Annotated in this window: 34 protein-coding genes and 1 riboswitch (1 of these 35 cut by a window edge); of the genes, 10 read left to right on the forward strand and 24 right to left on the reverse strand. The window is 72.2% G+C overall.

Annotation, left to right across the window (positions count from 1 at the left end; translation table 11 throughout):
* A protein-coding gene (gene nirB, locus EXW95_RS01185; RefSeq protein ID WP_371809867.1) for a nitrite reductase large subunit NirB crosses the window boundary here: on the reverse strand, positions 1-1,327 show its 5' portion. The gene continues 1,211 nt to the left of window position 1, outside the view; the window shows 1,327 of its 2,538 coding nt (coding positions 1-1,327); the start codon lies at positions 1,325-1,327; its stop codon lies off the left edge, out of view.
* Between the two features lie 230 nt (positions 1,328-1,557).
* Between nirB and EXW95_RS01190 the strand changes: the two genes are divergently transcribed.
* Both EXW95_RS01190 and EXW95_RS01195 read left to right on the forward strand, forming a co-directional pair.
* On the forward strand, positions 1,558-3,657 hold the full coding sequence (locus EXW95_RS01190) for a molybdopterin oxidoreductase family protein (protein ID WP_174365982.1): 2,100 nt from the start codon (positions 1,558-1,560) through the stop codon (positions 3,655-3,657).
* Positions 3,658-3,788: 131 nt separating this feature from the next.
* Positions 3,789-5,012: a nitrate/nitrite transporter gene (locus EXW95_RS01195; RefSeq protein WP_174365983.1), complete on the forward strand. Its 1,224-nt coding sequence runs from the start codon at positions 3,789-3,791 to the stop codon at positions 5,010-5,012.
* 196 nt (positions 5,013-5,208) lie between these two features.
* Here the strand turns inward: EXW95_RS01195 and EXW95_RS01200 are convergent, their stop codons facing one another.
* From EXW95_RS01200 to EXW95_RS01210, 3 genes are all read right to left on the reverse strand, one after another.
* The gene (locus EXW95_RS01200) at positions 5,209-6,981 is read right to left on the reverse strand and encodes a diguanylate cyclase (RefSeq protein ID WP_174365984.1); all 1,773 of its coding nucleotides are present in this window, start codon (positions 6,979-6,981) and stop codon (positions 5,209-5,211) included.
* A 74-nt stretch (positions 6,982-7,055) separates the two neighbouring features.
* Positions 7,056-8,105, reverse strand: a complete 1,050-nt coding sequence (locus EXW95_RS01205; protein WP_174365985.1) for a diguanylate cyclase — start codon at positions 8,103-8,105, stop codon at positions 7,056-7,058.
* On the reverse strand, positions 8,102-8,461 hold the full coding sequence (locus tag EXW95_RS01210; RefSeq protein WP_174365986.1) for an Hpt domain-containing protein: 360 nt from the start codon (positions 8,459-8,461) through the stop codon (positions 8,102-8,104). The genes EXW95_RS01205 and EXW95_RS01210 overlap by 4 nt, the downstream gene beginning before the upstream one ends.
* A 210-nt stretch (positions 8,462-8,671) precedes the next feature.
* On the opposite strand from EXW95_RS01210, the gene EXW95_RS01215 reads away from it, so the two are divergent.
* Positions 8,672-9,721 (forward strand): GAF domain-containing protein, encoded by a 1,050-nt coding sequence (locus tag EXW95_RS01215; RefSeq protein ID WP_174365987.1) that lies wholly within the window; start codon positions 8,672-8,674, stop codon positions 9,719-9,721.
* Between the two features lie 8 nt (positions 9,722-9,729).
* Here EXW95_RS01215 and EXW95_RS01220 read toward each other — a convergent pair whose 3' ends face one another.
* From EXW95_RS01220 to EXW95_RS01230, 3 genes are all read right to left on the reverse strand, one after another.
* Positions 9,730-10,065, reverse strand: coding sequence for a hypothetical protein (locus tag EXW95_RS01220; RefSeq protein WP_174365988.1), 336 nt, complete (start codon positions 10,063-10,065; stop codon positions 9,730-9,732).
* 279 nt (positions 10,066-10,344) lie between these two features.
* Positions 10,345-10,998 (reverse strand): cob(I)yrinic acid a,c-diamide adenosyltransferase, encoded by a 654-nt coding sequence (gene cobO, locus EXW95_RS01225; RefSeq protein WP_174365989.1) that lies wholly within the window; start codon positions 10,996-10,998, stop codon positions 10,345-10,347.
* Positions 10,995-11,864, reverse strand: a complete 870-nt coding sequence (locus EXW95_RS01230) for an ABC transporter substrate-binding protein (RefSeq protein ID WP_174365990.1) — start codon at positions 11,862-11,864, stop codon at positions 10,995-10,997. The genes cobO and EXW95_RS01230 overlap by 4 nt, the downstream gene beginning before the upstream one ends.
* Before the next feature lie 143 nt (positions 11,865-12,007).
* Positions 12,008-12,123: riboswitch (cobalamin riboswitch) on the reverse strand.
* A 94-nt stretch (positions 12,124-12,217) separates the two neighbouring features.
* Between EXW95_RS01230 and EXW95_RS01235 the strand changes: the two genes are divergently transcribed.
* Positions 12,218-13,774, forward strand: coding sequence for a diguanylate cyclase (locus EXW95_RS01235; RefSeq protein ID WP_174365991.1), 1,557 nt, complete (start codon positions 12,218-12,220; stop codon positions 13,772-13,774).
* A gap of 46 nt (positions 13,775-13,820) precedes the next feature.
* Here EXW95_RS01235 and EXW95_RS01240 read toward each other — a convergent pair whose 3' ends face one another.
* From EXW95_RS01240 to EXW95_RS01285, 10 genes are all read right to left on the reverse strand, one after another.
* Entirely contained in the window at positions 13,821-14,606 is a 786-nt protein-coding gene (locus EXW95_RS01240; protein WP_174365992.1) for a cyclase family protein, read from the reverse strand.
* Positions 14,607-14,644: 38 nt separating this feature from the next.
* A complete protein-coding gene (locus EXW95_RS01245) occupies positions 14,645-15,415 on the reverse strand; it encodes an urease accessory protein UreD (RefSeq protein ID WP_371809868.1) in 771 nt (256 codons plus the stop codon).
* 53 nt (positions 15,416-15,468) lie between these two features.
* Complete coding sequence (gene ureG / locus EXW95_RS01250; RefSeq protein WP_174365993.1) at positions 15,469-16,158, reverse strand: urease accessory protein UreG; 690 nt, start codon at positions 16,156-16,158, stop codon at positions 15,469-15,471.
* A gap of 31 nt (positions 16,159-16,189) precedes the next feature.
* A complete protein-coding gene (locus EXW95_RS01255) occupies positions 16,190-16,834 on the reverse strand; it encodes an urease accessory protein UreF (protein ID WP_371809869.1) in 645 nt (214 codons plus the stop codon).
* Positions 16,831-17,286, reverse strand: coding sequence for an urease accessory protein UreE (gene ureE / locus EXW95_RS01260; RefSeq protein ID WP_174365994.1), 456 nt, complete (start codon positions 17,284-17,286; stop codon positions 16,831-16,833). Before ureE ends, EXW95_RS01255 begins: the two co-directional genes overlap by 4 nt.
* Positions 17,283-17,945 carry a hydrogenase nickel incorporation protein HypB gene (hypB, locus tag EXW95_RS01265; RefSeq protein WP_174365995.1) on the reverse strand — a complete coding sequence of 221 codons (663 nt, stop codon included), beginning with the start codon at positions 17,943-17,945 and terminating at the stop codon, positions 17,283-17,285. The genes ureE and hypB overlap by 4 nt, the downstream gene beginning before the upstream one ends.
* On the reverse strand, positions 17,942-18,304 hold the full coding sequence (locus EXW95_RS01270; RefSeq protein WP_174365996.1) for a hydrogenase/urease maturation nickel metallochaperone HypA: 363 nt from the start codon (positions 18,302-18,304) through the stop codon (positions 17,942-17,944). The genes hypB and EXW95_RS01270 overlap by 4 nt, the downstream gene beginning before the upstream one ends.
* A gap of 51 nt (positions 18,305-18,355) precedes the next feature.
* Positions 18,356-20,077, reverse strand: coding sequence for an urease subunit alpha (gene ureC / locus EXW95_RS01275; RefSeq protein ID WP_174365997.1), 1,722 nt, complete (start codon positions 20,075-20,077; stop codon positions 18,356-18,358).
* A 166-nt stretch (positions 20,078-20,243) separates the two neighbouring features.
* Complete coding sequence (locus EXW95_RS01280) at positions 20,244-20,930, reverse strand: urease subunit gamma (protein WP_174365998.1); 687 nt, start codon at positions 20,928-20,930, stop codon at positions 20,244-20,246.
* A 149-nt stretch (positions 20,931-21,079) separates the two neighbouring features.
* A complete protein-coding gene (locus tag EXW95_RS01285; protein ID WP_174365999.1) occupies positions 21,080-21,940 on the reverse strand; it encodes a DNA repair protein in 861 nt (286 codons plus the stop codon).
* Between the two features lie 203 nt (positions 21,941-22,143).
* Between EXW95_RS01285 and EXW95_RS01290 the strand changes: the two genes are divergently transcribed.
* On the forward strand, positions 22,144-24,696 hold the full coding sequence (locus EXW95_RS01290; RefSeq protein WP_174366000.1) for an ATP-binding protein: 2,553 nt from the start codon (positions 22,144-22,146) through the stop codon (positions 24,694-24,696).
* 186 nt (positions 24,697-24,882) lie between these two features.
* Here the strand turns inward: EXW95_RS01290 and EXW95_RS01295 are convergent, their stop codons facing one another.
* Complete coding sequence (locus EXW95_RS01295; RefSeq protein ID WP_174366001.1) at positions 24,883-25,170, reverse strand: PAAR domain-containing protein; 288 nt, start codon at positions 25,168-25,170, stop codon at positions 24,883-24,885.
* 376 nt (positions 25,171-25,546) lie between these two features.
* Between EXW95_RS01295 and EXW95_RS01300 the strand changes: the two genes are divergently transcribed.
* Positions 25,547-27,670, forward strand: coding sequence for a heavy metal translocating P-type ATPase (locus EXW95_RS01300; RefSeq protein WP_174366002.1), 2,124 nt, complete (start codon positions 25,547-25,549; stop codon positions 27,668-27,670).
* A 72-nt stretch (positions 27,671-27,742) separates the two neighbouring features.
* On the opposite strand, the gene EXW95_RS01305 is transcribed toward EXW95_RS01300, so the two are convergent.
* Together EXW95_RS01305 and glpK are read right to left on the reverse strand one after the other, a co-directional pair.
* Complete coding sequence (locus tag EXW95_RS01305; RefSeq protein ID WP_174366003.1) at positions 27,743-29,320, reverse strand: glycerol-3-phosphate dehydrogenase/oxidase; 1,578 nt, start codon at positions 29,318-29,320, stop codon at positions 27,743-27,745.
* 114 nt (positions 29,321-29,434) lie between these two features.
* Complete coding sequence (gene glpK / locus EXW95_RS01310) at positions 29,435-30,931, reverse strand: glycerol kinase GlpK (protein WP_174366004.1); 1,497 nt, start codon at positions 30,929-30,931, stop codon at positions 29,435-29,437.
* Positions 30,932-31,048: 117 nt separating this feature from the next.
* Between glpK and EXW95_RS01315 the strand changes: the two genes are divergently transcribed.
* The gene (locus EXW95_RS01315) at positions 31,049-32,026 is read left to right on the forward strand and encodes a sugar-binding transcriptional regulator (RefSeq protein WP_254605377.1); all 978 of its coding nucleotides are present in this window, start codon (positions 31,049-31,051) and stop codon (positions 32,024-32,026) included.
* Between the two features lie 18 nt (positions 32,027-32,044).
* On the opposite strand, the gene EXW95_RS01320 is transcribed toward EXW95_RS01315, so the two are convergent.
* Positions 32,045-34,462 (reverse strand): EAL domain-containing protein, encoded by a 2,418-nt coding sequence (locus tag EXW95_RS01320; RefSeq protein ID WP_174366006.1) that lies wholly within the window; start codon positions 34,460-34,462, stop codon positions 32,045-32,047.
* Positions 34,463-34,471: 9 nt separating this feature from the next.
* Complete coding sequence (locus EXW95_RS01325; protein ID WP_174366007.1) at positions 34,472-35,698, reverse strand: S8 family serine peptidase; 1,227 nt, start codon at positions 35,696-35,698, stop codon at positions 34,472-34,474.
* Between the two features lie 668 nt (positions 35,699-36,366).
* On the opposite strand from EXW95_RS01325, the gene EXW95_RS01330 reads away from it, so the two are divergent.
* Together EXW95_RS01330 and EXW95_RS01335 are read left to right on the forward strand one after the other, a co-directional pair.
* Complete coding sequence (locus tag EXW95_RS01330; RefSeq protein WP_174366008.1) at positions 36,367-36,570, forward strand: heavy-metal-associated domain-containing protein; 204 nt, start codon at positions 36,367-36,369, stop codon at positions 36,568-36,570.
* A gap of 1 nt (position 36,571) precedes the next feature.
* Positions 36,572-36,874 carry a metal-sensitive transcriptional regulator gene (locus tag EXW95_RS01335; protein WP_254605378.1) on the forward strand — a complete coding sequence of 101 codons (303 nt, stop codon included), beginning with the start codon at positions 36,572-36,574 and terminating at the stop codon, positions 36,872-36,874.
* Between the two features lie 31 nt (positions 36,875-36,905).
* Here the strand turns inward: EXW95_RS01335 and EXW95_RS01340 are convergent, their stop codons facing one another.
* Positions 36,906-37,622, reverse strand: a complete 717-nt coding sequence (locus EXW95_RS01340; protein ID WP_174366009.1) for a FadR/GntR family transcriptional regulator — start codon at positions 37,620-37,622, stop codon at positions 36,906-36,908.
* A gap of 57 nt (positions 37,623-37,679) precedes the next feature.
* Between EXW95_RS01340 and EXW95_RS01345 the strand changes: the two genes are divergently transcribed.
* Positions 37,680-39,341, forward strand: a complete 1,662-nt coding sequence (locus tag EXW95_RS01345) for an FAD-binding dehydrogenase (RefSeq protein WP_174366010.1) — start codon at positions 37,680-37,682, stop codon at positions 39,339-39,341.
* A gap of 18 nt (positions 39,342-39,359) precedes the next feature.
* On the opposite strand, the gene EXW95_RS01350 is transcribed toward EXW95_RS01345, so the two are convergent.
* Positions 39,360-41,472, reverse strand: a 2,113-nt coding sequence (locus tag EXW95_RS01350) for a xanthine dehydrogenase family protein molybdopterin-binding subunit (protein WP_174366011.1), incomplete at its 5' end; no start/stop codon positions are given.

The following is a 41,472-nucleotide window of genomic DNA, read 5'->3' on the forward strand; positions in this document are numbered from 1 at the left end:
GCGCGCCCTCACCTATCGCGGCGCACAGGGCGCTCTGGCGGACGTTCTCGCAGGAGCACAGCAGCGCGTCGGTGGACGTCGTCACCGCGCCGCCGGGCAGCGGGGGCACGATCAGCGTCTCGGGCGGGACGCTCAGGGGCGTGGCGGACATGGTCAGGTCGAGCAGGTCCGCGTAGCGGGCGGTGTCGCCCACCAGCAGGCCGCCCAGGACGCGCCCGTCGTCCGACACGACGACCTTGCTGTACGTGCCGCGCACGTTGTCGCTCAGGGACACGCTGCGCGCGCCGGGCGTCACGCCCTTGGCGTCGCCGAAGGACCCGACCTCCACCCCCAGCAGTTTCAGCTTGGTGCTGAGGTCCGCGCCGCGGAAGTGCGCGGGCGGGGCGTCCAGCACGCCCAGGTCCCGCAGGACGTTCACGGCCGCCACCTTCGCCATCTGGTAGCCGGGCGCGACCAGACCGTACACGCGCCCGTCATGCAGGGCGCACTCGCCGACCGCGTAGGTGTGCGGGTCGCTCGTGCGGCAGGCGTCGTCGATCAGGATGCCGCCGCGCTCGCCGATGCTCAGCCCGGCAGCGCGGGCCAGATCGTCGCGGGGGCGGATCCCCGCGCTGAACACCACGAGGTCCGTGTCCAGACGGGTACCATCCGCGAAGTCCAGGCCGGTCACGCGCCCCTGTGCGTCCACGCTGACCTGCCGCGTGTTCCTGCCCAGGTGCACGCCGATGCCCATGCCCTCGATGGTGCGGCGCAGCGCGGAGCCGCCCTCGGCGTCGAGCTGGGCGGGCATGAGGTGCGGCGCGAACTCCACGACGTGCGTTTCCAGGCCCAGCTTGCGCAGCGCCCCGGCGGCCTCCAGGCCCAGCAGGCCGCCGCCGATCACGGCTCCGCGGCGCGCCCCGCGGGCGGCCTCGCGGATGGCGTCCAGGTCGTCCAGCGTGCGGTACACGAAGCACCCGCGGGCGTCCCGGCCGGGGACGGGCGGCACGAAGGGGAAGGAGCCGGTGGCGAACACCAGCGCGTCGTACGCGAGGGTCTGCCCGGCGACCTGCACGGTCTTCGCGGTCAGGTTCACGGCGTCGGCGCGGCCCGTCACGACGCTCACGCCCGAGTCGCGGTACCCGGCGTCGGTGGCCAGGGACAGGTCGGGGCGGGGGTCGTCGAGGTGGCTCGACAGGTGCACGCGGTCGTACGCGAGGCGGCTCTCCTCGCTGATCACAGTCAGGTGCAGGGCGTCGGGGGCGGCGTGCTGGCGCAGCTGTTCGGTCAGGCGGTGGCCGACCATGCCGTTGCCGACGATCACGAGGTGGGGGATGGGGGTGGACACGGTGAAGCCTCCGTCAGGGACTGGGCAGCCGCCGGGGTGGGGCGGGTGGGGCTGCTGCGCCACAGTTAACGGGGCTTTCTGCGCTTTGTCAAGAAAAACTGAAACGTATGTGCGGATTCGCCCAGACAAATCGAATAAATCGGACCTAACTTGCAGATTGTCCAGAAAAATCTGAGCGGTCTGCAAAAATTGGCCTTGACTTCCCGCGCCGCGACCGCCACCCTGGCCGCATGAGTCAGGCGACCCTGCACGCCCCCACCGTCCGGACCACCTGTCCCTACTGCGCCGTGCAGTGCACCTTCGACCTGCACCTCGAACGCGGCCTGCCCGTCAAGGTCACGCCCACCAAGGACTGCCCGGTCGCGCACGGCACCGTCTGCAAGAAGGGACTCGCCGCGCTGAACGACCTGCGCCACCCCGAGCGCCTCACCACACCGCTGCTGCGCAAAGGCGGCGAACTCACCCCGGTCGGCTGGGACGAGGCCCTCGCGTACGTCCGGGACGCCCTGGGCAGCCTGCCCCCCGAACGGATCGGCGTGTTCGGCAGCGGCAGCCTCACGAACGAGAAGACGTACCTGCTTGGCAAGTTCGCCCGCGTCGCCCTGCGCACCCCCCACATCGACTACAACGGCCGCTACTGCATGGCCAGTGCCAGTGCGGCCCTGAACCGCACTGTCGGCTACGACCGCGGGCTGGGCTTCCCGGCGGACGACCTGATCCGCAGCGACCTGCTCCTGCTGGTGGGCGCCAACGTCGCCGAGACCCTCCCGCCCCTGATGCAGTACCTCAAGGGCATCAAGGACCGCGGCGGGACCATCTATGCCATCGACCCGCGCGCCACGACGACCAGCAAGGTCTCCGGGCGGCACCTCGCGCCGCGCCCCGGCACGGACGGCATCCTCGCCCTGGGCCTGCTGCACCTCATGAAACAGTGGGGCCGCATCCGCCCCACCGCGCCCGCGCACGGCATGGCGCAGGTCCTCGCGCATGCCGACGACTACCCCCCGGCGCGGGTCGCGCACGACTGCGGCCTCACTGAAGCCGACGTATTCGCCCTGGGCCGCGCCTACGCTGAGGCCCGCACGCCCCTGATCCTCACCGGACGCGGCCCCGAACAGCACACCCAGGGCACCGACACCGTCCAGGCCTGGCTGAACCTCGCGTTCCTCACCGGGCACTTCGGGAAGGTCGGCGGCGGCTACGCCCCCCTGACCGGGCAGGGCAACGGCCAGGGCGGGCGCGAACACGGACAGAAGAACGACCAGCTGCCCGGCGCGCGCAGCCTGCGCGACCCCCGCCACCGCGCCGAGATCGCCGCCCTGTGGAACGTCCCCGCTGAGGCGCTGCCGCAGCCCGGCCACAGCGCCCAGGAACTCCTGAACGCCTGCGGCAACCCCGCCGAGGGTGGCCTGGACGCCCTGATCGTCATCGGCAGCAACCCGGTCGTCAGCGCCGCCGGCGCCGGACAGGTCACGCAGAACCTGAAGGCACTCAGGCACCTGATCGTGATCGACTTCCTGCCCAGCGAGACCGCGCAGCTCGCCACACTGGTCCTGCCGGGCAGCATGTGGTGCGAGGAGGACGGCACCACCACCAACTTAGAAGGCCGCGTGCAGCGCCGCCGCCGCGCCGTCACGCCCCCCGGCGCCGCCCGCGAGGACTGGCGCATCCTGTGCGACCTCGCCGCCGCGCTGGGCCGCCCCCACGGCTTCACGTACCCCGACTTCCGCGCGCTGCAGGACGAATTCTTCCGCGCCACGCGCGGCGGAAAGGCCGACTACAGCGGCCTGAGCGCCGACCGTCTCGACCGCTCAAGCGCCCAGTGGCCCGTCAAGACCGCCACCGGTCCCGACACCCCGCACGTGTACGCCCCGCCGTTCCTCACGCCCGACGGACTGGCGACCCTGCACGTCCCGCAGCTGCGCGCCCCCACCCTGGCCCCCCGCGCCCTGCACCTCACCACCGGCCGCCTGGGGAACCAATACCAGAGCGGCACCCAGACCCGCCGTAACCCCGCCCTGAAAGCCGAGCAGACCGTGCAGATCCACCCCGACACCGCCCGCGAGCACGGCCTGAGCGCCGGGGACCTGGTCACGCTGCGCACCGCGCACGGGCAGGCCACCGCGCCCGTTGCCCTCACGCCCGGCCTGAGGCGCGACACGGTGTTCATCTCGTTCCACTGGCCTGAGAGCGCCAACCTCCTGACCGACCCGCACGCGCTGGACCCGCACTCGCGGATGCCCGGCTTCAAGGCCACGCCCGTCACGCTGCACCCCGCGCACCTGAGCCTGCCGCTGCCCACCCGCCCGAGCCTCAGTCCGGTGTCCTGACCCCACCCCCGAGAGGAGCCCGCCATGCCGCCACCCATCCGCTGAGCACCCCCACCCACCGTCCCGTCCGGCCCCCCAGACCCGCGCTCCGCGCCGGTCCACGCCCCCCTATTGCCCACAGGAGGCCCCGCATGACCACGACCCCCGCCGCTCCGCCCCTGACCGCCGACGCCCGCCGGGTCGTCACCGCCGCCACCCTCGGCTTCACGCTGATGTTCGCCGTGTGGGTCATGTTCGCCATCGTCGGACTGCCCATCCGCAAGCAGCTGGGCCTGACCGACGCGCAGTTCACGCTGCTGACCGCCATTCCCGTCCTGACCGGCTCGCTGCTGCGCCTCCCGGCGGGCATCTGGGCCGACCGCTACGGCGGGAAGACCGTGTTCCTGATCAACACCGTCGTGACCGCCCTGTTCGCCCTGGCCCTCGCCTGGGCCGACGGGTACACCACGCTGCTGGCCCTCGCGCTCGGCGTCGGCCTCGCGGGCGTCAGCTTCGCCGTCGGGAACGCCTGGATCGCGCAGTGGGTCCCGGTCAGCCGCCAGGGCCTCGCGCTCGGCACCTTCGGCGCCGGGAACGCCGGGGCGAGCATCACCAAGCTTCTCGCGCCACTGATGATCACCCTGGTCCCGGCGGGCCTGCTGATTCCCGGCGGGTGGCACTTCGTGCCCTTCGTGTTCGGCGTCGCCCTGCTGGTGTGCGCCGCGCTCACCGCCCGCCTCACCCCCGCCGACCGCGCCCAGCCGTCGGGCCGCACCCTGGGCGACTGGCTGCGCCCGCTGGCCCGCGCGCAGGTGTGGCGCTTCGGGCTGTACTACGTGATCTTCTTCGGCGCGTACGTCGCCTACAGCCTCTACCTGCCCAAGTACTACGTCGACCACTACGGCATCCCGCTGGCGCAGGCGGGCCTGCTGACCGCCCTGTTTATCTTCCCCGCCAGCCTGCTGCGCCCCCTGGGCGGCTACCTGTCCGACCGCTTCGGGCCGCGCGCCGTGACCGTCGCCGCGTTCGCCGTCATGCTGGCCGGACTGCTGCCCCTCCTGCGCGACCTGAGCGTCACGCCGTTCATGCTGCTCACCACCATCGTCGGCATCGGCATGGGCGTCGGCAAGGCCAGCACCTACACCCTGGTCGCCCAGTGGAACCCCGGCCAGATGGGCGTCGTCGGCGGCCTCGTGGGCCTGCTCGGCGGCCTGGGCGGCTTCATCCTGCCGCTCGCGTTCGCGGCGCTGAAACCCAGCCTGGGCGGCCAGACCGCGTTCGTGGTGCTGTTCGCACTGACCGCCCTGACCACCGTGATCTTCGTGGCGAACATGGTCCGCCTGAAGGTGCTGGGCCGCCAGCCGAACTTCGCCTGATACGGGATGAAATTGACCTGCTTGCACCGTGATCGCGTTCCGTTGTCCCCTCTCCCACAGGGGGAGAGGGAGGGACTCGCAGAGCGGCGCAGCTGAGGAGCGAAGCGACGGAAGGGTGAGGGGGCCACCGGGCGACTCGGAATGACGTGGAATCACTTGAATCCCGTATGACTCCCGGCTCTGCGGGCCGACCGGATCACGACCGGTCGGCCCGCTCCTGTACGCCCGCCACCACCACGCGGTTCCGCCCGGCGCGTTTGGCGGCGTACAGCGCCTGATCCGCCGCCGCGACCAGCGCCTCCCCGCTGCCGCCCGGCGTGAGGCCCGCCACGCCCAGTGACACCGTCACCTGCCCCAGCGCGATCCCGTCGTGCGACAGGTCCAGCGCCGCCACCCGCGCGCGCAGCGTCTCGGCCAGCGCCGCCGCCTGCCCCACATCCGTCTGCGGGAGCAGCAGCGTGAATTCCTCCCCGCCGGGCCGCGCCGGGGTGCTGCCGGGCGGCGCCACCTCGCGCAGCGCCGCGCTGACCCGCACGAGCGCCGCGTCCCCTGCGTCGTGCCCGAACGTGTCGTTCAGGCGCTTGAAGTGATCGATGTCCAGCGCCACCACGCTCAGCGGCTCGCCCCCCTGCGCCGCCGCGACGCCTGACGCCAGCTGCGCCTCCAGGTGACGGCGGTTGAACAGGCCCGTCAGCGGGTCCCGGATGGACTGCTGCAGCAGCCGGTCCTGCAGGCGCAGACTCGCCAGGGCCAGCGCCACCTGCCGCGCCACGTCGTTCAGCGCCTCACGCAGCGCGCCCAGGTCCGCGTCCGGTCCCGGCTGCACGCGGATCAGGCCCAGTGTCTCCCCGTGCGAGAACAGCGGCGCGCACAGGTACCCGCCCGGCATTCCCGCGCAGCCGGGCATGAAGGGTCTCCCCGCTCCGTCCCCCTGCGTCTCACCGCGCCGCAGCGCCCAGCAGGACTCCGGGCCGGGCGTGAGCATCTCCTCGCCCCACGCCGCCGCCGGGAGCAGCAGGTTCCGCGACGCGTTGTGCTGCGCGAGTTGACCACTCGTGCCCGGCAGCAGGTGCGGCAGCGCCCGCGCCAGGATCTCCGTGCCCTCCGCGACGCTGCGGGCCGCCTGCAGCGCGTCACTCAGGCGCGCCAGATCGCTCAGCCACGCGTTGCGGGTCGCGAGCTCGTCCGCCGCGCGCGCCGACGACGCCCGCGCCTCCTGCACGCCGCGCGCCATGCGGTTGAACGCCCCGGCCAGCTCGCGGTACTCCCGCGGTCCCCGCTCGGTGACGGTCGCCGCGCCGTGATCCGTCACGCGCCGCGTGCCGCGCCCCAGTGCCGAGAGCGGCCCGGTCAGCAGCCGCGCCGTGAGCAGCGTGATCCCCACGCTGAGCAGCAGCAGTGTCACTGCCGCGCCCACCAGCACCCGGCGCAGTTCCCCCAGTTGCGCCTGCGCGCGGGCGTCCACGTCCCGCAACTGCCGCCCGAGCGATTCTTCGATCCCGCCGATGTCTGCCCGGATCTGATCCAGGATCCGTTTGCCCCGGCCGCTACGCACCATCGCCTCCGCCTCGGCGGGCCGGTCGGGCCGCAGGCGGATCTCGGGCTGCGCGATCTCCGCCTGCCACTGCCGGATCAGGTCCGAGACCTGCCCCAGCCGCGCGCGGTCCGCGTCACCCAGGGTCGCGCCTCCGCGCAGCGCGTCGATCACCGCCGGGTACGCCGCCTCGCCCCGGTAGTACGGTTCCAGGAACGCCGGTTGCCCCGCGATCACATAGCCCCGCACACCGGTCTCCATGTCCAGGACGTGCGTCAGCAGCTCCGCCGTGTGTTCCAGCTGCGTGCGGGTCTCGGTGACCTGCGCCAGGGTCTGCACCCGGCGGTCCAGGCTTCCCTGCAGGACCAGGAAGGTCGCCAGCAGCAGCGCCCAGAACGGCAACTGGGTCAGGAGCAGCAGGTGACGCAGACGCATGCCCGACACTCTAGGCGACCGGAACGGCCCGCCGCATCCGGCCCGCCGGGGGCAGCGGCCGGGGCGTGTCCGGTTCAGGTGGGCGGCTGATCCGCCCCGGACCCCGCAGGCGTGGGAGGCCGCACGTCCGGCGCGCCCGGCACGTCCAGCGGGTGCGTCCAGGCGAACGCGCCGTTGCGGCCCGCGTGCTTGGCGCGGTACAGCGCCTGATCCGCTGCCTCGCGCAGCGGCACCTCCCCCGTGAGTTCCGTGCAGGCCACCCCCAGGCTGACCGTCACGTACCCCAGCGGGTGCCCCGGATGCGGCAGGCGGCGCTCCGTGAGGGCCGAGATGACCCGCCGCGCGACCGTCAGCCCCCCGGTCAGGTCCGTGTCGAGCAGCAGCAGCGCGAACTCCTCGCCGCCGTAGCGGGCGGTCAGGTCGGTGCGGCGCGGCGTGCAGTCGCGCAGCAGCGCCGCGACCTCCTGCAGGCACGCGTCCCCGGCCGGGTGGCCGAGCGTGTCGTTGTACCGCTTGAAGTGATCGATGTCCAGCATGATCAGCGTGACGCTCAGGCCGCTGCGGGCGTGCAGGGACAGCGCGCGGTCCAGGTGCGCGTCGAACGCCCGTCGGTTGGCGATCCCGGTCAGGCCGTCCGTGACGCTCAGTTCCGTCAGTTGCTCGTTCAGGCTGCGCAGGGACGCCGTCATGAGTTCCAGTTGCGCCTCGCGTTCCCGCCGCGCCCGCAGCGCCCGCGTCAGCCGCGCCGCGTGCAGGGTCCGCGCGCACAGCACCGTGGGCCGCACGGGTTTCGTGACGTAATCGTTCGCGCCCGCCGCGAAGGCCTCGTCCAACCGGTCGTCCTCCTGCAGCGCCGTGACCATGATCACGCTCAGGTCCTGCAGGTGCGCGTGAGCGCGCAGTTCCCGCAGGAACGTCAGGCCGTCCGTGCCGGGCATCACCAGGTCCAGCAGCAGCACGTCCACGTCCGTGTGCCCGCCGCGCAGCCCCAGCGCCTCACGCGCCCCGTCCAGCGTCGCCGGGGCCTCCACGCGCGCCCCGAGCCCCTGCAGCGACTGCCGGAGCATGGCGCGCATCAGGGCGCTGTCGTCCACGATCAGGACGTGCAGCGGCTCGGGCGTCACGGGCCACCGCCGCTGTCATACCCGCGCAGGCGCCCGCACAGGTCGCTCGCCGCCGCAGACGGGGCCGCGCCGGGCCGCAGGTCCCCCAGTTCCGCCCCCAGCACCTCGCACGCGATCCCGGCGTCCGCCAGCCACGCGGGTGAACCGTTCGGCGGCTCGCCGCCCAGCAGCCGCTCCAGCTCGGCCGCGACCAGCTGCACCCCGCGCACGTCCAGCATCGCCGCGCTGCCCTTCAGCGTGTGCGCCGCCACGAACGCCGCCTGCCACTGCGTGTCCGGCTCGCGGCACAGGCGCCGCAACTGCGCGAGGTGCCCGGCGGCCTCCTCCGCGAACAGGTCCATGAACTCCGCCGTCATCACGGCCTCCCTCCCGTGCACCGGGCGGCGCGTCCATCCACACGAACCCGCCTCACCGGCAGGCCCACAGGCATCCATGCGAGAGGGGCGACTGACATGCTTCGACTGTGCGGCGGCGCCTCTTGCAGACTTCTCACGCCCACGTTCATTGACGCGCGCCGGTGCAAAACGTCACGCCGCGCCTGCACAGCGGAGTGTCATGATGCCCGCATGACCCCCGAAGCGGACCGACTGAACGCCCTGGCCCGGTACGCCGTGCTGGACACCCTGCCGGAGAACGCCTTCGACCGCGTGACCCGCATCGCCGCGCGACTGTTCCACGCGCCCATCGCGCTGGTCACGCTCGTGGACCAGGACCGCCAGTGGTTCAAGGCGTGCCTCGGCCTGGACCTGCGCCAGACCGACCGGTCCGTGTCGTTCTGCACGTACACCATCCAGTCCGACGGGGTCATGGTCATCCTGGACGCCACGCGCGACCCGCTGTTCGAACACAACCCGCTCGTGACCGGCGCGCCCCACATCCGCTTCTACGCCGGCGCGCCACTGGTCACCCCGGACGGCTTCCGGCTGGGCAGCCTGTGCGTGATCGACCAGCGGCCCCGCGAGACCTTCCCCGAATCGGACCGGGCGCTGCTGACCGACCTGGCGCAGTCGGTCGTGACCGAACTGGAACTGCGCTTCACGCAGCGCACCCTGACCCAGGAAGCCGAGGCCCGCGCGGGCCTGCTGCGCACCGTGCAGGACGCCCAGACCCTCGCCGAGGCGCTGCTGGGCGTCAGTCAGCTGACCAACTTGGACCTGTCCGTCGAGGAGACCGCCACCTTCGCGCTGCCGCTGACCGCGCACAGCGCCGGGGTGGACTGGGCCGCGCTGCTGCGCCTGGATCACGTCATGACCGCCCTGACCCACTGGACCGGCAGCGCCGCCGGAGAAGCGTTCCACGCCGCGCTGCCCGACCAGCTCCCGCGTGGCGAGGGGCTCGCGTGGCAGGTCGCCGACCGCGACACCCCGCACTACGCGCACGACTACGCCCAGCAGGACGGCGCCGCCGCGGCGGTCGCGCAGGCCGGAGGGGACGCCGTGGCCTACGTGCCGCTGGGCGCGTTCCACGGCGCGCAGTACGTCGCCGCGTACGCCCTGACCGGAACGGGCCGCGCGTGGTCAGCGCGGCAGCGGGAACTGCTCGAGGCGTCAGCGGGCATCGTCCGGCAGGCGATGTGGAACCGGCACCAGCGGGAACAGCCGGTGCCGGTGTACTGACCCCGCCGTCAGACGGGGGGGCGGGTGCAGATCAGGCCGTTGAAGTACAGTTCGTCCCGCGCCTGCTTGCCGTTCTGGTTCAGGTGTTCGTGCGCCATGTGCGCGTCGTAGGCCTGCTGAGAGACGCTGATCACCACGTAGCCGTTGCTGTCCACGGCGCTCGTCGCGTGGCAGATCAGGAGCTTGTTGGGGTGGTTCTCCCCGTAACTGCCGCCGTTCCCGCGCGGGTAGCCGGGCAGGTCGATCTTGACGACCACGCCGTCCGGCAGGATGGTGGTCTCGGGTCGGTCGGCCAGGGCGGAGCCGAGGCCAAGGGCGGCGAGCAGGGTCAGGGTTCTGAACATGGAATCCTCCGGCGAGATGAGGTGAACTTCACAGAGCGGCTCAGGTAGTGTAGTTTTTTTCACGCGTGAGTGTGTGTGCGTTCCCTTCACGTCACCTGCCCCCGGGTGGGGGAGGCCGACCGGGCGGCACTCATGAACGGGACGCCCGGCGCCCCCGCGCCGGAAGGGGCACCCCCCCGATTTCACCTTCAACCGCTGTCCCCCGGTGCGCGAGCTGACTCGCGTGGCTCGCCTGCCCGCTCTGCTGCGCCGCTCTATGAGTCCGTACGAATGGTGCCGTCAGTACTCGATGCCGGTCTGCCCGCCGATCCCCTGCTCGTAGGCGTGCTTGACGGGATGGATCTCACTGACCGTGTCGGCCAGTGCCACGAGTTCCGGCAGGGCGTCCCGGCCGGTGATGACCACGTGCAGGCGGGGGTCGCGGGCGCGCAGGGTGGCTTCCACGTCCGCCCAGGGCACCCAGCCGTACTTGAGGGGGTACGTGAACTCGTCCAGGACGATCAGGTCGTCCTCGCCGGACTGGATGGCGTCCCGCGCGAGTTCCCAGCCGTGCGCGGCCAGCGCCGCCGAGTTCTCCAGGTCGCGGCTGCGCCACGTCCAGCCGTCCCCGAGGCCCTGGTACGGGATGCCCAGCAGGTCCAGGGTGCGGTGCTCGCCGAACTTCGCGGTGTCGTGCTTCAGGAACTGGAACATCCGCGCCTTCAGGCCGCGTCCGTGCGCGCGGATCATCAGGCCCAGCGCGGCGGTCGTCTTGCCCTTGCCGTTGCCGGTGTTCACGATCAGCAGGCCGCGGCGGCCCTTGCTGATCCCCTCGGGTTTGCGGTACGCGTCGCGCTGCGCGGTGAGGTCCTGCATGGCGCGCGCGCGGCGTTCCTCCGTGCTGACTGCAGTGTTGTCGGTGCCGGTCCGGTCGGGGGTGGGGGCGTCGGTCACAGGCGCGCCTCGGGGTGCAGGAAGCGGATCAGGGCGCGCAGCGCCTGCGCCAGGCGCGGGCCGGGACGGCTCAGGGCGTCGCGTTCCTCGGCGGTGGGTCTGAACACCCGCCCGGACGTCACGGCGCGCAGGCCAGCCCAGCCGGGACGCGAGCGGGCGTCCTCCAGCGTGAGGCCCACCATGACCTGCGGGTTGCGCCGCACGATCAGTTCCGGGTCGAGTTTCGGGAAGTCGCCCAGCGCGGGCGGCACGATGGTCTGCCCGCCGGCCTTCGTGATCAGCGTCCCGATGAACGAGTTCGGTCCGACCGAGTACGGGCTGGGGTCGATCTCGTAGTACGTGCTGACCTTCGGCAGGCCCGCCACGCTGCGCTGCAGGGCGTTCAGTTCGGCGCGCATGGCCGTCGTCAGACGCGTGGCGTTCGCCTCGCGGTTGGTGAGCTTGCCCAGCATGGCGATCTTCTCGAACACCTCGCCGTACGTCTGGCCCGTCCCGCCGTACACGGTCAGGCCCGCCTGCGCGAGCTTCTGCGTCAGGCGCGACCCGGCCGACTCGTCGGCGAGCACCAGATCGGGCTTGAGCGCCACGATCGCCTCCAGGTCCGGCTGGTACGCGCTGCCGACCTTCGGCACGCGGCTCACGACCGCCTGCGGATAGTTGCTGTACACGTCCACCGCGACCAGTGTGTCGGCCGCGCCGATGGCGGCGAGCGTCTCGGTGTGGCTGGGCAGCATGGCGATGATGCGCCGCGGTTCGGCCTTCAGGGTGACGCTGCGCCCCAGGTCGTCCGTGACGGTCAGCGGGTAGGAGGTCGCGGCGGCAGGGGAGGCCAGCAGGGCCAGGATCAGGACGGGGGGTGTACGCATGGTGAAGCTCCGTGTATGTGGGGGCGCGGGCGGGAACAGCCCGGACGTCCAGCGGCGCGAGAATCCGCTGTGGCCCGGTGGGGCCCCGGCCCGCCTCCGTGACGGAGCGGTCCTGACATGGCCCTCTGACGGCGAGAGGTGCCCGTAAATCGGGCGTCCCTGAGGGGCATTCGGGCTCGCGTTCCATGAACGCATACCGCTGCGCGACAGCGCCGGACTCTCACCGGACTTCCCCGCACTCAGGTGACGATGAAGGTAGCACGCCTCACCTTTACCTGACAGCGCGCAAGGACTGTGAGAGGCGCGGCGCGGCACACTCGGTCCAGGAGATCCCTCCCGCCACAGGAGCCCCCATGCCCGCAAGCCTGCACCTCGCCGACCACGCCTGGACCCTGCGCGACCTGGACCCCGTCCAGGCCCGCACGCTGGCGCGCCGCAGCGCCGAGGGCCGCGCCGAACTGGAAGCGCAGGTCGTCCACGCGTACCTGGACTGGCGGGCAGGAGACTTCGAGGGGGCGACCCGCTGCCTCGCCGCCGCGCTGACCACCCTGCGCGCCGAGGGACCCAGCGTCTGGCAGGCCCGCGCCGCGAGCGTCCTGTCGTGCCTCGCCGGGGACCTGAACGAACCGGACCTCGCCCTGACCCTGCTGGACGAGCAGATCCAGCTGTGCGAGGCGCTGGACATCACCGAACTGCGCGCGTCGGGCATCCACGACCTGGCGGTGCAACTGCGCCACCTGAACCCCGCCCGCTCCCGCGAACTGCTGCTGCAGGCCAGGGACGCCTTCCGGCGCTGCCGTTACCCCATCGGGGACCTGCTCGTGCACGGCAACCTGGGTGAACTCGACCGTGAAGCCGGACAGTACGACTCCGCCCTGCGCCTGCACCGCGCGGCCCTGAGCGACCCGCTGATCGCCCACCACCCCAGCATCGAGGCCTGGACCCTGCACGGCGCCGTCCGCGCCGCGCACCAGGGCCGCCTGCCCCGCCCCGACGCGGAACTCGACCGGCTGCGCGCCCTGCTGGACTCCCCGCACCTGGACGTGCAGGTCGAGGTCGTGCCCGCGCTCAGCCTGCACCTCCCCCCGCACGAGGCCGCGCGGCTCCTGCGGGGCGTACTCGACCGCCCCGACCTGGGCAGCCACTACCGCGCGGGCCTGCTGCACGAACAGCTCTCGGAGGCGCTGGAGGACACCGGGGACGACCGGGGCGCCCTGCGGCACCTGAAACTCGCCCGGCAGCACGAACGGCGCGCCCACGCCGGACAGACCCGCCACGCCGCGCGCCTGATGGACATCCTGCGCGGCATGGACGACACCCGCGCCCGCAACGCCGCGCTGGAACGCCACCTGAACGAACTGCGCACCCTGCACGCCCAGGCGCAGCGCCAGAGCCTCACCGACCCCCTGACCGGCCTGGGGAACCGCCGACAGTTCCAGCAGGACCTCCAGACCCTCACAGGCGCCGACGCGCTGCTGCTCATCGACCTCGACCACTTCAAACGCGTGAACGACACCCTGGGCCACCCCACCGGCGACACGGTCCTGACCCAGCTGGGCCGCCTGCTCGCCAGCGCCAGCCGCGGCGAGGACCGCGCCTACCGCTACGGCGGCGAGGAATTCGCCGTGATCCTGCGCAGCCTGCCCGCCCAGGCGCTCGACGGCGTCGCCGAGCGCGTCCGGGCCGCCGTGGAACGCAGCGTCTTCCCGGACGTTCCCTGGACCCTGACCGTCTCCATCGGCGCGGCCCGCGCCGCCGACCTGCCCGGCGACGCCATCCTGCGCGGCGCCGACGAGGCCCTGTACGCCGCCAAGCGCGCCGGACGCAACCGCGTGCGCCGCTGGGCCGCCGCGCCCCCCACCATGGGCAGCAGCGACCACCTGCGCCCCCTCGACTCCGCCGTGCTGTGACCCCGCCGCGCTGTAAAATCGCCGCACTGTGGCCCGGACCCCCGGTTCACTCCACGAACGCCACCACCCGCGCCCACCCGGCACTGGCCCCCTCGACCTTCACAGGAAACGCCATCACCGTGAAGCCCGTCGCGGGCAGTGATTCCAGGTTGCACAGCTTCTCGATCTGCAGGTACGGGCGTTCCAGGCCGTAGAAGTGCGCCTCCCAGAACTCCGCGCGGCCTGCCACGGCGTCCTGGATCAGCGGACCGAAGGGCCGGTCGATGCCCCACGCGTCGATGCCGATCAGGCGCACGCCCCGCTCGACCAGCCACGCCAGCCCGTCGCGGGTGTACCCGGCGTGCCGCTGCTCGTACCCGGCCTCGCGGTAGTGCGCGCTCGCGCCGGTCAGGGTCAGCACCACGTCCCCCGCCGCCAGGGTGTGCCCGGCGGCGTCCAGCGCGGCCTGCACGTCACTGGCGGTGATGCCCGCGCCCGGCGCGAGGTGCCGGACGTCCAGGCGCACGCCGCGCCCCCAGCACCAGTCGAGTGGCACCTGATCGATGGTCAGCGGGGCGCTGCCGTCCGCCATGCGCGGCCCGTAATGGTACGGGGCGTCCACGTGCGTGCCGCTGTGGGTGCTCAGGGTGACGTTCTCGACACTCCAGACGTGCCCGCGCGCCAGCACGGCGTTCATCGCGGGCTCCGGAAGGTTCAGCAGGCCGCGCGCCTGCCCGGCGGCCTGCGCGTGATCCACGTACGTGATGCGGTGCGGGTTCGGTTCGAAGTCGCTCGTGGCGTTGCTCAGCGGGACGGACAGGTCGATCAGGCGGGCGCGGGAGGACGGGACCATGACTGCACTGTACCGGGCACCGGGCGCTGGACCTGCGCTCAGCGCCGCACCTGCACGGGCGGCGCGTGCCACATGGCGGCCCGCAGCTGGTCGCGCGCCCCGCTCAGTGTGGCGTCCAGCACCGGTCCGCGCGCCGCGACGCCGCGCAGCCACACCGCGCCGCCCGCCGACACCCCGGAGGCCAGCACGCCCGGCACGTCCGGCAGGTCCGCCGGGACCGGGCCGCCGACGAACACCCCGGACGCCTGATAGTCCTGCCCGCTCCACACGCCCGGCGCGCGGGTGAATTCGCCCGGCACGAGGCGCTGCCGGTCCAGGTACACCCGCCGCCCCGCGACACTCACCTGCACGCGACTCTCGTAGGACAGGAAGGCCAGCCGCTCGCCGGTCTGCACCCGGCCCGACGCGAGCGTCTCGGTCAGGGCGAACTGCGCGCCGACCTCCAGCTCGGCGGTCAGGGTCTGCGTGAACGCACTCCCGGCGAAGGGAATGGTGCGTTCCGGGTGGAATTCCAGCCGCGCGCCCGCCGCCACCGTGAAGTGAACGTCCTGCGTGGCGGGGCGACCATCCGGCGAGGGCTGTACCCGTGTGGCGGACTGCGTGAGGATCAGCACCTGCGCGCCCGCCTCCACCGTCACGCGGATCTCGGCGTGATCGCCGCCCAGCACGCCGCCGGTCGGGTTCACGATGAAGACCATCAGCGTCCCGCACGGCAGTTCGAAGGGCCGGATGACCATCAGCGGCGCCTTCTGCGTGTCCCGCAGCAGCGCGGTCCGTCCGCCCCGCACGCCGAAGTGCAGGTGCAGCACGCCCGTGCGCGTGCGGGCCAGCAGGGTGCCGGAAGACAGGGGGCGGGGCAGGGTCAGACCGGCGCTCCCCGTTGGCCCGTGTCCTGCAATCCCACGCGGGGCGGCGGCACGTCCCGGAACAGCAGGTCGTGCTCGATCCACGCGATCACGTCCGCCAGCCCGTCGCCACTCTTGAGGTTCGTGAACACGAAGGGCCGCACCTCGCCCCCCACCGTGCGCCCGGCCCGCGCGTCGGCGTCCATCACGCGCAGGTCCGCCCCGACCAGCGGCGCGAGGTCCGTCTTGTTGATCACCAGCAGGTCACTGGCGCGGATGCCGGGGCCGCCCTTGCGCGGCACCTTCTCGCCGCCGGACACGTCCAGCACGAACATCCATGCGTCCACCAGCTCCGGCGAGAAGCTGGAGGCCAGGTTGTCCCCGCCCGACTCGATGAACAGCAGCTCCAGGCCCGGATACTCGCGCGTCAGGGCCTCCGCCGCCTCCTGATTCAGTGAGGCGTCCTCGCGGATCGCGGTGTGCGGACAGCCGCCCGTCTGCACGCCCCGGATGCGGTCGGCGGGCAACGCGGCCGCGGCCGTCAGGATCCGCTGGTCCTCGAAGGTGTAGATGTCGTTCGTGATGACGGCCAGCTCGAAACGGTCGCGCAGCGCGCGGCACAGCGCCTCCAGCAGCGCCGTCTTGCCACTGCCGACCGGGCCGCCCACGCCGATCCGCAGCGGAGAGGAGGGGGTGTGGTGGGTCATGGGGTCTCCTTGAGGTTCAGGTCGGGGAGGGTCACGTCTGGAACAGTCGCGCGTCCAGCCGGGGCTGTTCGCTCGCGGCGACGTCCAGGTGCGGGGTGAAGGTAAAGAGGTCGTCAGGGGTGGCGTGCAGCGCCGCGTGGATGCAGGCCTGCGCGGCCCCCTCGCAGTGGGCGGCGCAGCGCTGGGCGTCCAGCCCGCCGAGTTTCATCAGGCGCGTGGCGGAGGTGGCGCGGCCCAGCAGCCAGCCGCTCACGAACGCCGTGACGGTATCCGCGCGGGGCGTGCCGAGCGCGTGCCCCAGCAGCGCGAAGGTGGTCGCGTGGTGCCGCGTGGCGGGCAGGGTCGCCACGATGCCCGGCCAGAGGTGCGTGGCGGCGCGTCGCAGGTTCGCCCCGACCCGCGTGCTCGCCGCGCGCGGCCCCGGCACGAGCTTCAGGTCGTCCAGCAGGTCGTCGAGGTCCGCCAGCGTGGCGGGGTCGGCGCCCCACGCCAGCGCGCAGGCGGGCGCGTCCTGCGCGCCCCACCCGTGCGTGAGCTGCCCCGCCAGGAACGCCGTCAGGTCGCCGGGCGTGCGGACCTCGCCGCGCGTCGTGAGGGTCTCCAGCCCGTCGCTGAACGCGTACGCTCCGGTCGGAAACGCCGAGTCCGATAGTTGCAGCAGGCGCAGCAGCGTCACGACTCGTGCTCCCAGGACGGGCGGCCATGAAACGGGCGTTCCTCGCGCGTGAACGGCACCCCCAGCCGCGTCAGCAGCAGCTCCAGCGGCGCGTCCCACAGTGCCAGGAACGCCGCCCCGTCCGGCACGAGGTCGCGGTGCAGGTTGCCCACCGCGTGCCCCAGCGCCGCCGCCTCGGCCAGCGTGCGCGGCGTGACGACCGCCACGTCCTCCGGGGCAGCCGTGACGACGTAACTCACGTCGCCCCGCACCTCCAGCGGCGTGCCGGGCGACAGCACCGTCCCGGTCGGCAGGGCCAGCAGCAGTTCCGCGCCGTCCGGGGCGCGCAGGCGGCGGCGCACCCGGCGGCGGTCGGCGGCCGTCATGGGGACGAGGACCACCTCGCCCGCCACCGCCCCGGCGGCCGTGACCGTGCCCAGCACCGGGCGGCGCAGCCCGGACAGCCGGGTCACGCCCGCTCGCCCCGCACGAACGCGAACCATGCGTCCAGGCCCGCGCCGCTGCGGCTGCTCAGCTCGATGACCGGCACGCCGGGCCGCGCCCGGTCGATGTTCTCGCGGCACAGGTCCCGGTCGAACCCCACCGCGTCCGCGAGGTCCATCTTCGTGATCACCACCACGTCCGCCGTGTTGAACATCGTCGGGTACTTCAGCGGCTTGTCCTCGCCCTCGGTGGTGCTGATCAGCACCGCGCGGGCCGCCTCGCCCAGATCGTACGAACTGGGGCACACGAGGTTCCCGACGTTCTCCAGGAACAGCACCTCCAGCCCCGCCAGATCGAAACGCGGCAGGACCGCCTGCACCATCGCCGCGTCCAGATGACAGATGGTCCCCGTGACGATCTGCTCGGCCTGCGCGCCATGCTGCCGCAGCCGCGCCGCGTCGTTCTCGGTCGCCAGATCCCCCACCGCGACCGCCATACTCACCTGCCCCGCCAGATCCCGCAGGGTGCGTTCCAGCAGCGCCGTCTTGCCCGCACCGGGACTGCTCGCCAGATTGATCGCCCGCACGCCCGCCGCTTTGAGTGCCGCGCGGTTCTCGGCCGCCGTGTGATCATTCGCCTTCAGGATGTTCTGCCGCACCGTCACGATGCGCGGATTCGCTACCGTCATACGTCCTCCAGATCAGGTTCCACCAGTTCGAGCTCGTCCAGCTCCAGTTCATCGCCCGCCAGCAGCGTCGGCGTCGGCGCGCCGCATTCAGGGCAGCGCAGCCCCCGCGTCACGTCCAGCGTCACGCGCCCATGCACCGGGCACTCGCCCACGCCGGGCACCGTCACCACGCTCAGCCGCGCGCCCTCCAGCGGCGTGCCCTCGGCACACGCGGGAAATGCCGCCTGCAACGCCTCGGGCACCACGCTCGACCACGCCCCCACCCGCACCGTCAACGCCGACGCCTGCGCCGCGCCGTGCTCACGCAACACTTCGGAGGCCACGTCGATCAGCGACAGGGCAACCGACGCCTCATGCACGGGAAGCAGGCTCCGAGCTCTGAACGCTGGGCTGTGAGGGGAATGACCGCATCAGAACAGGAAGTACCGCTGCGCGAGTGGCAGTTCGTCGAGGGGTTCGCAGGTGACCACCTCGCCGTTCACGCGGACCTCGTAGGTTTCGGGGTTGACGTGGATGTCGGGTGTCTCGGCGTTGAGGATCATGTCCCGCTTGCCGATGTCGCGGGTGTGCTGCACGGCGCTGTAGCGGCGGCCCAGGTCCGGCAGGTTGTCTGCGTCCAGGCTGGCCTGAGACACGAAGTGCAGGCAGGTGGCGTCCGGCCCGCCGCCGTGTGCGGCAAACATGGGGCGGGGGTACACGGGCTGCGGCGTGGGAATTGAAGCGTTCGCGTCGCCCATCTGCGCGGCGACGACCAGACCACCCTTGATGACAAGCGCGGTCTTCGCGCCGAAGAAGGCGGGTTTCCACAGCACCAGATCGGCGAGTTTGCCGACCTCGACGCTGCCGACCTCGTGCGCGATGCCGTGGGCGACGGCGGGGTTGATGGTGTACTTGGCGACGTACCGCCGGGCGCGCAGGTTGTCCGCGCGGGTGTCAGTGCCCAGGCCAGGAATGCCCAGCGGGCCGCGCTGGAGTTTCATCTTGTGCGCCGTCTGCCACGTGCGGGTGATGACCTCGCCCACGCGGCCCATCGCCTGACTGTCGCTGCTCATCATGCTGAACACGCCCAGGTCGTGCAGGACGTCCTCGGCGGCGATCGTCTCGGGGCGGATGCGGCTCTCGGCGAAACTCACGTCCTCGGGAATGCGCGGGCTGAGGTGGTGGCAGACCATCAGCATGTCGAGGTGCTCGTGGATGGTGTTCACCGTGAACGGCATGGTGGGGTTGGTGCTGCTCGGCAGGACGTTCGGCAGGCCCGCCACCTTGATGATGTCCGGCGCGTGCCCGCCCCCGGCACCCTCGGTGTGGAAGGTGTGGATGGTGCGCCCCGCGAACGCCCGGATGGAGTCCTCGACGAACCCCGACTCGTTCAGCGTGTCGGTGTGAATCGCGACCTGAATGTCGAAGTCCTCGGCCACACTCAGCGCGGCGTGGATGGCGGCGGGCGTGGTCCCCCAGTCCTCGTGCAGCTTGAGGCCCAGCGCCCCGGCGCGGATCTGCTCCGCCAGCGGCGGCTGGGTGCTGGCGTTCCCCTTGCCGAGCAGGCCGAAATTCAGCGGCAGCCCCGCCAGGGATTCCAGCATGCGGTGGATGTGCCACTCGCCCGGCGTGCAGGTCGTCGCGGACGTGCCCGCCGTGGGGCCGGTGCCGCCACCGATCATGGTCGTCACGCCCGACTCCAGCGCCGTCCAGCACTGCTGCGGCGCGATGAAGTGAATGTGCGTGTCCACCCCGCCCGCCGTGAGGATGTGCCCCTCGCCCGCCACGATCTCGGTACTCGCCCCGATCGTCAGGCCCGGACTCACGCCGTCCTGCGTGCCGGGATTTCCCGCCTTCCCGATGGCCGTGATCCGCCCGTCCTTCACGCCCACGTCCGCCTTCACCACGCCCCAGTGATCCAGAATCAGCGCGTTCGTGATCACCAGATCCGGCACGTTCGCATCCTCGCGGGTGGCGGTGCTGCTCTGGCCCAGCCCGTCGCGGATGACCTTCCCACCCCCGAACTTCACCTCCTCGCCGTAGGTCGTGAAGTCCCGCTCCACCTCGATCAGCAGGCCCGTGTCACCCAGGCGCACCCGGTCACCCACGGTGGGGCCGTACAGGTCGGCGTACTGCTTCCGGGTTACACGCATGGGGAAACCTCCGGTCGGGTCGAAGGTGAACCCCTCAGTCCGCTTCGCGGCCAGCTCCCCTCTCCTGCGGAGCTTTGCAAGTCAAGGGGAGCCAGAACATGTTCTTTGCCTCCCCTCAAGGGGAGGTGGCGCGGAGCGCCGGAGGGGTCGCGCGGCGCGTATCCGCTCATTCCGCCCCCCCAAATCCCTGTGCCCTGGCCTGTTTCAGTGCGGCGTCCTTCATGCCGTTCCCGTCCAGTTCGCCGCTGACGAGGGCGTTCATGCCGTGGACTTCGCGGGTGCCGCCGAGGGGAACGAGTTCGATGTCGCGTTCCTCGCCGGGTTCGAAGCGGACGGCGGTGCCTGCGGGGATGTTCAGGCGCTGGCCGTACGCGCTGTCTCGGTCGAAGTGCAGGCCGGCGTTCACCTCGAAGAAGTGGAAGTGACTGCCGATCTGGATGGGGCGGTCGGCGCGGTTGGCGACGGTGAGGGGCGTGACGGGTCGTCCGGCGTTTAGTTCGATGTGGCCGTCTTCGAGCAGGTACTCGCCGGGCACCAGCTGGCTGTGGCCGCCGCGGATGGGGTCGTGGATGGTGACGAGTTTGGTCCCGTCGGGGAAGGTGCCCTCGACCTGGATGTCGTGGATGAGTTCGGGGATGCCGTCCATCACGTCGTCCGGGGTGAGGAGCGTGGCGCCCCAGCTCATGAGGTCCTCGACGCGCCGTCCGTCGCGGATGCCTTCGAGGACGGCGGCGGTGATCAGGGCGACGGCTTCGGGGTGGTTGAGTTTCAGGCCGCGGGCGCGGCGGTCACGGGCGACCTGGGCGGCCGCAAAGATCAGGAGTTTGTCGCGTTCGCGTTCGGTGAGTTGCATGCCGGGTGGACCTCCTGAGCGTGGCTGCGTGTGCGTCTGGGATTGCTCAGGGTACTCCGGCCCCGGTGGGCGGCCGCAGTTTGTGTAGACCGGACGGACCTGACCCGCGGCCCTGTCAGGCTGCCCGGTCAGGTCCGTCCGGCGGGTGCTCAGCGGTTGTTCAGGCCGTGGCGCAGCACCTCGGCAAGCTGGCGGGTGCTGTGGGACTGCAGTTCGTCGAGTTCGGCGGTCGCGGCGCGCAGCAGGGCGCGGTGCGTGTCGGCGTTGCGGGCGTCGGCGCCGCTGGCGCTGTGCACGGCGGCCTGCACGGTGAAGTGCGCGTCGGGCAGCAGGTTCAGGTTGCCGCGTGCCCCGGCGTGCCGCGCGCCGAGCAGCGCGCCGAGCATGCCGTGTTCCTCGCTGCGGCGCATCAGTTCGCGCTGGAAGGTGCGGTCGCGGATGCTGGTGATGACGTCCCACGCGGCATCGGACAGGGCCGCCTCGGCGCTGGCGGGGCGGGTCACCTCGACGTGCAGGGTGTCGCCCTGACGCCAGGTGCGGTGGTAGGCGTCGGCGCGGGCGGCGGTCCAGTGCGTCTCAAAGTCGCGGGCGTCCTCGATGAGGACCTTCAGGCGGGCGGCGGGAGTGTCGCCCGGGACGCGCCAGCCGTCGGGCAGGGCGCCCCACAGGCTCAGGCCGCGTTCGTCGGTGGCGCGCATGGCCTCGTACGCGGCGGCCAGCGCGGCCGAGCCTTCGCTGAGGCGCGCGGCGGGTCGGTCGTCCACGAGGAAGACGATGTCGCCTTCGTCCTGGCGCGCCTCGTGGCGCAGGTGGTGCAGGCCCAGGCCCCAGCGGGCCTGCGCGGCGCGGAGCGCCTCGGTCAGGGCGCGGTCGACGGTCAGCGGATCGGCGCCGCTCTCGACGAGCGCCTCGATCTGGCTGTCGACCGCGGCGGTGGCCATCAGGGCGTCGAAGCTGCGGTGGGGGGTGGGGGCGGGGGCCGCGTCGGTTTTGGTCTTGGGTCTGGCCATAGTGTCTATATTCTGCCCTGAACAGAGCGGATGGTGTGTTCCTGGCACACCATAGCGCGTCCCGGCACGTCCCGTCGCCTGGCGGCGGCGAGCCGGATTCGGTCCGGGCGAAATCAGCCGGGGAGGTTCCACCCCGCTCGCCCTTCACCTGTCGACCACGCGCGGGACCGTGCCTGCCGCCCAGACAGTATCGTTGGCGCGAGATGACCACCGAGCGCGGCGCTGCCCCCTGGACGGACCTGATCCGGGCCCTCACGCGGGCCACCACCCTGGATGAACTTCAGGTGGCCCTGGATCACGCCGCGCCGGTCACCGGCCTGCGTGCCCACCTCACGCCCTGGACGCCCGACGGTGGCACGCCCCTGCCCCGCGTCGGCGCGCCGGTCGCCACGCTGGACGTGCAGGGACCCGGTGCGGACGCCGCAGCCCTGACTGACCTGCTCGACGTGTGCCTGACCCGCATCGGGGGGGCGCTCCCGCCACAACTCGGCTCGGACGGGGCGGTGGGGGCGTTCCTGCAGGTCACCGGGCGCCTCGCGTCCGCACTGGAGTTCGGTGACCTGAACCGCCGGGTGTCCGACGTGCTGCGCGACCTCATCCCGGAGGTGACGGTCAGTGTCTTGGAGTGCGTCGGGACGCGCTGGGTGGTCCGGTTCGTGTCCGACAACGCCACCAGTGAAGTTCAGGCGCCCGTCCCGGACGGTCTGGTCGCGGAATCCCCGGCACTCCGCGCGGCCGAGGCGCACGACGGACCCGTGTTCATCGACGACTGGAACGCCGACGAGCAGCGGATCCCGGCCAGCGTCGCCTACCGCGTCGCGGCCCTTCAGGCCTTCCACACGCCGGAATGGCCGGTCATGGTCCTGAGTGCCGGGTGCCGTGACCGCCGCGCGTGGAGTGCCCGTGAACGCGGCGTGTTCACCGGCGCCGCCCGCGCCTACGGGCAGGCGCTCGACCGGGTCGCGCGGGCGCATCAGCTGGCCGTGGAGCGCGCCACGCTGCTCGCGCTGGTGGAGTTCAAGGAACGCGCCGCGCACTCCATGAACGTCGCGGATCTCGCCGGGCAGGCCGCGCAGGTGCTCGTCACGACGCTGGAGCAGGTCACGGTCGCGTACCTCGCCCCGGCGGACTCGCTGGACCGCTGGCGGGCCGGGACGCTGCACGGCGAGCTGCCCGAGCGGCTCGCGCAGCAGTTGCGGGCCGGGGTGCCGATCATGGGCGGTCCCCTCGCGTCCCTGTTCAGCGAGGGAGAGGCGCGGTTCATCCCGAACTTCACGGACGTGCCGTTCACGGTGCCGGGCCTCGACGCGTTCGGCGCGGTCGCCCTGTACCCGGTGCTGGACCAGGGGCAGCCGGTGGGGCTGCTGGCGATGGGCACGCGGCGCGCCCCGGAATGGACGGCGCGGGAACGCAGCGTGTTCCGCGCGGTGGGCCGCAGCCTCGCGCAGGCCATGGACCGCGACGCCCGCGAGCGTCGCCTCGCCAGCCAGCACGCCGAACTGCAGGCCCAGGCGCGGTCCCTGCAGGCCTTCGCGCAGCTCAGCCGGGACCTGGGCGCGCAGGAGGACCGCTACGCCCTGATCCGCCGCGCGCAGGACGTCACCCTGAGCCTGCTGCCGCCCGGATTCGCGGTGTACTACGAACCGGACGGCGGGCTGTGGCGGCTGCGGTCACAGGTGGGCAGCCTGCGCAACCCGGACCTGCAGGACGCCGTGGACCGGGGGCTGCCCCTGGAGGACGCCCGCAACCTGCTGATTCCCTGGCAGAGTGGCCTGCCGTACTACCAGGACACCTACGATCCGGCCACCGACGCGCTGGGGGACGCCGCCGACAGCGTGGGGTCCACCGCGACCGTGCCGCTGCGGCAGGCCGGTGAACCCATCGGGGTGTTCGGGATCGTGCAGTACAGCCCGCGCCCGTGGACGGCGACGGAACGCGCGCTGATCGAGGGCGTCACCCGCAGCCTGCAACTCGCGCTGGACCGCGCCGCGAGCGTCACGGAACTGCGCCGCACCTCGCAGGACACGGCGCGCAGCAACGCCGCGCTGCAGGCCGCGAACGAGGAACTGGAGGCCTTCGCGTACTCGGTCAGTCACGACCTGCGCGCCCCGGTGCGGCACATCGCGGGTTTCACGGACCTGCTGCGCCGGACCCTGGGGGACCTGAGCGGGCAGCCCAAGGCCGAGCGGTACCTGAACATCATCACCGAGTCCGCCGGGCAGATGAACGCCCTGATCGACGCGATGCTGGTCCTGTCGCGCGTCACGCGGCAGGAACTGCACCTGAGCGACGTGGACCTCGGGGCGCTCGTGCGGGGCGTGCAGGTCAGCCTCGCGCCGGAACTGGAGGGGCGCCCCCTGAACCTGCGCGTATCGCCACTGCCGACCGTGCAGGCCGACGCCGCGCTGATGCGGCAGGTCATGACCAACCTGCTGTCGAACGCCGTGAAGTACACCGCGCGCCGCGCCGACCCCCTGATCGAGGTGTGGGCCGACCCGCTGCCCGGCGCGTGGCGCGTGAACGTCCGCGACAACGGCGTGGGGTTCGATCCGGCGTACGCCCACAAGCTGTTCGGGGTGTTCCAGCGCCTGCACCGCGCCGAGGAGTTCGGTGGCACCGGGGTGGGACTGGCGAACGTGCGCCGCATCATCCAGCGGCACGGCGGGCAGGTGGACGCCGAAGGGAAGCCCGGTGCGGGCGCGACCTTCTCGTTCACGCTGCCGACAGCCACAGCCACAGCCACGGCCGCGTCCTGACGACGGACCGAGGGACTGATGACTCCGATTGAATGGCTTATAAAGCCGTTCAATCCGAGCGGATGCGACCCGTAGAACTGCCCCGCAGAGGAGGGGTAAGGCGGGTGGGCGTGGAGTTGGCACCCCGGCGCCGTTCCGGGTTGTCCGCGAAACAGACGGCGTCCGTGTGACCCGTGGGGGCCGGGGTCAGCCGCCGATGTTCACGGTGGGGCACCCGGCGCTGATCTGCCCGCCGTGCGCGGTGGTGTCCCCGATGCGCGCGGCGGGGGTGCCGCCGATGCGGACGGTGCTGCTGCCGCGCGTGATGGTGTCGGGCGGTCCGGCGCACACGCAGGGGTCCCCGAGGCGCGCGGCGGGCTGCCCGCCGATCAGGACGGTGGGCTGCCCGCCGGTGATGGGGCCGCCGACATGCGGGGTCCAGCCGCTGAACTGCGGGCAGGTGTGCTGATCGCCGAGGCGGGCTGCGGGGGGCATGGGGGTCAGTGTAGCGGGGTGTGGGGGCGGGGCGGGGCGCAGGTGTCGTCCGGACCGGGCAGCGGGCGAAACAGACGGCGTCCGCGGCGCGTGTCGCGCCCACGTTGCGGGGTGTCGCTGCTGGACTCGGCTGATACGGGATGAAATGACTTGCTTGCGACGTGATTGCCTTCCGTTGTCCCCTCTCCCCCTGTGGGACTCGGAGAGCTGCGGAGCAGAGAGGGAGGGACTCGCAGAGCGGCGCAGCAGTGGAGCGAAGCGACGGAAGGGTGTGGGGGCCACCGGGCGACGCCGAATGTTGTGGAATCACTTGAATGCCGGCTGAAACGGTTGCTGCAGACCATTCAACCGGCGGGCGCTTCGGCTATCGTGCGGCATGACCAGCGCCCGCCCCACCACTGCCGAACTCGACTATTTCGTCGAGGGCATGGACTGCCCGTCGTGCGTGCGAAAGATCGAGGGTGCCTTGCAGCGGCTTCCCGGCGCGAGTCAGGCCCGCACCAACCTCACCCGGCAGTCGCTGACCCTGACCCTCGACGAGACCCGCACCAGCCGCCAGACGCTGGAAGCCACCCTGCGCGGCCTCGGGCACATCCCTCATCCCCTCGGTGGTCCAGGCAGCGCTCCCCCCGCCCCGCGCCCCTGGTACCGCGCCGCGCAGGGTCAGCTGGTCCTGGGCAGTGGCGCGTTGCTCGCCGCCGCGTTCCTGCTGGGGCTCCTGACGCCCGCGCTGGCTCCCTGGGCGTACGGGGCCGCGACCGTGCTGGGCGTGGCCCCGCTGGCCCGCAAGGCCGTGGCCGCCGCCCGCGCCGGGGACCCGTTCAGCATCAACACCCTGGTCACGCTGGCCGCCGTCGGCGCCCTGCTGATCGGCGAGTACGCCGAGGCGGCGGTCGTCGTGTTCCTGTTCGCCGTCGGGGAACTGCTCGAGGGCGTCGCGGTGGGCCGCGCCCGCAGCGGCATCCAGGCGCTCGCGGCGCTCGCCCCGAAGACCGCGCTGCTGCTGCGCGGCGACCGGGTCCTGGAAGTCCCCGCCGACGCCCTGCGCGCCGGGCAGACCGTGCAGATTCAGCCCGGCGGGCGCGTCCCCGCCGACGGCACCATCCTGGACGGGCAGTCCAGCCTCGACGATTCCCCCGTCACGGGCGAGAGTGTCCCGGTGTTCAAGGGACCCGGTGATCCCGTGTACGCGGGCAGCGTCAACGCGGGCGGCGTGCTGCGCGTCCGGGTGGACCGCGAGGCGAGCGACAACACCATCGCGCGGATCATCCACCTGGTCGAGCAGGCCGAGGCCAGCCGCGCGCCGGTCGCGCGGTTCATCGACCGCTTCTCACGGGTGTACACGCCCATCGTGGTGCTCGTCGCCGCGCTGACCGCGTTCGTTCCGCCGCTGCTGGGCGCCTCCCTGACCGAGTGGGTGTACAAGGGCGTGGCGCTGCTGCTGATCGGCTGCCCCTGCGCGCTCGTCCTGAGCGTCCCGGCGGCCATCACGAGTGCCGTCAGTGCGGGCGCCCGGCGCGGCCTGCTGATCAAGGGCGGCGCGGCCCTGGAAGCGATCGGCACGGTCCGCACCGTCGCGTTCGACAAGACCGGCACCCTGACCGCCGGGCAGCCGCAGGTGACGGACGTCACGGGGCTCGGCCAGACCGAGGCGCAGGTGCTGACCCTGGCCGCCGCCGCCGAGCAGGGCAGCAGTCACCCGCTGGGCCGCGCCATCCTGGCCGCGCACGCCGCGCTGGGCACGCCGCTGCCCGTCGCCGAGGCGGCCCGCGCCCTGCCCGGACAGGCCGCGCTGGCCCACGTGGACGGCCGCGAGGTCGCCGTCGCCTCGCCCCGCTACGCCCGGCAGCAGGCCGACCTCGGCCCGCTGGAATCGCCGATCGCCGCGCTGGAGGACCAGGGCAAGACGGTCGTCGTGCTGCTCGTGGACGGCGCGGCCCTCGGCCTGATCGCCCTGCGGGACGAACCGCGCCCCGACGCGCGGGCCGCCGTGCAGGACCTGCGGGCGCTGGGCGTCACGCCCGTCATGCTGACCGGCGACAACGCCCGCACCGGGCAGGCCGTCGCCCGCAGCCTGGGACTTGAGGTGCACGCCGACCTGCTCCCCGAGGACAAACTGCGCCTGATCCGCGACCTGCAGCGCCAGGGCGGCGTCGCCATGATCGGCGACGGCATCAACGACGCCCCGGCCCTGGCCGCCGCCGACGTGGGCGTCGCCATGGGCGGCGGGACCGACGTCGCGCTGGAAACGGCGCACGCCGCGCTGCTGCGCCCGCAGGTGAGCGGCGCGGCCGACCTGATCCGCCTGTCGCGCGCCACGATGCGCGTCATCCGGCAGAACGTCGCGTTCGCGGTGGGCCTGAAACTGGTGTTCCTGATCACCACGCTGCTCGGCATCACCGGCCTGTGGCCCGCGGTGCTGTCCGATACGGGCGCCACCGCGCTCGTCACCGCGAACGCCCTGCGCCTCCTGCGCTTCCGCCCCGCGGATCAGGGCTGAACGGACCAGGGCTGAACCACACAGAGAGGGGGCCGCCTGGGCATGCCGGGCGGCCCCCCTCTGCATTCGGCGTCAGCGCAGCACGTAGCCCTGCGCGAGGTCGGTGTACGCGCGGACCTGTTCCGCCTGCCACGCCTGATCGCGGCCGAGTTCCTCCGCGAGGATCGCGGCGACCCTCGGGGCGGCCTCGATGCTGGCCTGGGCGTTCAGGAGCAGGGCGCGCAGGCGGCGCGAGAGGACGTCCTCGGCGGTGCGGGCCTGTTCGGCGCGGGCCGCCCAGCGGACCTCGGCCTCGGTGTAGGGCAGTTGCGGGTGCAGCGTGACGTCCGCGCCGGGCAGCGCCTGGACGCGTTCGGCGTCGGTGCCGTACACCTTCCAGTGGTCCGGGAGGTCCGCCTGGGTCGCGCCGTGCAGTTTCAGGCCCGCCGTGAGGCTCAGGCGCTCCGGGAGTCCGGCCTGCGCGGCGGCGCGGTTGACGGTGTCCTCGCCCATGCGGCGGTAGGTGGTCCACTTGCCGCCCGTCAGGGTGATCAGCCCGCCGTCGCTGATGCGGATGACGTGGTCGCGCGAGAGACTCTTGGTATCGGTCCCCTCGGCGGCCTTCACCAGGGGGCGCAGGCCGGCGTACACGCTGCGGACGTCCGCGCGGGTGGGGGCGGGGTCCATGTACTGCGCGGCGGTGCGCAGGATGAACTCGACCTCCTCGGGCAGCGCGCGGGGTTCCAGGCTGGTGTCGGGGACGGGCGTGTCGGTGGTGCCGATCACGACGTGGTCGTGCCAGGGCACGGCGAACAGCACGCGGCCGTCGTCGGTGCGGGGCACCATGATGGCGCTGTCGCCGGGCAGGAAGCGGCGGTCCACGACGACGTGCACGCCCTGACTGGGGGACAGCATGGGTTTGACGGCGGGGTTCTCCATGCGGCGCACGTCGTCCACGAACACGCCGGTGGCGTTCACGACGGCGCGGGCGCGCACCTCGTGCTCCTGGCCGGTCTCGTCGTCGCGGAAGCGGGCGCCGACCACGCGGCCCCCGTCCCTGATCAGGTCCACGACGGGCGCGTGGTTCAGGGCGACGCCACCGTGGTTTTCCAGGGTGCGCAGCAGGGTCACGGCCAGTCGCGCGTCGTCGAACTGCCCGTCGAAGTAGAGGATGCCGCCCTTCAGCGCGCCTTTCTTCAGGGTGGGGGTGCGTTCGAGGGCCTGGGTCTTGTTGACGTAGCGGCTGGCCTGCAGGTTCAGTTTCCCGGCGAGCAGGTCGTACATCTTCAGGCCGATGCCGTAGAAGGGCGCGGCCCACCACCTGTACGCGGCGATCAGGAAGCCCAGGTCGCGCACGAGGTGCGGGGCGTTCTGTTTCAGCAGGCCGCGTTCGTGCAGCGCCTCGCGCACCAGCGAGACGTTCCCCTGCGCGAGGTAGCGCACGCCGCCGTGCACGAGTTTCGTCGAGCGGCTGCTGGTGCCCTTGGCGTAGTCGTGCGCTTCGAGAAGCAGGGTGCGGTAGCCGCGCGTGGCGGCCTCCAGCGCGGTGCCCAGCCCGGAGGCGCCGCCGCCGATCACCAGGAGGTCCCAGGTGTCGGGGGTGGTGGCGGCGCTCAGGGCGGCGTGGCGGGGGTCGGGGGTCGGGTTGGCGGGGTGCGCGTCTGGGGTCATGGGGTCAACCTTCCGTGGGGATGAGGAGGAGGAAACATTCTCTGAACGGATGTTCGCACGGTTTGAACGTTTGTGCAGTGGCGTGAACTACACAGCGCCGCCGCCCGGTCCCGCTCAGCGCTCGTCCTCCCAGTCGCGGGCGCGGCTGACCGCCTTCTTCCAGCGGCGCATCAGGCGCTCCCGCTCGGCGACGTCCATCTGCGGCTCGAATCTCTTGCCCTCCTGCCACTGCGCGGCGATCTCGTCCACGCTGCCCCAGAAGCCCACCGCCAGCCCCGCCAGGTACGCCGCGCCCAGCGCGGTCGTCTCGGTCACCTGCGGGCGCACCACGGGCACACCCAGGATGTCCGCCTGGAACTGCATCATCAGGTCGTTCGTGCTCGCCCCGCCGTCCACGCGCAGTTCACGCAGCGGCTGCCCGGCGTCCTTCTGCATGGCCTCCAGCAGCTCGGCCGACTGGAACGCCACGCTTTCCAGGGCGGCGCGGGCCACGTGCGCCTTGGTCGTGCCGCGCGTCAGGCCGATCAATGTGCCGCGCGCGTACGGGTCCCAGTACGGCGCGCCCAGCCCCACGAACGCCGGGACGAGCATCACGCCCTCGCTGCTGCCCACCGAGCGGGCCAGCGCCTCGACCTCGCTGCTGTCGCGGATCAGGTTCAGGCCGTCGCGCAGCCACTGCACCACGGCGCCCGCGATGAACACGCTGCCCTCCAGCGCGTAGGTGCGCTGCCCGCCCAGCTGCCACGCGACGGTGGTCAGCAGCTTGTTCTGGCTGGGCACCGCCTCGGTTCCCGTGTTCATGAGCATGAAGCAGCCGGTGCCGTAGGTGTTCTTCGCCATGCCGGGTTCCAGGCACGCCTGCCCGAACGTCGCGGCCTGCTGGTCCCCGCCGATGCCCGCGATCGGGATGCGCGCCCCGAGCAGCCCCTCGGCGGTCTGCCCGTACACCTCCGAGGAATTCCGCACCTGCGGCAGCACGCTGCGCGGCACGTTCAGGATGGTCAGCAGTTCGTCGTCCCAGTCGCCGGTGTGGATGTTGAACAGCAGCGTGCGGCTGGCGTTCGTGGCGTCCGTGACGTGCAGTTCGCCCCCCGTGAGGTTGTACACCAGCCACGAGTCGATGGTTCCGAACGCCAGTTCGCCCCGCTCCGCGCGTTCGCGGGCGCCGGGCACGTGGTCGAGCAGCCACCGGACCTTCGTGCCGCTGAAGTACGCGTCGAGGACCAGCCCGGTCCTGGCCTGGAAGGTCGCCTCGTGCGCCGCGCGGATCTCGTCGCAGTACGGCGCGGTGCGGCGGTCCTGCCACACGATGGCGTGGTGGATGGGCTGCCCGGTGCGGCGGTCCCAGATCAGGGTCGTCTCGCGCTGGTTGGTGATGCCGATCGCGGCGACGTCCGAGGCGCGGATGCCCGCGCGGGTGATGGCCTCCTGCGCCACGCCGATCTGCGTGCCCCAGATCTCGTTCGCGTCGTGCTCCACGAGGCCGGGCCGGGGGAAGTGCTGCGTGAATTCCTTCTGCGCGCGGGCGCGCACCTGACCCTGGCGGTCGAAGACGATGGCGCGGCTGCTGGTGGTGCCCTGGTCCAGGGCGAGGATGAACTGCTCGGGCATGCGGGGAACCTCTGTGGGGGTGGGGGCGGGGGTGGGGCGGTCCCGCCCATCATTGCCCCGGGGCTGAACAGCCGTCAACACTCCATGAACAGATGTTCAGCGCTGTGGGCGTGGAGTATGCTCGTGGTCGTGACCGACCCCACCCCGGACGACACCGCCGCGCAGGCCGTGCAGGTCGCCCGCCTCTACTACCACCAGGGCCTCACCACCGACGCCATCGCCCGCGAACTCGGCCTGTCCCGCCCCAAGGTCAGCCGCCTCCTGACCCTGGCGCGCCGCACCGGCCTCGTCGAGATCCGCATCCACGACCCGCAGGCCGGGCCGCAGAGCCTCGAGGCGCAGCTGCGCGCCCGCTACCCCTTCCTGACCCCGCAGGTCGTCAGCGTCCCCCCCGGCAGCCCCGAGAGCGCCTGGCTCGACCGGGTCGCGGTGGCCGCCGCGCGGCACCTCGGGCAGCTCCTGCGCCCCGGACAGACCGTCGGCCTCGCCTGGGGCACCACCGTCGACGCCGTCTCCCGCGCGCTGACGCCCCGCCCCCTCGAGGGCCTGCAGGTCGTGCAGCTCAACGGCAGCGCCAACGCCCTGGACTTCCTGAGCGGCTTCGTGACCGACACCATCACCCGCTTCGCCGCGAACTACGGCGCCCGCGCCCACCTCTTCCCGGTCCCGACCTTCTTCGACGACCCCGCCACCCGCGCCGCCATGTGGCGCGAACGCAGCGTCCGCCACGTCCTGGACCTGCAGGAGCGGGCGGACGTGCTGCTGTACTCCGTCGGCGCGGCCAGCGCGCAGGTGCCCAGCCACGTGTACGCCGCCGGGTACCTCGACGAGACGGACCTCGATCAGCTGCGCGCGCAGGGTGTCGCGGGGGACATCGCCACCGTGTTCTTCCGCGGGGACGGCAGCTTTGCCGGCCTGCCCATCAACGCCCGCAGCAGCGGCCCCGACCTGGGTCTGACCCGCCGCGCGCAGCACGCCATCTGCGTCGCCAGCGGCCTGGGCAAGGTCGACGCGCTGCGCGCCGCGCTGGCCGGGGAACTCATGACCACCCTGATCATCGACGAGAGCACCGCCCGGTCCCTGCTGAACGCGTAGCGCCAGCAGGTCCGCGCGTCAGCCGTGACCGGGCGGCCGCCAGTCCGGCAGGGGCCGCGCGAAGTGGTACCCCTGCACGATGCAGATGCCCTCGCCCGTGACCGCGTCGAGATCCTGCGCGGTCTCGATGCCCTCGGCGACCAGTTCCAGACCCAGGTCGCGGCTGAGACTGACCATCGCCCGGACGATCGCCGCGCTCGGGCCGTGCGGGGCGTTCACCATCTGCCGCACGAACGACCGGTCGATCTTCAGGCCGCTCAGCGGGAAACGCGACAGGTACGCCAGGCTGCTGTACCCGGTGCCGAAGTCGTCCAGCATGACCCGCACCCCGTCGGCGCGCAGGTCCTTCAGGACCCGTTCGGTCCGGTCCGGATTGAGCATCATCAGCGTCTCGGTGATCTCCAGTTCCAGCTGCTGCGGTCTCAGTCCGGAGTCCCGCAGCGCCTGACGGACCGTGTCGAGCAGCTGCGGGCTGGCGAACTGCCGCGCCGAGAGGTTCACCGCGACCCGCACGTCGCCCCACCCGCTCGCGGCGCGGCAGGCCTCGCGCAGCACCCAGGCGCCGACCTCCACGATGTGATCCCCGCGTTCCAGGATCGGCATGAACGTCGCCGGGGACTGCAGGCCGTGCTCGGCGCTGTTCCAGCGCAGCAGCGCCTCGGCACTCACGATCCGCCGCTGCCGGGTGTCCACCAGCGGCTGGTAGTGCAGCTGGTACTCCCCGCGGGTCAGGGCGTGGGCCAGCCCGCTTTCCAGTCCGGCGTGGGCGTGCTCGCGCGGGTCGAAGAACCGCACGGTCTCCGCCTGCGCCTTGGCGTCGAACAGCGCCAGTTCGGAGGCGCGGCGCAGGCCCTCGGCGCTGCTGGCGTCCTGCGGCCACAGGGCGGCCCCGGCGGACACCGACACCCGCACCGACTGCCCGCCCAGCGATACGGGTTGCGCCGCGACCGACAGCACCTGTCCGAGCTGCGCCCCGGCGTCCCCGGTCGGGGCGAGCAGCAGCGCGAACTCGTCCCCGCCGACCCGCGCGACGAGGTCCCCGGCCCGCAGCGCCCCCTGCAGCCGCCGGGCCAGCACGCACAGCAGTTCGTCGGCCAGGTCGTGGCCGTACATGTCGTTCACCAGCTGGAAGCGGTTGACGTCCAGCGTCGCGAGCAGGAACGGCGCGCCGGACTGCGTCTGCTGCAGCAGCTGCGCCATGAGCATGATGCGGTTGGGCAGCCCGGTCAGGACGTCCGAGAGCCGCCCCCGTTCGAGTTCCTCGACCTGACGCTGCACGGTCTCCTCGGCCGAGAGGCGCAGCTGCTGCTCGTACTCGGCCAGGCGCCGGGCGTTGTCCAGTTCGGCCTTCTTGGTCAGTTCCTGGATGGTCTGCTCGCGCAGCGTCACCGCGCGGTGCTGCATGACCTTCACGAGCAGCGGGTAGAACTCGCCGACCTTCTGCCCCTCGCTGAAGCCACCGAACTGCACGGCCGTCTGCAGGCCCTGTTCGAGCAGGTCGCTGCGCGAGTCGGTCTCGCTGATGCGGATCACCTCGCGGATGTCGTCGGCCGTGACCGGCTGCCCGTCCACCTGCGCCAGCAGGATGATCGCGCGGCAGTATTCCTCGAGGTCGCCCGAGTCCAGGCCCATCTGCCGGGCCGCCTGCAGGTGCGTCACGGCCTGCGCCGTCTGCCCGGCGCGCAGCGTGATCTCCCCGGCGGTGTTCAGGGCGTGCGGCGTGATCAGCGCCCGGTACTCCGGCTGGTCGATCAGCCGCGCGATCTCCCGGCAGGCCTCCTCGTTGCGCCCGTCCCGCGAGACGCATTCGAGCAGGTTCACGGTGGCGGTCACGTACGCGGTGGGGTTGCCCTGCGCCAGGGTGAGGCTGGCGCAGGTCCGGAAGTACCGTTCGGCGGTCTCGAAGGCCTCCAGGTGGAAGTACACCATCCCGAGCACGTTGTTGATGGTGATGGTCAGCCCCGCCCCGTGATCGACCGTGCCGGGGGTGTTCAGGGCGTTCAGGGCCTCCTGCGCGAAGTTCAGCGCCTGGACGTTCTCGCCGCGCAGGGCGTGGATGTTCGCCAGGCTGACCAGCGCGCGCGCGCGGCCCGCGTGGTCCTCCCGGCGTTCGAAGACCTCCAGTGCCCGCCGGAACGACCCGGTGGCGGCGTCCGTGTCGAACAGGATGGCGTTGCAGGTGCCCAGCAGGATCAGCGCGCTGGCGTGCAGCTCGGTGTTCTGGGCGATCAGCGCCAGGGACGCGGCCTGTTCGGCGTCCCTGGCCGCCGGCTGGTGGCGGTGGGCGAAGTAGTGCAGCAGGGCGTGGGCGTAGAACCGGTGTTCCGGACCCAGGGGGGAGAAGTCGTGATGCTGGATGGCCTGAGCAGCTGCGTCTTGATCACCGGACTGGATGACCCGGATCAGCTGCTCGAAGTCTGCCGCTGGGTCGAGCATGCGTTGAGCTTACTCAATTGTGCCGAAGTTGACCGTGGACCACGCGCCGGTCATGGGCGTGCCTGCGCTGCGCACGGCGGCGTAGGCGCCGCTGACGCTCAGGCCCTGGGCGCTCAGGTACGCGAGCTGACCGGCGACGACCGGCGCGGCCAGCGAGGTGCCGGACCACTGCGCGGCGCGGTTGCCGGGGAACAGCGTGAACACGTCCTCGCCGGGGGCGAAGGTCATCGCCTGCGGGCCGGTGGAGCTGAAGGAGCTGACCTGACCGCCGGCGGTGACGCTGCCCACCGCGACGCCCAGGTTGTCCTGCGCGATCAGCGAGGCGGGGTACAGCATGCTGCCCGCCGCGTCGTTGCCGGAGGCCGCCGCGACCATGACGCCCTTCTGGCTGGCGTACTGCAGGGCCTGCTGGACGGCCGGGGACTGGCTGGTGGTGCCCAGGCTGAGGTTGATGACGTCCGCGCCGTGGTTGACGGCCCACACGATGCCGGAGGCGAGGTTCAGCAGGTCGCCGCTGCCGCTGGCGTCGAGCACCTGCACGGGCATGATCTTCGCGAAGGGCGCGACCTGCAGGGCCATGCCCGCGACGGCGGTGGCGTGGCCGTAGATGGCGCCGCTCTCGGCGCCGGTCAGGGCGGGCGTGGCGTCGTCGTTCGCGAAGTCACGCCAGTCGCTCTGGGAGGTCAGCGAGGCGCGCAGGGCGCTGTGGGTGACGTCCATGGGGCCGTCGATGACGGCGATGGTGGCGCTGCGCCCGCCGCTGGCCGCGAGGTGCGCGCGGTCCAGGGCCACGTTCCCGAAGGCGGCGCTGTTGCCGCTGAAGGGCAGGAAGGTGCCGCCGCTCCACAGCTGATCGGTGTGGCTGGCCATGGCGTGGAAGTCGCTGGCCGCGTAGCTGTTCACGGCGCTCCAGTCACTGATCGCCACGGGCCAGATGGCCTTGACGACGGCCGACAGGGCGCTGGGGTCATGCACGACCTGGGCGTTGGTCTCGGTCTGACTGTCGGCGCCGCTGACGCTCAGGCTGCGGGGGTTGCCGATCACGGCGAAGGTGTCGGTGCGCAGCTGCACGCTGCCGCCGTACTTCTGCACCAGCGCGGCGTCGCTGACGCTGGCGTCCACCGTGACGGTCAGCAGCGTGGCGGGGCGCGCGGCCTGGGTCTGCGGGGCACTGGTGGTGCCGCAGGCGGCGAGGAGGCTCAGGGTGAGGGCGGCGCAGGTGAGGGTTCTACGCATGATGGTGTCTCCTTGTGTGGTGCGTGTCGCTGAGTGTACAGGCTTGAGCGGATCTTCATGAAGACGTATTCAACGATGAAGGATCTGACCGGCGGATCAGGCTCCGTTCTAGCAGGAGTGTCGCCCGGACGTTCACACATTTCCGGCACATGACGGCCAGATGAAGACCTCGGGCTCCATGAGGTGTTCATGATTTGGGGGTTAAGGCGGCGGCGCTACGGTTCACCAGGCGCCGAAAAAGACCGACTGCCCGTCCACCACCGGGCGCCGTGAGCCGGTGGGTTACACAAGAGGCCCCGCGCGACGTCTGGCAAGATTGGACGACCGTCCGGTGCCGGGGGCGAGGAGCAGGCCGAGGGGCCTTCCAGGCACGGCTGTACTCCGGTGGAGCGGGACGCAGCGCTGAACCCGCGCGTCTGAGGCGCGCAGCACTGCATCTACAGCAGGCAGTGGGATGGGTGGCGTGCAGTCGGCACGCCAGCCCGGGCGGCGGGCGACACGGACGTCACGCCCGAGCGGAGCTCCTGACCCCCTGGGGGGGATGTGAAACTGGCGGGCATGACCGTGCCTACCAGATTGCCTCACTGGACACCTTTTTAACATTGTACCAAGTTCAGGCGGACGACACTTTTTCTTGACCTCCCCCCCAGGGGGTCTACGATGCAGCCATGACCACCGAACTGACCGTCACCGGCATGACCTGCGGCCACTGCGAGAAGGCCGTCCGCGAAGCGCTGGAGCAGGTGCCCGGCGTGCAGACCGTCCAGGTGGACCGCGCCGCCGGGCAGGCCACCGTCACCGGCGACGCCGATCCCCAGGCGCTCGTCCACGCCGTCACCGAGGAAGGATACAGCGCCCAGGTCCGCGCCTGACATGCCCGCCGCCTGTCACGCCGAGCCCACGCACCTGTGCATGCCCGAGGACGCCCGCAAGCGGGCCGCCCGCCGCCTGAACATCGCGCGCGGGCACCTCGAGAGCATCGTGCGGATGCTGGACGACCCCGACGCGTACTGCGTGGACGTCCTGCGGCAGATCAAGGCCGTGCAGGGCGCGCTGAGCGGCGCCGGGGAAGTCGTGCTGCGCGGCCACCTGCAGGCCCACGTCGCCACCGCCGCCCAGCGCGGCGACAGCGACGAGATCATCGAGGAACTCATGGAGGCCCTCAAGTACACCTGAAGCCGGGGGGGGCAGCTGCACAGCGCCAGCCTCATTCGGGCTGGCGCTGTTCTGCGAGGCTGACGGCCAGTTCCGCCAGGGCGAAGTGCTCGCGGGTGATCTCGGCGGCCGCCTGCGGGTCGCGGCGTTCCACGGCGCGGGCGAGGCGGTCGTGGACGTCCACCAGCGCGCCGAAGTGGGCGGGGTCGGCGTAGTGGGGGAGTCCGCTGCGGATCGAGCGGGCCAGCAGGGCGTGCAGCGCGCCGACGAGCACGCCGTGCAGCGGGTTGCCGGTCGCCCCGGCGAGCAGCGTGTGGAAGTGCAGGTCGTGTTCGATGAAGGCGTCGGTGCCCGGCCCGGCGGCCTGCATGGCGCTGACGCTGGCCCGTAGCGCGGCGGCCTGGGCGCCGGTGCGGTGCGCGGCGGCCTGCGCGGCGACCTGGAGTTCCAGGGCGCGGCGGACCTCCAGGATCTGCGTGGCGCTGGCGGCCTGCCCGAGCAGCGCGTGGTCCAGCACCTCGGTCAGGGGGGCCGGGTCGGGCGCGGCGACGCGGGGGGCGCGGCCGTTGGCGACGCTCACGACGCCGCGTGCGGCCAGGGCGCGGTAGGCCTCGCGGATCATGCCGCGGCTGATGCCGAGCTGCGCGCTGAGCTGGCCCTCGGACGGCAGGGGCGTGCCGGGGGGCAGGTGCTGGTCGCGGATCAGGGCGAGGAGGTGGGTCTGGGCCTGCTGCGCGCGGCCGGGTGGGGCGGGGTGCGGGCCGGTCATGCCCCTCAGCATACTGCCCCCCTTGACGGCCCCTCGCGGCGACCTATTAAATAGGTCATGACGACAGCGCAGGCAGACGTGATCGTGGTGGGCGCCGGATTGGCCGGACTGGTCGCCGCGACCGAACTCGCGGACGCCGGACGGCGCGTCCTGATCCTCGACCAGGAAGGCGAACAGAACCTCGGCGGGCAGGCCTTCTGGTCCCTGGGCGGCCTGTTCCTGATCGACTCGCCCGAGCAACGCCGCCTGGGCATCCGCGACTCGCTGGACCTCGCGCGGCGCGACTGGCAGACCACCGCCGCCTTCGACCGCCCCGAGGACCACTGGCCCCGGCAGTGGGCCGACGCGTACCTGAACTTCGCTGCCGGGGAGAAACGCGCCTGGCTGCGCGGGCTGGGCCTGCGCTGGTTCCCGGCGGTCGGCTGGGCCGAGCGGGGCGGGGCCGGGGCGGGTGCGCCCGGCAACAGCGTCCCCCGCTTCCACCTGACCTGGGGTACCGGCCCCGGCGTCCTGGAACCTTTCGAGCGGCGCGCCCGCGAGCACGCCCGCACCGGCCGCCTGAGCTTCGCGTTCCGGCACCGCGTCACCGGCCTGACCCTCAGCGGCGCAGCCGTGACCGGCGTGCACGGCGAGATCCTCGAACCCACCAGCGCCGCGCGCGGGGAGCGCAGCAGCCGCGTCGTGACCGGCGACTTCGAATTCGGCGCGCAGGCCGTGATCCTCACCAGCGGCGGCATCGGCGGGAACCACGACCTCGTGCGCCGCCACTGGCCCGCCGAGCGGCTGGGCCCCGCCCCGGCCTTCATGGTCAGCGGCGTGCCCGCCCACGTGGACGGCTTCATGCAGCAGGCCGCGCACGCCGCCGGGGCGAACCTCATCAACGCCGACCGCATGTGGCACTACACCGAGGGCCTGCGCAACTGGAACCCCGTCTGGGAGAACCACGGCATCCGCATCCTGCCCGGACCCAGCAGCCTGTGGCTCGACCCCACCGGGCGCCGCCTGCCCTACCCGCACATTCCGGGCGGCAGCAGCCTGGATACCCTGGCGCACATCACCCGCAGCGGCTACCCGCACACCTGGTTCCTGCTCAACCGCGCCGTCATCAAACGCGAGTTCGCCCTGAGCGGCAGCGAACAGAACCCGGACCTGACCGGCAAGGACCTGCGCCTGACCCTGCGCCGCGCCGGGAAGGCCGTGCAGCCCCCGGTGCAGGCGTTCATGGACCACGGGCCGGACTTCGTGGTGCGGGACACCCTCGCGGAGCTCGTGGCGGGCATGACCGCCCTGACGCCCGACCACCCCGTGGACCTCGCGACCGTGCAGACCGAGGTCATGGACCGCGACCTGCAGCTGCGCAACCCGGCCGGGAAGGACCCGCAACTGGCGGTCATCCGGGGTGCGCGCGCCTTCCTGAACGAGCGGCTGATCCGCGTGGCGAAACCCGCGCCGATCCTCGACCCGGCGGACGGACCGCTGATCGCCGTGAAACTGAACGTCCTGACCCGCAAGTCCCTGGGCGGCCTGGAGACCGACCTACAGGGCCGGGTCCTGCGCGGCGGCGGCGAGGTCATGCCCGGCCTGTACGCCGCCGGGGAGGTCGCGGGCTTCGGCGGCGGCGGGTACCACGGCTACCGCGCGCTGGAAGGCACCTTCCTGGGCGGGTGCCTGTTCAGCGGGCGCGTGGCGGGCCGCGCCGCTGCCGACGCGACCCGCTGAACGCGGGAGGGGAGGGGCCTACGCGTCCCAGCCGGCCAGGATCTTGTCCAGCGTGATCGGGAAGTCGCGGACGCGCACGCCGCTGGCGTTGTACACGGCGTTCGCGACCGCCGCGCCCACCCCGCTGATGCCCAGTTCCCCGACGCCCTTGGCGCGCAGCGGGCTGGACTGGTCGTCGAGTTCATCCAGGAAGATCACGTCCAGGTCGGGGATGTCCGCGTGGACCGGCACGTGGTACTCGCCCAGGTCGTGGTTCACGAACAGGCCCAGGTCGTGGTCCACGTGCAGGGCCTCCATCAGGGCGCTGCCGATGCCCATGGTCATGCCGCCCAGGCACTGGCTGCGCGCCGTGACCGGGTTCAGGATCCGTCCGGCCGCGACGACGCTCAGCGCGCGGCGCACACGGACCTCGCCGGTGTGGGCGTTCACGCCGACCTCGACGAAGTGCGCGCCGAAGCCCGCCTGCATGAACTGCTCGGTCAGGTCGCCGTAGGTCATGCGGGCCGTGGCCTCCACGCCCTCTTTCCCGGCCAGGTCGCTCAGGTCGGTGCACTCGGCCCCCTGCCAGACCTTCCCGCCGCGGAACACCGCGCTGGCGTGCTGGTACCCGGCCTTCTGCGCCAGGTCCCGCCGCAGTTCGTCACACGCGGCGTACACCCCGGCGGAACTGCTGTTCGCGCCCCACGAACCGCCGGACCCGCTGGAGGCGGGGAAGTCGGAGTCGCCCAGTTTCACCTCGACCTGCTGCAGGTCCAGGCCCAGCATCTCGGCGGCGACCTGCCCCAGCACGGTGTAGCTGCCGGTGCCGATGTCGGTCATCTGCGTCTCGACGGTCAGGGTGCCGCCGGGGTTCAGGCGGACGGTCGCGCCGGACGGCTTGACGAGGTTCGTGCGGAACGCCGACGCCACGCCGTACCCGATCAGCCACTCGCCGTCCTGCCGTTCGCGGGGCGCGCGGGGCCGGTCGTCCCAGCCGAAGGCCTTCGCGCCGGTCCGCAGGGCCGCCGCCAGCCGACGGGACGAGAAGGGCCGTTTGGGTCCCTTCTCGGGGTCGAACTGCACGTCGTTGTGCAGGCGCAGTTCGACCGGGTCCAGGCCCAGTTTCTCGGCGAGTTCGTCCATCGCGCCCTCAATGGCGAGCATCCCGACCGCCTCGCCGGGGGCGCGCATGCTCGCGCCCGGCGGCAGGTCCAGTTCGCTCTGACGCGTGCGGATCTGACGGTGCTCGCCGCCGTACAGGTACTTCGTCTGCTCGCAGGCGGGTTCGCTGTCCCCGCCGGGCAGGTTCCCGGTCCAGGTGTCGTGCCCAACGGCGTGCAGCGTGCCGTCCGCGTCGGCGCCCAGCCGGACGCGCTGGATGGTCGCTGAGCGGTGCGAGGTGTTGTTGAAGATCAGCGGGCGCTGCAGCGTGGTCTTGACCGGGCGGCCCAGCATCCGGGCGGCGGCCGCCGACAGCACCGCGTCGGAGAAGAACAGCAGTTTCGTGCCGAAGCCCCCGCCCACGAACGCCGCGACGACCCGCACGTCCTTCTGCGGGACGTTCAGCGTCAGCGCCAGCCCGCGCCGCACCCAGTGCACCACCTGATGCGCGGTGTGCACGGTCAGCTGGTCGCCGTCCCACTGCGCGATGGTCGCGTGCGGCTCCATGGGCGCCTGCGACTGGTCGGGCGTGGTGAAGGTCAGGTCCACGCTGACCGCCGCGTCCGCGAAGGCGGAGTCGAAGTCCCCCACGACGCTGTCCACGGCGTCCTTGGGTTCCTTGCCGCTGTCCACCGTGTCGGCCAGCGTGAACTGCCCGGGGGTCACCTCGTACTCCACCTCGATCAGGTGCGCGGCGGCGCGGGCCTGCTCGAAGGTCTCGGCGACCACGAACGCGACCGCCTGATGGTAGTGCCGGACCTCGGGACCGCTCAGCTGCGGGGACGCCTCGGTCTGCTGCGGGACCGGCGTGTCGCTCTTTGCCTGGGCGGGCATGTTCTCGTGCGTGAGGACCAGCAGCACGCCAGGCGCCGCCTCGGCCCGCGCGGTGTCGATGCGCGTCACGCGGCCGTGCGCGATGGCGGCCCCCAGCACGAAGCCGTAGGTGGGCGCCTCGGGCAGCCGGTACTCGTAGGCGTAGGTGGCCTGACCG

The organism is Deinococcus sp. JMULE3 (genome assembly GCF_013337115.1).
Lineage (GTDB): Bacteria > Deinococcota > Deinococci > Deinococcales > Deinococcaceae > Deinococcus.

What these genes read in the sequence shown, in the direction of transcription:
- EXW95_RS01285 (WP_174365999.1), bottom strand. Translation starts at nt 21,940, where the DNA reads ATGGCCAGACCCAAGACCAAAACCGACGCGGCCCCCGCCCCCACCCCC.
- EXW95_RS01235 (WP_174365991.1), top strand. Translation starts at nt 12,218, where the DNA reads ATGCCCGCAAGCCTGCACCTCGCCGACCACGCCTGGACCCTGCGCGAC.
- EXW95_RS01240 (WP_174365992.1), bottom strand. Translation starts at nt 14,606, where the DNA reads ATGGTCCCGTCCTCCCGCGCCCGCCTGATCGACCTGTCCGTCCCGCTG.
- EXW95_RS01190 (WP_174365982.1), top strand. Translation starts at nt 1,558, where the DNA reads ATGAGTCAGGCGACCCTGCACGCCCCCACCGTCCGGACCACCTGTCCC.
- EXW95_RS01315 (WP_254605377.1), top strand. Translation starts at nt 31,049, where the DNA reads ATGCTCGTGGTCGTGACCGACCCCACCCCGGACGACACCGCCGCGCAG.
- EXW95_RS01345 (WP_174366010.1), top strand. Translation starts at nt 37,680, where the DNA reads ATGACGACAGCGCAGGCAGACGTGATCGTGGTGGGCGCCGGATTGGCC.
- EXW95_RS01230 (WP_174365990.1), bottom strand. Translation starts at nt 11,864, where the DNA reads ATGCGTACACCCCCCGTCCTGATCCTGGCCCTGCTGGCCTCCCCTGCC.
- EXW95_RS01195 (WP_174365983.1), top strand. Translation starts at nt 3,789, where the DNA reads ATGACCACGACCCCCGCCGCTCCGCCCCTGACCGCCGACGCCCGCCGG.
- EXW95_RS01215 (WP_174365987.1), top strand. Translation starts at nt 8,672, where the DNA reads ATGACCCCCGAAGCGGACCGACTGAACGCCCTGGCCCGGTACGCCGTG.
- EXW95_RS01325 (WP_174366007.1), bottom strand. Translation starts at nt 35,698, where the DNA reads ATGCGTAGAACCCTCACCTGCGCCGCCCTCACCCTGAGCCTCCTCGCC.
- ureC (WP_174365997.1), bottom strand. Translation starts at nt 20,077, where the DNA reads ATGCGTGTAACCCGGAAGCAGTACGCCGACCTGTACGGCCCCACCGTG.
- EXW95_RS01295 (WP_174366001.1), bottom strand. Translation starts at nt 25,170, where the DNA reads ATGCCCCCCGCAGCCCGCCTCGGCGATCAGCACACCTGCCCGCAGTTC.
- EXW95_RS01210 (WP_174365986.1), bottom strand. Translation starts at nt 8,461, where the DNA reads ATGACGGCGGAGTTCATGGACCTGTTCGCGGAGGAGGCCGCCGGGCAC.
- EXW95_RS01290 (WP_174366000.1), top strand. Translation starts at nt 22,144, where the DNA reads ATGACCACCGAGCGCGGCGCTGCCCCCTGGACGGACCTGATCCGGGCC.
- EXW95_RS01200 (WP_174365984.1), bottom strand. Translation starts at nt 6,981, where the DNA reads ATGCGTCTGCGTCACCTGCTGCTCCTGACCCAGTTGCCGTTCTGGGCG.
- EXW95_RS01330 (WP_174366008.1), top strand. Translation starts at nt 36,367, where the DNA reads ATGACCACCGAACTGACCGTCACCGGCATGACCTGCGGCCACTGCGAG.
- EXW95_RS01305 (WP_174366003.1), bottom strand. Translation starts at nt 29,320, where the DNA reads ATGACCCCAGACGCGCACCCCGCCAACCCGACCCCCGACCCCCGCCAC.
- EXW95_RS01340 (WP_174366009.1), bottom strand. Translation starts at nt 37,622, where the DNA reads ATGACCGGCCCGCACCCCGCCCCACCCGGCCGCGCGCAGCAGGCCCAG.
- EXW95_RS01280 (WP_174365998.1), bottom strand. Translation starts at nt 20,930, where the DNA reads ATGCAACTCACCGAACGCGAACGCGACAAACTCCTGATCTTTGCGGCC.
- EXW95_RS01335 (WP_254605378.1), top strand. Translation starts at nt 36,572, where the DNA reads ATGCCCGCCGCCTGTCACGCCGAGCCCACGCACCTGTGCATGCCCGAG.
- ureG (WP_174365993.1), bottom strand. Translation starts at nt 16,158, where the DNA reads ATGACCCACCACACCCCCTCCTCTCCGCTGCGGATCGGCGTGGGCGGC.
- hypB (WP_174365995.1), bottom strand. Translation starts at nt 17,945, where the DNA reads ATGACGGTAGCGAATCCGCGCATCGTGACGGTGCGGCAGAACATCCTG.
- EXW95_RS01220 (WP_174365988.1), bottom strand. Translation starts at nt 10,065, where the DNA reads ATGTTCAGAACCCTGACCCTGCTCGCCGCCCTTGGCCTCGGCTCCGCC.
- glpK (WP_174366004.1), bottom strand. Translation starts at nt 30,931, where the DNA reads ATGCCCGAGCAGTTCATCCTCGCCCTGGACCAGGGCACCACCAGCAGC.
- EXW95_RS01320 (WP_174366006.1), bottom strand. Translation starts at nt 34,462, where the DNA reads ATGCTCGACCCAGCGGCAGACTTCGAGCAGCTGATCCGGGTCATCCAG.
- EXW95_RS01300 (WP_174366002.1), top strand. Translation starts at nt 25,547, where the DNA reads ATGACCAGCGCCCGCCCCACCACTGCCGAACTCGACTATTTCGTCGAG.